Annotated in this window: 46 protein-coding genes (1 of these 46 running past the window's edge); 20 read left to right on the forward strand and 26 right to left on the reverse strand. The window is 55.3% G+C overall.

Features of this window, described 5'->3' with window-relative positions; all coding sequences use genetic code 11:
* Positions 1-275: 275 nt before the first annotated feature.
* The 4 genes from ABD890_RS17195 to ABD890_RS17210 all read right to left on the reverse strand — a co-directional run bounded on the left by ABD890_RS17195 (position 276) and on the right by ABD890_RS17210 (position 4381).
* On the reverse strand, positions 276-617 hold the full coding sequence (locus ABD890_RS17195; RefSeq protein WP_345092444.1) for a TubC N-terminal docking domain-related protein: 342 nt from the start codon (positions 615-617) through the stop codon (positions 276-278).
* Positions 614-3268, reverse strand: coding sequence for a primase/helicase family protein (locus ABD890_RS17200; RefSeq protein WP_345092447.1), 2655 nt, complete (start codon positions 3266-3268; stop codon positions 614-616). The genes ABD890_RS17195 and ABD890_RS17200 overlap by 4 nt, the downstream gene beginning before the upstream one ends.
* Entirely contained in the window at positions 3265-3477 is a 213-nt protein-coding gene (locus ABD890_RS17205; RefSeq protein ID WP_345092450.1) for a helix-turn-helix domain-containing protein, read from the reverse strand. Before ABD890_RS17205 ends, ABD890_RS17200 begins: the two co-directional genes overlap by 4 nt.
* Before the next feature lie 181 nt (positions 3478-3658).
* The gene (locus ABD890_RS17210; RefSeq protein ID WP_345092453.1) at positions 3659-4381 is read right to left on the reverse strand and encodes a hypothetical protein; all 723 of its coding nucleotides are present in this window, start codon (positions 4379-4381) and stop codon (positions 3659-3661) included.
* A 508-nt stretch (positions 4382-4889) separates the two neighbouring features.
* Here ABD890_RS17210 and ABD890_RS17215 point away from each other — a divergent pair.
* On the forward strand, positions 4890-5753 hold the full coding sequence (locus ABD890_RS17215) for a hypothetical protein (protein WP_345092456.1): 864 nt from the start codon (positions 4890-4892) through the stop codon (positions 5751-5753).
* Here the strand turns inward: ABD890_RS17215 and ABD890_RS17220 are convergent.
* A complete protein-coding gene (locus tag ABD890_RS17220) occupies positions 5743-6363 on the reverse strand; it encodes a hypothetical protein (RefSeq protein WP_345092458.1) in 621 nt (206 codons plus the stop codon). The two genes, ABD890_RS17215 and ABD890_RS17220, sit on opposite strands and share 11 nt — an antisense overlap.
* A gap of 9 nt (positions 6364-6372) precedes the next feature.
* Positions 6373-11289, reverse strand: a complete 4917-nt coding sequence (locus ABD890_RS17225) for a DEAD/DEAH box helicase (RefSeq protein ID WP_345092460.1) — start codon at positions 11287-11289, stop codon at positions 6373-6375.
* A gap of 410 nt (positions 11290-11699) precedes the next feature.
* Here ABD890_RS17225 and ABD890_RS17230 point away from each other — a divergent pair, with 410 nt between their 5' ends.
* From ABD890_RS17230 to ABD890_RS17250, 5 genes are all read left to right on the forward strand, one after another.
* A complete protein-coding gene (locus ABD890_RS17230; protein ID WP_345092463.1) occupies positions 11700-12266 on the forward strand; it encodes an RNA ligase 1 family protein in 567 nt (188 codons plus the stop codon).
* Between the two features lie 112 nt (positions 12267-12378).
* Positions 12379-13059, forward strand: a complete 681-nt coding sequence (locus ABD890_RS17235) for a matrixin family metalloprotease (RefSeq protein WP_345092466.1) — start codon at positions 12379-12381, stop codon at positions 13057-13059.
* 134 nt (positions 13060-13193) lie between these two features.
* Positions 13194-14687 (forward strand): sulfatase family protein, encoded by a 1494-nt coding sequence (locus tag ABD890_RS17240; RefSeq protein WP_345092469.1) that lies wholly within the window; start codon positions 13194-13196, stop codon positions 14685-14687.
* 55 nt (positions 14688-14742) lie between these two features.
* Positions 14743-15393: a hypothetical protein gene (locus tag ABD890_RS17245; protein ID WP_345092472.1), complete on the forward strand. Its 651-nt coding sequence runs from the start codon at positions 14743-14745 to the stop codon at positions 15391-15393.
* Between the two features lie 115 nt (positions 15394-15508).
* Positions 15509-16648 carry a pyruvate kinase gene (locus tag ABD890_RS17250; RefSeq protein ID WP_345092475.1) on the forward strand — a complete coding sequence of 380 codons (1140 nt, stop codon included), beginning with the start codon at positions 15509-15511 and terminating at the stop codon, positions 16646-16648.
* Here ABD890_RS17250 and pstB read toward each other — a convergent pair.
* From pstB to pstS, 4 genes are all read right to left on the reverse strand, one after another.
* Positions 16645-17439 carry a phosphate ABC transporter ATP-binding protein PstB gene (gene pstB, locus ABD890_RS17255; RefSeq protein WP_345092478.1) on the reverse strand — a complete coding sequence of 265 codons (795 nt, stop codon included), beginning with the start codon at positions 17437-17439 and terminating at the stop codon, positions 16645-16647. The genes ABD890_RS17250 and pstB overlap by 4 nt on opposite strands.
* A gap of 29 nt (positions 17440-17468) precedes the next feature.
* Positions 17469-18401: a phosphate ABC transporter permease PstA gene (gene pstA / locus ABD890_RS17260; RefSeq protein WP_345092481.1), complete on the reverse strand. Its 933-nt coding sequence runs from the start codon at positions 18399-18401 to the stop codon at positions 17469-17471.
* Positions 18401-19432, reverse strand: a complete 1032-nt coding sequence (pstC, locus tag ABD890_RS17265) for a phosphate ABC transporter permease subunit PstC (RefSeq protein ID WP_345092483.1) — start codon at positions 19430-19432, stop codon at positions 18401-18403. Before pstC ends, pstA begins: the two co-directional genes overlap by 1 nt.
* A gap of 74 nt (positions 19433-19506) precedes the next feature.
* Positions 19507-20562 (reverse strand): phosphate ABC transporter substrate-binding protein PstS, encoded by a 1056-nt coding sequence (pstS, locus tag ABD890_RS17270; RefSeq protein ID WP_345092486.1) that lies wholly within the window; start codon positions 20560-20562, stop codon positions 19507-19509.
* Positions 20563-21076: 514 nt separating this feature from the next.
* Here pstS and ABD890_RS17275 point away from each other — a divergent pair.
* From ABD890_RS17275 to ABD890_RS25530, 3 genes are read left to right on the forward strand one after another with little or no spacing between them, the layout of a single operon-like run.
* Complete coding sequence (locus tag ABD890_RS17275) at positions 21077-22171, forward strand: NAD-dependent epimerase/dehydratase family protein (RefSeq protein ID WP_345092489.1); 1095 nt, start codon at positions 21077-21079, stop codon at positions 22169-22171.
* A gap of 4 nt (positions 22172-22175) precedes the next feature.
* On the forward strand, positions 22176-22829 hold the full coding sequence (locus ABD890_RS17280) for a vitamin K epoxide reductase family protein (RefSeq protein ID WP_345092492.1): 654 nt from the start codon (positions 22176-22178) through the stop codon (positions 22827-22829).
* Positions 22830-22832: 3 nt separating this feature from the next.
* On the forward strand, positions 22833-23207 hold the full coding sequence (locus ABD890_RS25530; protein WP_425548486.1) for an SPW repeat domain-containing protein: 375 nt from the start codon (positions 22833-22835) through the stop codon (positions 23205-23207).
* A gap of 106 nt (positions 23208-23313) precedes the next feature.
* On the opposite strand, the gene ABD890_RS17285 is transcribed toward ABD890_RS25530, so the two are convergent.
* Positions 23314-23520, reverse strand: coding sequence for a hypothetical protein (locus ABD890_RS17285; RefSeq protein ID WP_345092495.1), 207 nt, complete (start codon positions 23518-23520; stop codon positions 23314-23316).
* Between the two features lie 181 nt (positions 23521-23701).
* Here ABD890_RS17285 and ABD890_RS17290 point away from each other — a divergent pair, with 181 nt between their 5' ends.
* Entirely contained in the window at positions 23702-24214 is a 513-nt protein-coding gene (locus ABD890_RS17290) for a general stress protein (protein WP_345092498.1), read from the forward strand.
* 86 nt (positions 24215-24300) lie between these two features.
* Here ABD890_RS17290 and odhB read toward each other — a convergent pair whose 3' ends face one another.
* Together odhB and ABD890_RS17300 are read right to left on the reverse strand one after the other, a co-directional pair.
* Complete coding sequence (gene odhB / locus ABD890_RS17295; RefSeq protein ID WP_345092501.1) at positions 24301-25527, reverse strand: 2-oxoglutarate dehydrogenase complex dihydrolipoyllysine-residue succinyltransferase; 1227 nt, start codon at positions 25525-25527, stop codon at positions 24301-24303.
* 18 nt (positions 25528-25545) lie between these two features.
* Positions 25546-28404: a 2-oxoglutarate dehydrogenase E1 component gene (locus ABD890_RS17300; protein ID WP_345092504.1), complete on the reverse strand. Its 2859-nt coding sequence runs from the start codon at positions 28402-28404 to the stop codon at positions 25546-25548.
* A 905-nt stretch (positions 28405-29309) separates the two neighbouring features.
* Here ABD890_RS17300 and ABD890_RS17305 point away from each other — a divergent pair.
* The gene (locus tag ABD890_RS17305; RefSeq protein ID WP_345092507.1) at positions 29310-30320 is read left to right on the forward strand and encodes a LacI family DNA-binding transcriptional regulator; all 1011 of its coding nucleotides are present in this window, start codon (positions 29310-29312) and stop codon (positions 30318-30320) included.
* A 55-nt stretch (positions 30321-30375) separates the two neighbouring features.
* Here the strand turns inward: ABD890_RS17305 and ABD890_RS17310 are convergent, their stop codons facing one another.
* The 8 genes from ABD890_RS17310 to ABD890_RS17345 all read right to left on the reverse strand — a co-directional run bounded on the left by ABD890_RS17310 (position 30376) and on the right by ABD890_RS17345 (position 38395).
* On the reverse strand, positions 30376-30804 hold the full coding sequence (locus tag ABD890_RS17310; protein ID WP_345092510.1) for a GNAT family N-acetyltransferase: 429 nt from the start codon (positions 30802-30804) through the stop codon (positions 30376-30378).
* 138 nt (positions 30805-30942) lie between these two features.
* On the reverse strand, positions 30943-32577 hold the full coding sequence (locus ABD890_RS17315) for an FAD-dependent oxidoreductase (RefSeq protein WP_345092513.1): 1635 nt from the start codon (positions 32575-32577) through the stop codon (positions 30943-30945).
* 84 nt (positions 32578-32661) lie between these two features.
* A complete protein-coding gene (locus ABD890_RS17320; protein ID WP_345092516.1) occupies positions 32662-33666 on the reverse strand; it encodes a DsrE family protein in 1005 nt (334 codons plus the stop codon).
* A 43-nt stretch (positions 33667-33709) separates the two neighbouring features.
* Entirely contained in the window at positions 33710-34894 is a 1185-nt protein-coding gene (locus ABD890_RS17325; protein WP_345092519.1) for an NAD(P)/FAD-dependent oxidoreductase, read from the reverse strand.
* Positions 34895-34903: 9 nt separating this feature from the next.
* Positions 34904-35662: a DUF1641 domain-containing protein gene (locus ABD890_RS17330; RefSeq protein ID WP_345092522.1), complete on the reverse strand. Its 759-nt coding sequence runs from the start codon at positions 35660-35662 to the stop codon at positions 34904-34906.
* A 45-nt stretch (positions 35663-35707) separates the two neighbouring features.
* On the reverse strand, positions 35708-37126 hold the full coding sequence (locus ABD890_RS17335) for an MBL fold metallo-hydrolase (RefSeq protein WP_345092525.1): 1419 nt from the start codon (positions 37124-37126) through the stop codon (positions 35708-35710).
* Between the two features lie 17 nt (positions 37127-37143).
* Complete coding sequence (locus ABD890_RS17340; RefSeq protein WP_345092528.1) at positions 37144-37959, reverse strand: sulfite exporter TauE/SafE family protein; 816 nt, start codon at positions 37957-37959, stop codon at positions 37144-37146.
* A gap of 103 nt (positions 37960-38062) precedes the next feature.
* On the reverse strand, positions 38063-38395 hold the full coding sequence (locus tag ABD890_RS17345) for an ArsR/SmtB family transcription factor (RefSeq protein ID WP_345092531.1): 333 nt from the start codon (positions 38393-38395) through the stop codon (positions 38063-38065).
* A 359-nt stretch (positions 38396-38754) separates the two neighbouring features.
* On the opposite strand from ABD890_RS17345, the gene ABD890_RS17350 reads away from it, so the two are divergent.
* From ABD890_RS17350 to ABD890_RS17360, 3 genes are all read left to right on the forward strand, one after another.
* Positions 38755-39657, forward strand: a complete 903-nt coding sequence (locus ABD890_RS17350) for a metallophosphoesterase family protein (RefSeq protein ID WP_345092534.1) — start codon at positions 38755-38757, stop codon at positions 39655-39657.
* 303 nt (positions 39658-39960) lie between these two features.
* Positions 39961-40431 carry a response regulator gene (locus ABD890_RS17355; RefSeq protein WP_345092537.1) on the forward strand — a complete coding sequence of 157 codons (471 nt, stop codon included), beginning with the start codon at positions 39961-39963 and terminating at the stop codon, positions 40429-40431.
* 170 nt (positions 40432-40601) lie between these two features.
* Positions 40602-42065 carry a D-alanyl-D-alanine carboxypeptidase family protein gene (locus ABD890_RS17360; protein ID WP_345092540.1) on the forward strand — a complete coding sequence of 488 codons (1464 nt, stop codon included), beginning with the start codon at positions 40602-40604 and terminating at the stop codon, positions 42063-42065.
* A 15-nt stretch (positions 42066-42080) separates the two neighbouring features.
* On the opposite strand, the gene ABD890_RS17365 is transcribed toward ABD890_RS17360, so the two are convergent.
* Positions 42081-43691, reverse strand: a complete 1611-nt coding sequence (locus ABD890_RS17365) for a DHA2 family efflux MFS transporter permease subunit (RefSeq protein ID WP_345092543.1) — start codon at positions 43689-43691, stop codon at positions 42081-42083.
* A 41-nt stretch (positions 43692-43732) separates the two neighbouring features.
* Entirely contained in the window at positions 43733-45196 is a 1464-nt protein-coding gene (locus tag ABD890_RS17370) for an HlyD family secretion protein (RefSeq protein WP_345092545.1), read from the reverse strand.
* Positions 45197-45719: 523 nt separating this feature from the next.
* Here ABD890_RS17370 and ABD890_RS17375 point away from each other — a divergent pair.
* The gene (locus tag ABD890_RS17375; protein WP_345092548.1) at positions 45720-45854 is read left to right on the forward strand and encodes a hypothetical protein; all 135 of its coding nucleotides are present in this window, start codon (positions 45720-45722) and stop codon (positions 45852-45854) included.
* A gap of 165 nt (positions 45855-46019) precedes the next feature.
* Here the strand turns inward: ABD890_RS17375 and ABD890_RS17380 are convergent, their stop codons facing one another.
* Positions 46020-49532, reverse strand: a complete 3513-nt coding sequence (locus ABD890_RS17380; RefSeq protein ID WP_345092551.1) for a response regulator — start codon at positions 49530-49532, stop codon at positions 46020-46022.
* Positions 49533-49758: 226 nt separating this feature from the next.
* Here ABD890_RS17380 and ABD890_RS17385 point away from each other — a divergent pair, with 226 nt between their 5' ends.
* The 3 genes from ABD890_RS17385 (at position 49759) to ABD890_RS17395 (ending at position 53086) form a co-directional block, all read left to right on the forward strand.
* Positions 49759-51198 (forward strand): sigma-54-dependent transcriptional regulator, encoded by a 1440-nt coding sequence (locus ABD890_RS17385; RefSeq protein WP_345092554.1) that lies wholly within the window; start codon positions 49759-49761, stop codon positions 51196-51198.
* A 419-nt stretch (positions 51199-51617) separates the two neighbouring features.
* The gene (locus tag ABD890_RS17390) at positions 51618-52571 is read left to right on the forward strand and encodes a DUF1559 family PulG-like putative transporter (protein ID WP_345092557.1); all 954 of its coding nucleotides are present in this window, start codon (positions 51618-51620) and stop codon (positions 52569-52571) included.
* A gap of 47 nt (positions 52572-52618) precedes the next feature.
* Positions 52619-53086 carry a carboxypeptidase-like regulatory domain-containing protein gene (locus tag ABD890_RS17395; RefSeq protein WP_345092560.1) on the forward strand — a complete coding sequence of 156 codons (468 nt, stop codon included), beginning with the start codon at positions 52619-52621 and terminating at the stop codon, positions 53084-53086.
* A 1-nt stretch (position 53087) separates the two neighbouring features.
* Here the strand turns inward: ABD890_RS17395 and ABD890_RS17400 are convergent, their stop codons facing one another.
* The gene (locus tag ABD890_RS17400) at positions 53088-53876 is read right to left on the reverse strand and encodes a cyanophycinase (RefSeq protein ID WP_345092563.1); all 789 of its coding nucleotides are present in this window, start codon (positions 53874-53876) and stop codon (positions 53088-53090) included.
* Between the two features lie 27 nt (positions 53877-53903).
* On the reverse strand, positions 53904-54896 hold the full coding sequence (locus tag ABD890_RS17405) for an aldo/keto reductase (protein ID WP_345092566.1): 993 nt from the start codon (positions 54894-54896) through the stop codon (positions 53904-53906).
* Positions 54897-55224: 328 nt separating this feature from the next.
* Between ABD890_RS17405 and ABD890_RS17410 the strand changes: the two genes are divergently transcribed.
* Together ABD890_RS17410 and ABD890_RS17415 are read left to right on the forward strand one after the other, a co-directional pair.
* Positions 55225-56679 (forward strand): sensor histidine kinase, encoded by a 1455-nt coding sequence (locus ABD890_RS17410; protein WP_345092569.1) that lies wholly within the window; start codon positions 55225-55227, stop codon positions 56677-56679.
* Positions 56679-57671, forward strand: the 5' portion of a protein-coding gene (locus ABD890_RS17415) for a sigma-54-dependent transcriptional regulator (protein WP_345092572.1). The gene runs 387 nt beyond the window's last position; only the first 993 of its 1380 coding nucleotides appear in the window; it begins with the start codon at positions 56679-56681; its stop codon lies beyond the right edge, outside the window. The genes ABD890_RS17410 and ABD890_RS17415 overlap by 1 nt, the downstream gene beginning before the upstream one ends.

The raw sequence follows: 57671 nt of genomic DNA on the forward strand, positions 1-57671 counted from the left end.
GGCGAATGGTCTTCCGCTTGCCATCGGGGGCGATGAATAGAATGCGTCGTCGTCCGTTGGGCTCTTTTGAAATCGATGCCATAGTCTTGGTACTCCGTTGTTTGCTGGTAGATGCGATTGTATGCCGCATCGTGCGGGCTAGCTAGTGAAATGTGTTGTCTAAATGTCGCCATAGAAACACGAAGGTTTGTAGGACGGACTGTGTCTTTGAGGTGTGTCCTAGCGGTGGAAAACGGCGCGAGGCACTCTTAAGAAGGACCCAATTCCCTGGGGGCCTACGAAGTCGGTAACCCATGCTTCGCCGCGAACTTTCGCCAGCGTGTCGGCGGATCGCAGCGCAGGCATCGCCAGTTGCCGGCCAGGTTTTCCCATAGTTCGAGGGTTCCGCACTTAGGGCATGGTTCCAGGGCGTGGCCATCGATGGTGTCGGGCCAGGAAGCTTCGTCCGTTGGTTCCGGCCTGCTCAACAAGCAGATGATTTGTTGCTTGTGGGTTTTCAGCAGTTCGACTTGATCATCGTTGATACTTTCCTTGGGGTGGTATCGCAGACGATTCCCTTCGACCACCAGGCGGATGCCTTGCGAGGTCAGCGTATCGATGACATGCCGGGCGTTCATACTTCCCCCCAATCGCCATCACTCGGTGCTGGGTTTGCATGGTTTGCGGGGTGGGGATGGAATCGCTGGGAATCAAGACTAGCGTCGTCGGCGGATGGGGAAGGATTTGACGACCTGGGGGGAAAACGGGATTCGCTGCCAGATGACCCTTCAAACCCAGCAAACCCAGCGTTGGCTTGGCGAACTCGCCAACGTTGAACCCCCGTGCGATCTAGGGTGCTGTCGATAAACTGCCCTTTCCAGACACGTTTCGAGAGGTTTCGGACACGACGACCGAACTTTCGGTTGTTGAAACCATCCCCACAGATTTCGGTTACCGCTTCGAGCAAGACTTCGCTTCGTGGGGTGTGCGCATCGTTGCCGAACGTGGCTTGTTCGATTTCTTTGGTAGTTAGCCCGATGCCGGTCGGATCGGTTTCGGCGATGCCCAGAATCAATTTGCTTAACAGGATGACGGTATCATCGCTGGCCAGAGCTGTTTCCCGCGTTGGCAATGGATCGGCAGCTCCTGCCCAAACAAGAGCCCCTCTAGCAATTTCAGACCACGATTCAAACGAACCCCACTGCCCACCGTTTTGCTGAGGCGTGCCGGCTAGGAAATAGGCTCGTAAGATGGTCAGGGCGGCAACTGCCAGACGGGGGCGGTTTCGCTCGATCCATTCCAGCAGATTCGGATGCTGAAAGCCGTTTCGTGTCTCCGGTGTTTCCAGCAGCGAGTTCAACCGAATTGGCAAGACTCGGCGGCCGATGTCGGACCCGAATGCCAAGTTGTTCCCGGTTGCTGACCAGACGACTTGCATCGGCAGATCTCCGGTCATTCGCGATTGTCCTAGAACCCTGTCCGACCAGACGGTCGAAGTGATCGCCGCATCGAGTGAAGCCCCACCCATCTGGATATCGACGTTATCGAAAAGCACACTCGGAATGGCAGCCAAGGCCACTGCGGTGATGACTTTCCGCATCTCGTCGTCGTCGCGTGTAAATGTCTTACGGGCCGCGCGGTGGCCATAAGCAATCAATGTTGCCGCATCGACCAGCAACGATTTGCCAGCCCCGCGAATATTCGCCGTTACCGCAAACAATGGAACATTTCCGGCAATGCAAGGTCGGCCCACCATCGTCAAAACCAAAGCTAACCAGGCCGATCGGTCTGCTTCGTCTTGCATAGGGAAGTCGACCAGCACTTCCAGCAGTGTGGTCACGGCATCGTGGGCTTCTTGCTGCGTGGGCGATTCGATAACAGTCGGATATTTGGCGGATGGTCGATAGACCAGCCCCGTTTCTGCGTCGTAACCTGGTGCCTGGATGATGGAACCATCGACACGAAGTGTGGGCGCTTCGATGATGCCGGCCAGGGGCTTTATCTGCCGATCGTAGCTTCCTCGGCGGAATATCCCGTCGATTAGCCAACCGGGAGGTCGGACCGGTTTCACTTCGACCCCTTCTTCGGTTTCCGTTTCTGTTACCAGCCGGCATGCCTGGGTAATTCGTTCCCGAACCATACAGGAAGGGATATCCCGGATGACGAGCGATTGACAGTCACCCACCTTGTCTTGCTCGATTACCTGGACTAAAACTCCACCCCGAACGAAAAGACGAATCTTTTCATCGATCGCGTTGGCCCCAGTCCAGCCAAGCTTGGCTAGGTGCTCAATGACTTCCTGGGAAACTTCCGCTTCTTCCATCGTGACGACAACGTCGGGCCGTTGGTCTGAGGGCTCGTCGTCTTCGCCTGGTTGCCAAGGTTTGGCTTGGTCCATGGCTTCGCGGACTAGCTTTTCACCATCGGGAATTTTCAACGCGTCGCGAACGTCGGCACCTCCGCTGGGGCGCAGTTCCCCTGGCAGTCGAGCAATACGGACCGACGACGCGATGCCGGCCAGTCTGCTTGCTGATAGCTGGGCACCCCGTAGGCCGGCGTTGTCCAGGTCGGGCACGAAGATGACATGGACACCAGGAAACAGCCGAGCATATTTCGCGTTCATGTTGTTGGTCGGCAAGCCAGCTGCCTGGTAGCCCATGCCAACGAGGGCAGCGGCATCCTTCACCCCTTCGACCAGCAGCCAGATTTCCCCGGCGGTCGGCAATCGACCAGGGAAGAACATGCCGGAACTTCCCTTGCCAGGTTTGCTATAACCTTTGCTGCCAGGCCAGAGGTCGAAATAGGAATGAACTTCTCCCATCTCGTTATAGACATCGATTCGCGCTACTCGGATGTTCTTGCGGCCTCGTTTCGCTTCTACGACACCAAACTGGCGAAAGGCTTCGACCGGCATCCGTTTGTTGTCGGCGGTGGCCTGGATGATATCGATCGGCGGGGGCGGGGTGTTGGTCACTCCCAGGTAATCGGCTACCCATTTCGTCGCCTGGCCATAGGTCGAGCCTTGCCACCAGGCAACTGTCGCAAAGCCATCCCCAGGGCGGATGGCAGACGATTTGTTAAAGCATCCCCGGCAGAACACCTTGCCATTGCTGGCGACATCGCGGTCGGCATTCAACCGATCAGTGCCGCCACACTTGGGGCAAGGCTTGCCGCCATGGTCCAGCAGGTGGGCGGGTATCCCAGCGGCTGCAAAAATATCCAACCAACGCCCCTGCGAAAGCCGCAGAAGCTGAGGTTTGTCCAGCGAACCAGAAAGGTTCTCGCTCATCGCTGGCCCCCTTTCAGCATCGCTTCGATATGGGCCTGCAGGCCGGCGACCGGGTAACGAACCAGCCGGCCCATCTTCACGTGGGGCAGCGCGGGGTCGTCTTCAAAGGTCATCGCCCACAGCTTGCGGGGCGAAACGGAAAGAAGCTTGGCGGCCTCTTTCGGGCCGACCAGGATGGGGGCGGGATCGTCTTGCTGTCGTTCGTGCATTTCGGGCACCTCAACTTGAGTTAGCATCCAAGCCACGGCGTGCGGCCTGTGATGGAAATCAAGTTAAGGGCAGTTCGGACAGAATGAATTTGTCCGAACTATTTGTCCGAGCGATTCGCAGTCAGCGGTCCCTTGTTGCCTGGGAATGCAAGAGCAAGAAAATTTGCTCGGACGAAAGAAATCATTGTCCGAAAGACTCTTCCGAACGCGATTTTCGCTTGGAAACTCGCTCAATCAGACGGTTGAGTTCTGCTTCCGGCATACCCTGATCGCTCGCAAACTGAGCCTTGGAAGCGCCACTATCGCGCGCACGCTTCCAGGCATCAAAAATTCGGTTCTCTTTTTCCTGGGTTGCATAGTCCGCCTTCTTGCGGCCTCGGCGTTTCGGGGAATGGTGTGTCTTGGAACCCGCTGCCTCATCGTACGCCCTTTCGCCAACTTCCTGAGCGTCTTCAAAATCACGCCACCACTGCCACAGGGCTTCCGTTGCAAACACTTCAAGCGAGTCAACCGAGAATTCCGCATGGGGCGAAAAGGTGACGACCATTTGTTGGGCAGCCTGGTGGGCCAGGGTTCGGGCTCTCAACTGCTGAGCGGTGGGGCGTCGTAAGATGGGAAATCCACCTGGGTCAAACCACGTCGAAAATTTGGGAATGGCGGTCAGATACTCCGACTTCAGCAGCCGCAAGATAGCCCAGTCGGAGGCGGCGGATGTGTGCCCCAATTTTCTCAGTTGCCTAATTAAGCCGATACTCTCTAACGAAACCGTTCCATCGCTATTCAGTTTGACGTCGGCCAGAATAGCCGGAACCGACTTGGCTGCCGCTTCGATGAATCGGTCCGGGGGCTGCGGACTTTCGGTGGTGATTTGCCCCAGCGCAAGCCACTGCTGTTCTTCTGCCATGAAGATTGCCTTTCCTAAAGCCCAGGCTGGCCCCGACCGGTCCAGGGGAAAGGCTTTCCCAGAGCCGGCCAGGGCCATTTGGCCAAACTGGTTTGCAACCCAGCCGGCCTACCTGATGGTCTGTCTCATTTTTCAAGCAGGTTTCTTTTCTAGCAAAGCGCCCCCATTCCCCCAAGCATTTTTCGGGGGACCGTGGCCATGGTTCCATGATACCGATTTCCGCCCCTGATACCCCCTCTATCAAAACTCGCGGGCAGACGTGCCGGCCTGGGTGTGCGGTCTGGGCGGAATCGCCCCTAGAAATGAAAGCCGCCCCCTATCTTCAAACTTTCATTTTTCGCCAAGAAATGCCCGTGGCTGGGAAGGCGGTCTGGTGGCGAGGGCCGGCCAGTTTTGAAGGCCCCTCTGGCCACTGAAATTTGATATTCGCGCACCCCACTGTCTGCGGGTATCGTTTCGGCAAATGGTAATGCGAGTTTAGAGAGAATGATCGCTGTAGGGAGATATCATGCGAGAGCTCGTTTGGGAGGCCACCAAGCAGATCCAGTCGTTAGTTATTGCTGGACTTGCATTGTGGATTGGTCGGATCGCTTGGAATTACTGGTCTCCAATTCCAAGCAGTATGCTCTCCCGTCGTCTCCAGCAACTGCTGGAGTGGCATGACTTGACTGGTCCCCAGTTGCTTTACCTCATCAAGCCCGAATGGAAATGGACGGCCTCCGACGTTAGTGATCCGGATCGTCTTGCTTCTCTCTGTCAATCGGAACATCTCGAATGGTTTGCAGATACGTTTGGCGTCAATCGTGCCTGGCTTGATGGAACCAGTGATACCATTTCGCAGACGCTTTCGGCCTATAAGTGGCTAGATGAATTCGTTCGACAAATGCGAGAAGGTGGCTGGCTTCATCCTTCGTTAAGGATGACGATTCTTACGTGCGACTATCGCGGCGCGAAGGAACCTTTGGGGGACTACGCCATTGTGTTTTCACGTTTGATCGAGCCGGACCATCCAGAAGCGCCGGTTGTCTATCGGTATGTGCTTGTTGAGGGGTTCGCTTGGCGCTGGAGCCACTATCCCGCGCGACGCGACACGAAAACAATCGCGAGATGGTTTTCTCGAGTCTTTCATTCCTGCGATGAAATCCCGGTCGTTTCGATTGGTAGCAAGGATTTGAAAGAGGTTGTTGACCTCAAGGTGTCCCCTGGTAAGTTCCTTGGAGACGATGCGTGCCGAGACGAATTCTTCGAGGACCGCGTTCTCTTAGAACGGGAAAGCGTGGTCGCCATCCCCTCCCCCGAGACCGAAGGAATCATCGACTACCTGCGTAGCTCGCCGTTGATGTCGGCCAGGCTGCCTGCCCCTAGCGTTTAGCGGCTTGAATCGCCTTCAGCCTTTCCTTATAGATACACAGGCAATCTTCCATTTGCGCCGGTGTCAACTTGTGGAAAGGCTTGGGAAGATCGGTTGGGGCTGCCCAGGCGGTTGGTTTGGGAATTCCTAGCGTGGCGGCGCCGATGCGGGCTCCGGCATGCAGATAGACCAGTTCAGGGTGAAGCTTCAAGAATGCCCCGATGCGGTGGGCTGTGTCGTAAATGGTCAGTTCGCCAATTCGGTCGATTCCTCGAATCTTGTCGTTGACCTGTTCCCATAGCTGGTGAAACGATTCCCCGGCTGCCAGGTTACATCGTCTCAACCGGCGCGCCGATGCCTGCAGGCTTTCCTGGGGAATGCGGCGTTGGTGGCTGTTGCGTTTGCCGTCGGGGCGTTTGCCCAAGGCGGCCTGCTTGACCGCTTCTTCCAGGCTGGGCAACTCGGCATAGAACCGCAGGTTCGCCTCAAAGCGATCGCGGTAACGCTTCACGTAATCCCGGACGATCGCCCCGTAGCTATCCAAAGCGCCTTCCACCTTGGGTGGGCAATCCCCGGTCGGCTTGCCGCCATAGCATCCGGGGGAAATCGACTTGGGGGAATGGCTCGACATCGCTGGTCTCTAATCAATCTCCAACTTCGGCAACCCATGAACGATCTTCATCGTCTCCAAACTCACCGTAATCACCCGCAGCAGCAGTTCCAGTGGGTAGGCGGCGTTGTTCATCGTTTCGGTGGCCCACAGGTTGGCGTCGTTGACGATGCCGCTCGCTTTGTCGGTGGTGACTGCCTGGCGTTCCATCACCCATTCGATGGCCGGCTTGCCGTTGACCACGTAGTCGTACGCTTCCAGCGGAATGTCGGTCACGGTGACGTATTCGTTGTAGATCACCGTCGACTTGTCGTTGACGCTCTTGCCGGTTTCCAGGTCTTTCTTCTTGGGAAACTTCATCTTGCGGACATAGAAGTGCTGCTCGGTCAGCTTGTGCGACCTGCGAAGCCCGGCCAGACCGGCAGGGTCCGCCGTCACCACGTCGGTCGTCCCCTTCTTCCCCCCGACCGTCAGCTTCAGCGTGGCCGGGTGACAGTCGACCGTCTCGTAATCGAGATGCCAATGCGCCAAGTCGCGGCCTGCCTGGGAGAAGGCTTGGAAGTCTTTGTATTGCTTGACGGCGGGGATGCGGGGGAGTTCTTTGCCTAAGTTGTCTTTGAAGCGCTCGCGGTATTCTTCTGAGTGTAGAAGGCCGTAGATGTAGTAGAATAGGTCTTCCTTTGTGGTAGCTTCGCCAAGTGCTCCATAGGCGCGTTGGAAGGTCGCTAGGCTGTGCGAGGTCACACCTGAATGAACTGCGTTTGCTTCGCCGTCTTTCCAGAGAATTGGCCCAGAAGCATCGGAGGATTCGTAGACATACAGCGAAAAGCAATGGTCGTTGAAGAGAGTTTGGACATCCACGAGTTGATTTACTACTAGAGCGCTGAAAGGCCTGTTGCTCTTGCCACTTACGACAATAAGGACGTTTTCGCTGGAAGGTGTTGGAAAGAATTTGGGCATTTTTCCACGGCGATCGTTCAAGAACTGAGAATAGTAAATCCATTGACGCGTGTACGGGCGATATAACGATTTCCTTAGACACGCGGAACTGAACGCAGGGACATTGCCCTTCTTTGTCTTTGGCAGTAAGGAACTCGACCAGCTAATTTCCGTAGGATCGTTCGCCGGTTCATAGTCCTCGTGGGCGTGCCATCGTTTTGACTCTAAGGAAAGATGGCCAAGGGTGCGTCTAATATTATTTTCTAGCTCAGCTTGTGCGAAGTTGTAACACCACGCGTCTCGGTTTGTTTTTAGTCCATTGGATGACGCAGTGAATAGGGTCCCCAAACTAACGAAATCATCGAACCGTTCGTCGCGTTGATTTACCCAGTCAAAATGTTGATCCGGATGGATTTCAGCCCACATTCCTTCAGCAGAAATGCCGCACAGGCTTCGAAAAGCTGTTAGCGATTCCAATTTTTGCTCGCGACTCAGATAGTCTCCAATATCAAACCAGCGAATTCTGCACTGACGGTGGGAACGGTTCTTCACAAGAATCGTTATTGCGATTGGCGCTCTGGAGCCACTGCCGAATATTTTTCCACCTTCTCTTTTCGATAATTCACCCGAAGTACGTTGATTTCCCCGAAGATGAATCACGTAGATTCCGGTAAAATCCTCAGCTAGACATTTTCGAATACCCGTTGCTGTGCTACCTTCCAGAAAACCTGCATTGGTAACTAAACCGACTACTCCGTTGGAGCCAACTCGGTCACTTGCCCAACGGATTGCGCGAATGTAGGAGTCATAAAGTGCGTTCTTTAAAGTTGCCTTTGAGTGTGCCGCATAGGTAGTTCGAATCTTGTCATCAAGTTGCGAATAGACAACGTTCTTGTTCTTATCGTTCTCCGATTCTTGCCCAACTGAGTAAGGCGGATTCCCCACAATCACCCGAATATCCAGCTCCTTCTGCCGCTTTCTTCGCTTGCTGTTATCAGGAAAAAACTGCTCGATCTTGTCGTCCCCTTCGTACATCTGGAAGGTGTCGGTCAGCAGTATGCCCTCGAACGGTTCGTATTTGCCGCCGACGATGCCGTGGTAGACCGCTTCGATGTTGATGGCGGCGATGTAGTAGGCCAGCAACACGATTTCGTTGCAGTGGATTTCGTGCTTGTATTTGTGGGGCAGCTCTTCCGGATTGATCAGGCCGCTTTGCATCAGCCGGGTGATGAAGGTGCCGGTGCCGACGAACGGGTCGAGGATATGCACCCCCTTGCTGCCGAGCGTTTGCCCGAACTCTTCCTGCAGGATGTCGTTGACGCTATGGATGATGAAGTCGACCACTTCGACCGGGGTGTACACAATGCCGAGGCGTTCGGTCATTTTGGGGAAGGCGTTGCGGAAGAACTTGTCGTACAGTTCGACGACGATCTTCTGTTTCCCTTCCGCCTTGTCGATGCCATCGGCCCGGCGGCGGACCGACGCATAGAAGCTTTCCAGCGTGTCGGCTTCCTTATCGAGACGATGCTCGTCCAAGAGGTTGAGGATGTTCTGCATCCCCTGGCTCACCGGGTTCTGACTGCCGAAGTTGTAGTCTTTGAACAAGGCATCGAAGACCGGCTTGGTAATCAGGTGCTGGGCCAGCATCTCGATCACTTCGCCGTCGGTGATGCTGTCGTTGAGGTCGTCGCGCAGCTCGTCGGCAAACTGCTGAAAGGCTTCGACTTCCTTCTTGTTTTTGGGGTCGTTAACAATGGCGGTGATGCGGCTGATATGGGTTTGGGCAATCTTGGCGATATCGTTGGCCCACTCTTCCCAGTAAAGCCGGTTGCCGCACTTGTGAACCAGCTTGGCATAGAGCGCCTTTTCGATTTCCCCGACATCGAAGGAGAACTCGTATTGATGCGCTTTGGGGGAACCGGAAGCGACGTTGGTTTTGTCGGCCAGGTTGAACTCCCCTTTCCCCTTTGACTTCTCTTTGCCGGCCGGATTCGCCTTGGGGGCCAGGCTGTCGGTGATGGCGATCACCTCCATCTTGTCGGGGGCTTTCTCCAGCAGATCGAGCTTATTGATGAAGGCATCGAAGCGGTCGTCGTGGGAACGCAAGGCCTGCAGCACTTCCCAGACCACCTTATAGACCTTGTTGTCGTTGAGGGCTTCGTGCGGCTCCATACCGTGGGGGATGACGACCGGCAGAATGACATACCCCAGCTTCTTGCCCGGGGCCTTCCGCATGACACGCCCGACCGATTGCACGACTTCGACCTGGGAACTGCGCGGGGAAAGGAACAACACCGCATCCAAGGCAGGCACATCGACCCCTTCGGAAAGGCAGCGGACATTGCTGAGGATGCGGCAGGTATTCTCCGGCGGCGTTTCCTTCAGCCAACTGATCTTGGCTTCCTTCTCGGCGGCGTTCATGCTGCCGTCGACATGCTGCGTCTGACAGGTCAGGCCTTCGAGTTCTTCGTCTTCAGCACTTTCCTGATAGGCATCGACGACGGCCTGGAACATCTCGCTGATCTGCTTCGAGGAAACCTTGTGCGCCTTGCCGGTGGTGGGCTCGATCACCTGGCAAAAGGCAACGGCCCGCTGCATCGGCTGGACATCGTCTCCCAGCTCGCTCCGCATGTTGTGCTTGTTGAGGGCCTTCCAGCAGCCCACGATCCGGGCGGCATCATCCACCTTCAGTTGGTTGTTGTCGTCCTTCAGCAGGTCCTGTAGGCGGCTGGAAACGACATCTTCGTTAATGGTCAGCACGATCACCTTGTAGTCGGTCAGCAGGTCGAGTTCGACCGCTTCCGAAAAGTTGATAACATGCAGCACTTTGCCGTAGAGGGCTTCGTCGTCCATGGAGCAAAGGGCGATATTATCCTGCAGCGCCTTGGCCTTGGCGACGTCGGCATAGATGCGCGGCGTAGCGGTCATATAAAGCCGCTTCGAGCCGGCCAGGAACTTGTTATCGTGAACGCGAACGAAGGCCGATTCTTCTTCGGTCTCGAAGGTGGCCCCGGTGGTTCGGTGGGCTTCGTCGCAAATGATCAGGTCGAAGTCTTCCAGCTTGTGCTTCTTCTGGGCGTCGTGAATGACCTGAATGGAATGGTAGGTCGAGAAAACGACGCTCATGTGAAGGTCGTCGTGCCGCTTGGCCATTTCCTGGGCCAGCCGGCGGGCGTTGGTCGTGGCGGGGTAACGCAGCTCGTGAACGAACGTCTGGACGATGTCGTCGTCCTTCTTCCGCTTCTTCCCCACTTCGGCATCGCTGCAGACGGCAAAGCTGTGCAGGGGCGTTTTGCTTTGCTGGGTCCACTCGGTCAGCGTTTGCGACAACAAAGCCAGGCTGGGAACCAGGAAGAGAACCCGTTTCCCCTTGCCGGCCATCTTTTCGGCCATCTTCAGCGAGGTAAATGTCTTGCCGGTACCACAGGCCATGATCAGCTTGCCCCGGTCAGCAGTCTTTAGCCCGTCAACCGTTTTGGTGATGGCGGTTTTCTGGTGGGGGCGAGGGTCAAACTTTGGTTTGAGATCGGGCTTGGCGTTCGGCTTGAATTTCGACCAGTCGATTTGGCTGGTTTCCAGGTCGGATAGTTCGATCCGAGTGACCGGCGGCTGCTGATCGATCAGGGAGTTTTCGGCATTGGCCGACCAAAGATTCGAGGTCACCACGATAACGCGATGGGTGAACGGCTTCTGGCCTGAGGCGGTGAAGAAACTATCGATATCCTTTTTCTGGATGGTGTGCCCTTCGTCGTAGAACTTGCACTGGATGGCATGCAGTTCCCCGGTCCCCCGGGTTTTGGCAACCAGGTCGATGCCGGTATCGGCCTTGCTGATTTTGTACTCGTCGGGAACATCCTTCAGCAGCCAGACATCGCTGTAGAGGTCGGCGTAGACCGGTTCGTGCCGCAGGTAGGTCCGAATGAGTTCCTCGAAGTAGTTTCCCTTCTCGCGCTCGGTTTGAGACATAGCGCGATATTCGGCCAGGATATCCTGCAAAGGAGAGTGCATCGTGCGGCTTCCTAGTGGCGTTGGGGTATCTCTAAATCGCTAGGCCCGTAAGATCGAAAAGCAGGGCCAAGAGCCAAAAGAAGAGTTTATCAGAGTCCCCCTAGGCGTGGTATCCTGGGGGGAATGGGGGACACCACCCCCAAAACCTACCCTGCCGAGCCTAGTCGATGCCCTGGACGACTTCCGCAGCGATTACCGCCAAGATATCAGCCTTCGCCGAATCACTTAGCCCACCCCAAGCATCAACCACCAACTGCAAGTCCGCCGGCCACGGCGCACCAACTGCGCCGGATTCTGCGCCGCCTTGGTTGGAAAGTGTTGTGTTTACCGAGGATTCTTCGTTCTGTTCGAGTCCTGCCTGGGCCACTATTTTGAAACGCAACTATCCTTTAACCATCATCGACATTCCCATGCAAAAGATTCCGAGCCTGTTCCAGCGCGACTACAAAGGAAACCGTCAAGTCATCGACCAGGTGGTCGACGGCTGCCAGTGGGTTTTGCTGGGCGAAGGTATGGCTACGGAAAAGATCGATGGTACCTGCTGTATGATTCGCGATGGGGAACTGTTTCGTCGGCACGACCGAAAGCAAGGGAAGCCTGCGCCCAATGGTTGGATCGCAGCGGAACCTGCGCCTGATCCCGTAACCGGTCACTGGCCTGGCTGGACGAAGATCACCGACACGCCAGCCGATCGCTGGCACCGCGAGGCATTCGACGCCAATCGATCGCTGCCGAACGGAACCTACGAGCTGGTAGGTCCCAAGATCCAAGGCAATGCATACGAGCTTACTCAGCACGAATTGCGTTCGCATGAGAGTGCCGCGCAGTATCCGCTATTCCCGCGGTCGTTTGATGCCATTCGCGAAGCCCTGCAGGAAATGTTGATCGAAGGAATCGTCTGGCATCATCCCGATGGCCGTATGTGCAAGATCAAGCGAAGGGACTTTGGACTCCCTTGGCCGGTTTCCGATTGTTGAATTGAGAAGAGCGAGATTAGATCCGGCGAACGTCATTTACGCGTTCGTCGGATTTTTGATGGAAGGTAGCCCAATACGGTTTGGTGGGCCGATTTGCAAAACCGTGCGACGCATGACGTCATGTGGGGTCGAATCCCTCCCGCTCGATTCGATCGACATCTTGTTCGAGGACATCGACGGCTCTGGTGGGACGCTTGCCCAGGCCGATTTCGTAGACGATGTGAATCCTGTCAAAATCGCTGGCGATATCATGTTCGATATCTCTGAGAACTGGGAAGTGGGTAACAGCCTTGGTGCTGCCGCCTGCGACCTGGTTTACGTGATGGTGCACGAACTTGGTCATTCGCTCGGCCTGGAACATTCCGATTCGCCCGGCTCGGTTCTTTACCCTAGCGTCTCTGCGAATCAGGAATTAACAGCCCTAGCCGAAGAGGACGTCGACGCCGCACTCGCACTGAATGCTCCTGCCGAAGAAGACACGACGACCAGTGCCGATCCGACCGACGAAGTTCTAGATGACACTTCGACCGACACGAAAGAAGACGCCCCGGCTAACGTGCCTGACGAAGACGAAGCTACCGAGGAGCCTCCAGTCGCCGACCTGCCTCCCTCGCATCATTCGCGTGATCATGGCCAACCTCGCGGAATTTCGCGGGATGGATCAGGCGAAGGTACTTCCCAACGAGTCGAAGTCGGCGTGCGGTCGTCGTTGTTCCGCACGCCTTCGATTCTTCAGCAGGGAACCTGCAGGACCATTGGGTTTGGCTTCATTCGTGCGGATTCTTCCGCCTAAAATCGACCTGAATTGCCTCTCCCGACTGGAAACACCGATCGATTTCACGCAAATTAGTGGGTAGCGACCTCTCCCAGAAGAAGGCCGCGACACCGCCCCCCTGCACTGCTTCCCCTTTCCGAGGACCCTTCGCAATGACGTATTGGCGAACGCTTCTTGTGGCTGCGCTTTTGGTAGTCGCTTCGAATTCTCTGGCCGTGGCCGCCGACGCTCCGAAACAGCCCAATATCTTGTTCGTGCTTTGCGATGACTTGCGACCTGACGCGGTCGGTTGCCTCGGCAGCGAGCATGTCAAAACGCCGAATATCGACCGCCTGGCGAAGGAAGGGGTGAAGTTCCAGAATTCGTTCTGCACCACTTCGCTTTGCTCGCCGAGTCGCGCCTCGATTCTGACCGGGCTGTACGCTCATGCCCATGGTGTGACCAACAACTTCACCGAGTTCCCGACCGAGATGGCGACGTTCCCCAAGCGTTTACAAGACGCCGGGTACGAGACAGCCTATATCGGCAAATATCACATGGGTGAAGACAACGACGAACCGCGTGCCGGTTTCGATTGGTTTGTCACCCACAAGGGACAAGGCAAGTACTTCGATACTTCGTTCAATATCAACGGTCAGGGATCCCGCGTCGTCCCTGGTTATTACACGCATGTCGTGACCGACATGGCGCTCGATTGGTTGCAGAAAGATCATGGTGGCAAGCCTTGGTGCATGATGATCGGCCAGAAGGCTCCGCACAGCTTCTACTTTCCTGAACCAAAATACGAACACGCCTTCGATGACGTGAAGGTCGAATATCCGAAAACCGCATTTCAGCTCGACGACAAGCCGAAATGGATCAAAGAACGACTCTATACCTGGCATGGTATCTATGGGCCGCTGTTCGATTGGCGGAAAGATTTTCCGGATGACAGCCCAGAAGGTGTCAAAGCGTTCGAGGACATGGTTCACGCCTACTGGGGTACGATCCTCAGTGTCGACGACAGCATGGGCAAGCTCTATTCTTGGCTCGAAAAGACCGGGCAGCTCGACAACACGATCATTGTCTTCATGGGAGACAACGGCCTGCTGGAAGGCGAAGACGGAATGGTCGACAAACGCACGGCCCATGAGATGAGCCTGCGTGTGCCGTTGATCGTGCGTTACCCGAAGTTGGGGCAAGGCAAAACGGTTGAGCAGCAAGTTCTGACGGTCGACATGGCTCCGACTTTGATCGAACTGGCAGGTGCCAAGCCGATTGAAAAGATCCACGGCGACTCGTGGGCCGAGCTGGCCAACGGCGAAAGCGACGACTGGCGAACCTCGTGGATTTACTATTACAACTACGAGAAGCAGTTCCCTTATACGCCAAATGTCCGCGCTTTGCGTACCGATCAGTACAAATATATTCGCTACCCGCACGGCGACGGCTCGCCCGATCGCCACATGGCGGAACTGTACGATCTGAAAGCCGACCCGGGCGAAACGATCAACCTGGTACAGAAGCCAGAGCATGCCAAGCTGGTCACCAAGTTGCGTGACGAATTAGCGACTGAAATGGCGAATGTTGGTCTCACACCCAACACCGATAAGATGCCAATCGATCAGGGGATCGGCAAAGAACTGCCGGACGAAAAGATTCGCTAGGCTTCGTCGGCTTGGCAATCGAAGACTGGGCTGACTTCCTCTTAAGAGAAATTGAATGAAACGACTGATCCTGGCACTTACCTTAACGATGCTCTCGGCCACGTACGGTAAGGCCGAGCAATGGAAATCCTCGGACGGGGTCATCGTTTGCGAGATACCAGATTCAGAACGTTTCGTCGAGATTCAGCCCGATCCGCCGGCGAAAGTCTTCTGGCTTTCGCCCGATGAAACCTTGAAGCTGGGGATCATCGAGTCCCCTGCTCCGATCGAACGCAAGATCATCCAGTCTGCTTTGGAACAAGGTCTGGCCGAAGACCTGGACGGGGAAATCCTGGACTCCACGGTCGTCGAAAAGAACGGCCATCAGGTTTTCCTGATTAGCGCCGCTGGGGGTGCCCTTGGCGACGACGCGATACTTTCACAAGCGATCGTAAAGGTCGGTGGCAAGTTCTATAAGCTGATGGTCTTTGGCATTGGCAAGGATCCTCGCCAAAATTCCGACGCGCAGGCCTTTCTCAATTCCCTCGAAATCATTCCCCCCTACGTCGAGCCGACCGGCTCGACGGAAACCGTAACGCCTTCGCTGAATGACCTTTCCGGGAAGATCGGGGCCTATAGCTTGATCGCGTTGGTAGTTGGCATAATCATTCTTTACAGCCGGAAGAAATCGAAGCCGAACACGGAAGAGCAGAATCCGGTAGAATAACCGTACCGCCCAGTGGTAGGTTCAATCTGGCTGTGAACGCCCCACTGGTTTGCGCAAGGAGGTTTATCCAAACGTGGTCGATCCTATTCCCCTGACACCAACGACGAATACTGCGATGTTAAAGCGCACCAAACTCGTTGCGACCATCGGTCCGAGCTGCTCTGGCGCCGGCCCTCTCTCGCAGTTGGTTCGTGTTGGAGCCGACTCGTTTGTGATCGATCTGGGAAAAGAAAATCCCACGGTCTGGAGCGAGTGGCACGAGTCGGTTCGCGAAGTGGAAGGAATGCTGCAGCTGCCAATCACGCTGTTGGCGTCGATTCCCGTTTCTGGCGAAGAACCACCGGCGGAGCAGCCCATCAACCAAGATCAGTTGAACTGGATTGTGGCGAACGAGGTCGACTATGTCATGATCTCGGTACCGCTCGGAACGTTGAACATTAACCAGGCTCGCAAGGCACTTCACGAAGCCGGAAGTCACGCGGCAGTTCTCGCCCGCCTCGACGACGCGTCGAACTATCGCGATATTGATAGCATTATCCAGGCTGCTGACGGTGTCATTGTGACCTCTGCCGGCTTATCCGATATGGAAACCTGGTCGAATCCGGTAATGCAAAAAATGGTTGCCCGGCAGTGCCAGATTGGGGCCAAGCCTTGCCTGGTTGGACGTGGGGTCCTGGAAACCATGCGACACGCATCGGAACCGACCGACAGCGAAGTTTTCGACATCGCGAACATTGTCTTCGACCACGCCGATGCGATTCTATTGGGTGACGAGACGGCGTCTGGCAACTTTCCCGCTGAGGCAGTCGAAGTGGCCTCGAAAACGGTGATCGCGACCGAAAGCCTGATGGAGATCACCGATCGCCCCATCAAGGTTGGTTTCGGTCAGCCCCCCAACACGGCAGCGTTGGCGTACTCGATTCGTCACATCTTGAAAATGCAAGAGATCGCGGCCGTAGTGGTCTATTCGCATTCCAGCATCACGGCGCGTTTGATTGCCAAGAACTGGATCGATTGCCCCATCTTGGCCCTTTCAGACGATCCCACCACCGTTCGTCAGATGAACGTCTATCATGGGGTCGTCGCACGACAGATGAAATCTCCGGGTTCAACCGCGGAGATGCTGTCGACCACAACATCGATCGCCAAACAGATTGACCTCGTCGGGCCGGGCGATCGGGTGATTGTTGTTTCCGAGTTGCCGATCCAATCGACCGACAACGCGAACGCTTTCGTGATTGAAACGATCCGTTAGCTGAATTCGCCGCGGATGTACTGCCGCGTGTATTCCTGCTGAGGATCTTCAAACAGACGCTTCGTTTCGTTCTGCTCGACCAGGTAACCGGTTCGGCCACCCTGAGTCGTATCGACGTAAAGAAACGCCGTCTGATCGGCAACACGCTGAGCTTGTTGCATGTTGTGCGTGACGATGGCGATGGTGTACTTCTTCTTGAGCTCGGTCATCAGCTCTTCGATCTTACGCGTCGCGATCGGATCGAGAGCCGAGCATGGCTCGTCCATCAACAGCACTTCAGGTTCGACAGCAATCGCGCGGGCAATGCACAAACGCTGCTGCTGGCCACCCGACAGCGAGAGACCGCTCTGCTTGAGCTTGTCTTTCACTTCATCCCACAGGGCGGCACCACGCAGGGCTCGTTCGACCACTTCGTCGTAGTCGCCACGGTACCCGTTGATCCGCAGACCGTAGGTAATATTTTTGTAAATGCTCATCGCGAATGGGTTGGGCTGCTGAAAGACCATCCCGATGTGGCGACGAACGGCGACCGGATCGATCTGAGGGGCGTAGATGTTCTGCCCACGGAAGTGGACATGCCCTTCGAAGCGGAAGCCACGGATCAGGTCGTTCATCCGGTTCAAGCAACGTAGCACGGTGCTTTTACCACAACCCGATGGACCAATGAACGCGGTTACCTGACCTTGCTTGATCGGGATTCGCGTATCGCGCACGGCTTTGAAGTTGCCGTAATAGAGCTCTTTGACATCGCAGTCGATTACGGTGTCAGCCGAATCTTCGTTCGCGATCATGTGCAGCTAAATTTCCTATGTAGGTTTGCTTAGCGCTGAGGCCCGTTCTTGGAGGAAAGTGACTTTCCGACCAGGTTCGTGACCAGAACGACCAACACTAACACCAACGAGGCCGACCAGGCCATTTCACGTTGGTTGTCAACGAAGGAAGAAGAGAAGTTGTAAATCAGAACCGCCATCGAAGCGGTGGGTTGATTCAACTGCCCTGGTTCTACGTCGTTCCACCTCGAGATCAGCCAAAAGTTGCTGAACAAGGCGGTAAACAGCAAGGGAGCCGTTTCACCGGCAGCGCGAGCTACTGCCAGCATAACCCCGGTTAGTATTCCGGGCAATGCGGTGGGCAATGTGACATACCACAATGTCTGCGTCTGGGTGGCGCCCATACCGATTGAAGCTTCTTTCATGCGGCTGGGGACCATTCGGATTGCTTCTTCTGCCGTCAGCATCACCACCGGTAGCATCAGGATCGACAATGCTACCCCCCCGGCATAAGCCGAAAACTTTCCCGTAAGCAGCACAACCGCACCATAAGCGAACACACCCGCCAGAATGGAGGGGAAACCGCTCAAAACCTTCGCGCAAAATCGCACAACGGAAGAGGTCCGGCTGTTTTTGCCCAGTTCCGACAGGAACACGGCCGCCATGATGCCAAACGGGACGCTGATCAGCGCCGCGATTCCCACCATCAGAATCGTTCCTAGAAGGGCGTTGCCGAAGCCACCCCCGTCTTCAAACGCGGTCGGCGGAAGCGTGTAGAAGTTCTCGAGCGTAAGCTTCGAGCCCCCCTTCACAAACAGCATGATGACCACTGAGAACAGCGGCACGAGTGCCATGAAGGTCATGATCGTGGCAACCGCACTGAGCATGATACTCAGCAGCGTTCGTGGCTTACGAAGCGAGCGTTCCAAGCGGCTAATATCCGATTCGGTCAGTACAGGGCGTTCTGATTGAGGCGAAGCCATTAGCGCATCCCTTTCAGCCCGGCGGTGGCTCGTTGCAGGATTAATGCGCCGATGATGTTCACCATCAAGGTGATCGCCATCAGTACCATACCGGCGTACATCAGCACGCCGACTTTCATCTCGTCGCTTCCCGCTTCCTGGAAGTTATTGGCCAGCAAGGCAGCCAACGTATTCGCCGGAGAGAAGAGCGAGACGCTAATTGTATTCATATTGCCGACCAGCATCGCCAAGGCCATCGTCTCGCCCAAGGCGCGACCGAAGGCCAGCACGATCCCGCCGAAGATACCACCCGATGCGGTAGGCAGAATCACCGAGAGAATCGTCTCCCAGCGAGTCGCACCCAGCCCGTACGAGGCCTCACGTAGTTTCGGTGGCACCGCAACCAGTGCGTCGCGACTGATGGCCGAGATGGTCGGCAGAATCATAATCGCCAACACGAACGCGGCTGGCAGCATGCCAGGGCCTTGGAAGCGCGTTCCAAACAGTGGGAACCAGCCCATGTTGTCGTGCAGCCAAACACATGAATCCCGCATCAGCGGAATCACGACGAAGATCCCCCACAGTCCATAGACCACGCTAGGAATCGCAGCGAGAAGCTCCACCAGGTTCTTCAGGGCCGACTCTGCCATGGATGGCATCTTGCCCCAGAAGCGATGGAACTGAACTCCGAAGAGCTTCAATACCCGAAACACGAAGTTCCCGAGGTAGCCTTCGCTGAGAAAGACCGCGACAGCGATCCCAAAGACGGATCCGATTAACAAGGCCAGCAGCGAGCTGTAGAGCGTGCCCCAAATCTCGGGGAGGATGCCATATTCGCCCGTGTTCGGGTCCCATGTTTTTCCGGATAGGAAGCCAGGCCCGTACTCCAGCACGGCCGGTTTCGCTTTCCAACTGATCTCGATGACGATATACGCCATCACAGCGATCGTCAGCCAGGCAAAGCTAAAGCAAAGCCCGCGGAACAACCGGTCGATGCCAATCTCCAATTTGGTCGGAGGGCGGGAGATCGGCGACTTGGTTTGGTGATCCATAAACTTGCAGCAACTGGGTATTAAAAATGGACCGGGCCTGGTAGCCATTTGCCACCAAGCCCGGAGCAAGTTGCTTATTTGGCCGAGATGTTATCCAGGGCCGCGGTCACCTTCGAGGTAACTTCTTCCGGCAATGGAATGTATCCCAGCGATTCACTCTGCTTCTGACCGTCGGTCAGGCAGTACTTGATCATGCTCTTGAAGACTTCCATCTTCTTGGCATCAGGATAGGTCTTGTAAGCGATGATCCAGGTGTAGGTCACGATCGGCCACGAGTTGTCCCCTTCTGGGTCTGGCAGAAACGCGATCAGGCTTTCTGGCATTTCAACACCAGCCAGAGCGGCCTGAGCCGTTTCAATCGTTGGCTTCACGAACTTGCCAGCCTTGTTCTCGAGGCTTGCCATCGTCAGGTTGGCCTTCTTGGCGTAGCCATATTCGATGTAACCGAGCGAACCTGGCGTCTGCTTCAGCGAGGTGGTGACCCCTTCGTTGCCCTTGCTCTTGGTGCCAACTGGCCAGTTCGGAGCCTTATTGATACCAACGTCGCTCTTGAAAGCTTCGCTGATGGCACTCATGTGCTGGGTGAAGTTGAAGGTCGTACCGCTCGAGTCAGCACGAACCACCAGGTTGATTTCCTGGTCTGGCAGCGAAACCCCTTCGTTTGAGGCGGCGATCTTGGGATCGTTCCACTTGGTGATCTTGCCGAGGAAGATGTCTGCGTAAGCTTCGCGGCTCAGCTTCAGTTCGTCGACCCCTTCCAGGTTGTAAGCCAGAACGATGGCACCAGCGGTCATTGGCAGCAACTGCACGCCACGTTCGACCTTGGCCATTTCTTCTTCCTTCATCGCGGCATCGCTGGCACCGAAGTCAACAGTACCGTCGATCACAGCACTCACGCCCGAACCGCTTCCAACCGATTGGTAATCGATCTGGCAGTTGTTGGCGTTGGAGTATTCCTTGAACCACGACATGTACAAAGGAGCTGGGAAGCTGGCCCCGGCGCCTTGCAGCTTAACCAGTTCGCCACCGCCTGCAGCCGGCTTCGAGTCGCCGCTACCGCAGCCGACCGTTGCTACCAGCATGGCAGCCAGAGCGACGTAGGAGCCCAGGATGGATGGAGTGTTTTGCATGCTTGATCGAGTCCCCACAAATGGTTGAACACAGGATGTTTTTCAAGTTCGTATCGGACAGGTACCAATCCTTGCAATTCACCCCTAACAGAGGGGAATCTTAAGGTTCAGCTCCCCAGCATACGGCACTAATTGCGAACGATTCTGGTCCTCAGAAAATCGCTCGCGAAACCGTAAAAATGCTGTTCTGCCACAAAATCTAAGGGGTACCCGGACCCATCACAACCCGCTGGGACGATTGCACGCAGAATCTTAACATTCGTCTTAACATTTGGACCAGGATGGGGCCCTGATCTGCTGGGAATTGCCTAGTTATGGCTGGTTTCTGCGGCAATCCCCCGTAAATCTGCATGGGCTGTGTGTGAATAAAATTTTCACCTTCTTCACGGACGAACCTGTTGTGAGAACCAGATCTTAACTCAAGTTAGGAACCAGCCCCATTAGGCCTTGGCATTGAACTTGCACTTTTTAGTCAGCCGAAGCGATGTCCTCTGGAACGAAAGGAGCCTTCGGTATGGAACCGGAAATCAATCAGCCCCCAGTCGTATTGGTCACGGGGAGCGGCGGCCTCATTGGGTCACGTGTCTGTCCTCGCCTGAAAGAACGTTACACCGTCGTCGGAATCGATCTGCATCCCCCTCAGGAACCTACCGACCATCTCGACGATTGGTATCGGGTCGATTTAACCGAAGAAGACAGCGTTTCGCAGGCCATCGCTCAAGTCAAAGCCGACTATGGTGATCGACTGGCAAGTGTGATTCACTTGGCGGCCTACTACGACTTCTCCGGCGATCCAAGTCCACTTTACGACGAACTCACTGTCGACGGGACAAGGCGTTTGATCAAAGAACTGCAGAAGATGCATGTCGAGCAGTTTCAATTTTCCAGCAGCCTATTGGTGATGAAGTCGGTGGAAGTTGGTGAACGACTCACTGAGCGTTCGCCGACCAGCGCGGAGTGGGCGTACCCAGAGTCGAAGCTGAAGACCGAACGCGTATTGCAGGAAGAACGCGGTGATATTCCGGTCCTCGTCCTGCGCATTGCTGGGGTTTACGACGAACAGGGACACTCGCTGCCCGTTTCTCATCAGATTCAGCGGATCTACGAGAAGCAAATGGAAAGCTACTTCTTCCCCGGTAACGAAAAGTGCGGGCAATCCTTTGTGCACCTCGATGACTTGGCGGAGTGCATGGTCTCTGCGGTTGATCGACGAAATCAATTGCCGCCTTGGAAGACATTGCTGATTGGCGAAGAAGATGTGATGAGCTATGCGGAATTACAGGAAGCGATCGGCCGAAATTTGCATGGGCATGAATGGCCAACCATCCGTATTCCCGCCTTCGTGGCGAAAGCAGGCGCCTGGGTCAAGCTGCGGATGGCTTCCTCGAAGGAAGACGAGCCTTTCATCAAACCATGGATGGTCGATCTAGCCGACCAGAACTATCCGATCGACACGACGGAGGCGCAACAATGCCTCGGATGGGCGCCGCAGCATACTCTTCGCGAGACACTGCCTACGATTCTGCAGTGGTTAAAGTCGGATCCAGCTGCGTTTTATGCAACCAATAAGCTTGGCGAACTCGAACCAGCCGAAGGCGCCAAGGGTTGATACGATGAATCGACCTGCGAAAGTCGAACGGCCTGATCGAATGACCGAACATGCCCCGGTGGCGCCTTGGAATTACAATCCATCGGCCTGGTCGCAGCGAGTGCCCGTTTGCCTGTTAGCGTTCGCTGCCACATTGATCGCTTCGCATCTCGCAGCGTTCCAATGGGGACTGATCTCGTTCGTTTGGGATCCGTTATTCGGCGATCAGAGCGAGATGGTGATCGGCTCGGATATTGCCAAAAAAATGGATCGTTGGGTCGGCGTTCCCGATGCGGCCTTAGGCGCGATTGCTTACCTGGGAGACGCAATCTTCGGCCTGGCCGGGTCAACACGTCGTTGGTACGAGCGTCCCTGGATCGTGGTACTGTTCGGGATTGATGTGATTCCGCTTGGGATCGTCAGTGTCATGCTCGTGCTGCTGCAGACGTTTGTCTTGGGGCACTGGTGCTTCTTGTGCCTGGTCACGGCCGCGATCTCGCTGGCCCTGGTCTATCTCGCTTACGACGAGGTTTATACCTCCCTGCTCTACCTTTGGAAGGTTTGGAAAGCCTCCGGCAGCATCTCCGTAACCTGGAAAGCACTGTGCGGCTATCCATCTGAAGTGGCAGAAAAGGTCGCACTGCAGATGCTTAGCCTTCCAGAGAGAAAAGAAAGCTAAATCATGTGGGCACGTGTTGCAGAATTCATGCTAGGTTGCTGGCTCCTCTGCTCTCCCTTCATCTTCCCGGAGGAGCACCGGGGTGCGGTGTCGGCTCTGGTCGACTTTGGGTTGGGTGGCCTGGTAATGACGTTTGCACTGTTGTCTTATTGGAGACCAACCAGGTACGCCCACGTTGGCACATTGTTGCTCTCGCTGGCCATAATCTTGCTAGCCAGGATTATGCTGGCTCCCGACATTCCCCCCGCGGGGCAGAATTTTATGATGATCGGGTTGTTGCTTTTGATGTTTTCCATCGTTCCCAATAAGTCATTCGATGCCCCAGAAGCATGGCATCGCTGGCTATCCGAGATGAATGGCGAACGACCCACGATCTGATCGCCCAGCGACCATACTTTTCGTCTCGCCTTACTAGAGGCGCATAAAAAAAGCCATCACGAGGGATGGCTTTGCCCGAGGGCATAAGTCGCTAGCTGACAGCGATTTAGCGGCTGACAATTGCCTGCAACACCGTAGTAAAGTCGACTGTGTTCAACAGCAAACCAAGCTGCTTCACTTCGGCAAGCTTCTGGCGGCGAGCTCGTTCTTCTGGGGTCCAATTTTGGCGAATCGCACGGCAAGCTTCCTGAAGCGAAGCCTGGGTATTGTTTTCATTCTTCGCAGGGATCGCTTCACAGATGGCAGCACTCATGGGACTCAACTCCATTCAAGGTTGTTTGTTTAGGATGCCTGACTCAATGCAAGTGCCGTACCAAACGCTTCAAAACGAATAAACCATTCTCGGGGGGCACGTCCTTTGCGGTCCTATTCCGACAAAAACAAATGGGCGAATCGCAAGTTCGCTCTAGAATTGAAACAGGAGGATTTTCATCATGTCGAATCAATGCGTTGTCGCGATCTACGACGATTTCACGGTCGCTCAAGAGGCGATCCATACGCTCGACCAGAGCAAGTTTCCATCCGAGCAGGTTTCGCTGGTGGCAAATAGCGTCCATCAAGATCTCCCGACGACCGAAAACCTGCAGTATGGCGACGAATCTGAACGCGACGCGGTGATGGGAGCTGGCGTCGGAGGGTTGGTTGGCTTTTTTATGGCTGCTCCACTTCTGACCATCCCAGGCTTCGGCCTGATGTTAATCGGTGGCCCGCTCGCGGTGGGGATTACTGGTGCGATCGTCGGAGGCCTTCTGGGGTCGATGATGGGGTGGGGTGTGCACGAGGACCACGTCGCCGAGTACGAAAACGCCGTCCGAGAAGGATCATTCCTTGTGGTTGCCAACGGCGATCCGTTTGAAGTCGATTACGCGAAGCAGATTCTTGATGAAACGCCGGCCAAGTCGGTGACCATGCACGCGCAAGACAGCGCCGATAGCGTACAACCGTAAACGAAACATCCACGTTCGAGCGCACGAAAAGAGCCAGGTCGGATCCGACCTGGCTCTTTGTGTTTTCTGATTGGATCGCGTGCCAATTAGGCTTCGATCAGCATTCGCGAAGGTTCTTCGATCGCTTCCTTGATACGTTTCAGGAAGGTCACCGCTTCACGACCGTCGACAATCCGGTGATCGTAGGTCAACGCCAGGTACATCATCGGACGAATCACGACCTGACCGTTGACGGCCACTGGGCGTTCTTCAATCGCGTGCATACCAAGCACACCACTTTGCGGTGGGTTGACGATCGGCGTCGACAACATCGAACCGTAGACGCCGCCGTTGCTGACGGTGAAGGTACCACCGGCAAGGTCTTCAGGCTTCAACTGGCTGTTCTTGGCACGACCGGCGAATTCCTGGATGGCCTGTTCGATTTCGGCGAAGCTCATGCGTTCGGCAAACTTCAGCACCGGGACGACGAGGCCCTTACCGGAACCGACGGCGATACCAATGTGGAAGTAGTTGCGATAAACGATGTTCGTTTCGTCACGAATTTCGGCGTTCAATTCCGGATGCGCCTTCAGGGCGTCGATCAACGCCTTGGTGAAGAACGACATGAAGCCGAGCTTCACGCCATAACGCTTCTGGAACGATTCACCGTGACGTTTACGAAGGTCCATCACGTACGACATGTCGACCTGATTGAAGGTCGTCAGCAAGGCTGCCTTCTGCTGGGCTTCGACCAGCTTGGAAGCAATGCGTCGACGAATCAGGCTCATCGGAACGACTTCTTCCATTTCCGATTCGCTACGCGTTTCGCTGCCACCGGTAGGACGGCTGGCGATCGACTGGACGTATTTTTCGACGTCTTCGCGACGAACCGTCTTGCCGCTTGGTGCGACATCGGAAGCCGACAAACCGTGCTTCAGCAGTTCACGACGACCCGATGGCGTAGCCTGGATGTCGCCGGAACCAGCAGCAGGAGCCGGGGCAGCAGGTGCAGCGGCAGCCTTTGGTTCTTCGGCCTTCTTCTTTTTGTCGTTCTTTTCTGCTTTGGCAGCCTTGGCAGCTGGCTTGGCTTTACCGCCTCCCTCTTCAAACAGGGCAATCACCTCGCCAACCGAGACGATTTCTCCCTCTTGCTTCAGGATCTTCTGCAGGGTGCAATTTGCAGGGGCGGCCAAGTCCATGGAAGCCTTGTCGGTTTCCAATTCAACGACGTCTTCGTCTTCTTGGACGTCGTCCCCCTCGCTCTTCAGCCACTTCAGGATTTGCACTTCCTGAATCGACTCGCCCGATTCGGGCACTTTCAATTCGATGGTCATCTTCCGCAGCTGTCCTTTCTAGGTGTCGTTAAAGGCTCGTTCGAGTAGTTGTTGCTGCTCGTACTCGTGAGCCGCTTTGGATCCGGTTGCCGGGCTGGAAGATGTCTCCCGGGCGATGACGGAAAGAGGGAATCGCTCGAACATACGATGCCCGTAACGTAGTTTCCAATAAGGCCAGACGCCCATATTGTCGGGTTCTTCCTGGACCCAATACAGCGGAACGCCGTCCTGGTATTGATCGAGAACGGCTTGAACCGTTTGATTCTTGAGCGGATATGGCTGCTCGACACGAATGATCGCCACATCGTGACGATGGTGCTCTTCGCGGTAATGAGCCAGGTCGTAGTAGACCTTGCCGCTGCACATGATTACACGAGAAGTCGTTTCCGGGTTCTCACGCGTATCTTTGATGATTCGCTCGAACTTGTTGGTCGCCAGTTCTTCCAGCGACGAAACCGCAGCCGGATGTCGCAAGAGGCTCTTAGGCGTGAACAGAATGAGTGGCTTCTTCCACGAACGCTTCATCTGGCGACGCAGCACATGGAAGTACTGAGCCGGCGTCGTTGGAATGGCGACCTGAATGTTGTCTTCCGCAGCCAACCACAGGAATCGTTCAAGGCGGGCACTGGAGTGTTCCGGGCCCTGACCTTCGTAGCCGTGCGGAAGCAGCAGAACCAGACCGCTCAATCGACGCCACTTGTCTTCCGCACTTGCCATGAACTGGTCGATGATGACCTGGGCGGCGTTGCTGAAGTCGCCGAACTGAGCTTCCCAAGCGACCAAGGCATTGGGGTAGTCCAAGCTGTACCCATAATCGAAGCCCAACACACCAGCTTCGCTGAGCGGGCTGTTGACGATTTCGACTGGGGCCTGCTTGGTCGACAGGTTCGAGAAGATGCTGTGCTCTTGCCCGTTATTAATGTCGTGCAGCACCGAATGACGCTGGTTGAACGTACCACGCTGGCAGTCCTGACCAGAAAGTCGGACGCGATGCCCTTCCATCGACAGCGTCGCGAAAGCCAAGGCTTCGGCAGCGGCCCAGTCGAGCAAACGCTCGCCGTTGGCCATTTCCTTACGCTGATCGGCGATACGCGTCAGCTTGCGATTGCGGTGGAAATCTTCCGGCACCGTCGCCAGCATTCGCAGGATTTCCCCGGAACGATCAACAGAAATCCGTGTTTCTGGGCATTCGTCTGCGGGATCGTGATCCGGGTCAGCATCGTCCGACGATGGCTCCAGACCGCCGTCGAATTCTTCCCAGACCCCTTCAGGACGACGAAGCGAACGCTCTTTCATCTCTTGAGCGATGTCGTATTCGCCTTTCAGGAACTCCTGATAGTCGTCCGTCATCTTGTTAGCTTCTTCGACTGTGATCCGCTTCTGATTGATCAGGCGTTCCAGGTAGCTGTCGCGAATGGGCGGCTGCTTGTCGATCGCCTTGTACATCAGAGGCTGGGTGAAGCTTGGTTCGTCCGCTTCGTTGTGGCCTAATCGGCGGTAGCAAACCAGGTCGATAATCACGTCACGCTGGAAGGTTTCGCGGAAGTCCATCGCCATCGAAACGACGTCCGCCACGGCTTCGGGATCGTCGCCGTTGACATGGAAAATCGGAATCTGCAGCATCCGAGCGATGTCGGTGCAGTAACGAGTACTTCGCGAATCGTCGACTGAAGTCGTAAAGCCAATCTGGTTGTTCACGATCACGTGAACCGTGCCGCCAACCTTGTAGCCTTCCAATTGGCTCAGGTTCAACGTTTCCTGCACGATCCCTTCGCCGATGAATGCGGCGTCGCCATGGATCAGAACAGCCATCCCCTTGCGGCGGTTCATATCGCCGGTGCGGTCCTGCTTGGCTCGCAAACGGCCTAACACGACGGTGTTGATGAACTCGAGGTGGCTCGGGTTGAACGACAACGACAAGTGGACTTCGTTTCCGGACGAGGTCATTTTGTCGACGCTATTGCCCAAGTGGTACTTCACGTCGCCACCACCAATGAACTGGTGGAAATCAACATCGTTGAACTGGGCGAAGAGTTCGCGTGGTGGCTGACCGATGATGTTGGTCAGCACATTCAAGCGGCCACGGTGAGGCATCCCGAGCACGACTTCGCGAACGTGATTCGACGCGGCTCGATCAATTAATATATCAAGCATCGGAATCAGCATTTCCGAGCCAAACAACGAGAATGTCTTGGCACCGACATACTTTTTACGAACGAACTCTTCGAAGACGGTCGCTTCGGTCAGTCGTTGCAGGATCTGCTTCTGAACACCGTTCGACAGCTCTTTGATGTGCGACTGGCGTTCAATGCGATCAATAATCCACTGCTGGACTTCCAGTTCATCGATATGGGTGAACTGGTAGCCGATATGGCTGCAGTAGAGATCTTCGAGCCGTTTGACCAGGTCACGAAGCGGAATCTGCTCGATCTGGTCGCCGTTGGTGTAATAGACCCGTTCGTCGAGATCGGACCGGGACAGCCCGAACGATTCGAGCGACAGCGGAGTGCGGACCTGCTTGTTGAGCTTCAGCGGGTCGAGCTTGGCATTGTAGTGCCCACGAGAGCGATAGGCTTGGACGAGTTGATCGGATCGATACTGCGTCTTCTGGAGCTTGACGTTGCCGGTCGTTCCGCCCACCGGGCCGCCACTGTCGCCACCGCCCGACTCGCGGAAGATGCTGCGAGGCTGGAACGAGGGACCCTTCGATCCGAGCTCGCTGGCAGCGATTCCGTTGTCGGCGGCTTGCCGATCGAAATAGTCGCGCCAGTTTTCGGGAACGTCGTTGCGATCGTCCAGGTATTTCTGCAGGAGCTGTTCGACATAGCTGGCGTTATAACAGGCTAAATCGAGCTCTTCCGCCGGTTCGGCACTCATCTGCCTCGGAGAACTTTCTGAGATCATTTTCGTCGCGATGCCTCTTTACCTACTAGTTTTACGCGATTTCGCCGCGGAGCAAAGGGATGCCTGGGGTTGCAAACCGTGACCTTACAAAGATTTCCCACATTTCGAAAAATCGAATGCCATGGAAACGAACCAAACCTGCTCCTGCCTGGGTCGGGACATGCGAACGCACACTCGGATCGAGTTGAGAGGTCCTGCCAGAAAGTGCCATGGAGGGATTCATCTTGGGGTTACCCCGCATCCTTGTTCGGGGAGCCTTACCACTAATTGATGAAGGTTGGACCTAATTAAGTTTCGAGAATGAGAAATCCATCAATTAGGATTTCTGCCGCAATAAAAACGCATTAGCGTACAACGCGCCAACCTAATCGTCTATTTCAATTCTGCCGGGTGAATCGATTTTGCTCAAAATGGTTAATCAACCGGTCATAATTGGAACACCGGCTGGCAGGCCATGGCAGCGCCCCACCATAATTGGCTGGGTCTCGACCCAGGCGTCGGGCGGAGCGATCGAAGGAGGGCTGGGTTGAAACAACCTTGGCTTAGGGAAGGTTTGCTGAACTGGTGAGAATTCTAACGCTACATTCCCAGAGTCAACTTGCGATCCCTTGCGTAGCCTTCCCTGACAACACACCAGCGTGTTGCGACCACAGATATACTGGTCTTATCTGTCACGCAGCCAGCTGCTCGAACATCAACATCGAAAAGCAATCAACATGTCAGGCCTTTTTGTTGCTTTTCCTTGCTGACATTGAAGATTTTGGATAAGAATGGGCCAAAACTTCAGACAACCCCACGATACCCTTCGAAGAACCACCGACCGGTAAGCAACAACAGAAAGAACAATGGCGAAAAAGGCTGGCCGAACTGCAGTCCGCATGAAAGACGTCGCTGAAATGGCTGGCGTATCGCGAATGGCTGCCTCCGCGGTATTGATGGGAACCGGGAACGGACGTATTCGCGTTTCGGAAGAAACGGCCGAAGCGATCCGCAAAGCGGCTAAAGAGCTCGGCTATCGTCCGAACATTGCCGCTCAGCAATTGGCGGGCAAGAAGAGCAATGTCCTTGCCGTAGTTGTCCGTGAGACCCGCAACTTCTTGACCCAGAAAGTCATTGCCGAACTGCAAAGTCAGGCCGAAGGTCATGGCCTGCGTTTGCTGACCGCGGGCTCGTACCCTGCCCTGGATGGCTTGGAACGACTGGTCCAAGACCTGGATGCCGGTTGGGTCGATGGCGTGATGTACCTGGCCCATGAAAATGACGACCAGTGGGATGACGTTCAGAAGCTGCTTGGCGGCCGCCAGAATGTGCTCACGGTGCTGGAAGACGTGGGCGGCAGCGATGTTTGCCGTGTGATCAGCGACGTACGAACCGGGGCCTTCGAGACGATCGAACACCTCGTATCTTCAGGCCGAAAGAAAGTTACCCTACTAACCGAACAGCGCGAAACCCTCTCGATTCTTGACCGAATTCAAGCCTATCGCGATGCATTGGCCGAGCACAACATGGAGCTCACCGAGGAGCAAATCGTGGTCGATACCAAGGGCTGGCTGGTCAACGATCCGACCACGTACCCGCGCTTCGACGAGATTGTCGAACGCCTGGTAAAGAAGGTGGGCGGCGACGTGATTCTGTGCGATACAGACTTCAATGCCGTGGCTGTCTGCCGGTCGCTCCGCCGGCTGAATATCTCAGTTCCGGACGAAGTCGCGGTGGTCGGATGGCACGATTTGCAGTTCTCTTCCCTGCTCGATCCACCCCTCACCACGGTGGCTCACGACTTGCCGGGACTTTTGAAGGCGGCTATCAGCGTGATCCAGTCCGAAAAGGCCGACATGCCAGCGGAACTGCTGATCCCGACGAAGCTTAGAATTCGTCACACTTCTTAACAACAATTCGCCATTCATTTGGACACTTGGTCGACGCGCCGATCCACGTCTTCCGTCATTCGCGAAGCAGAAGAAAATAGGGCCCCGATTCTCCGGTCCCAGTTTCGATTTTTGTCCATCCGAGCGTGCGATAGAACGCTAGTGCTCGACGATTGCTGACTTCGCATTTCAGCTTCCAGGGCAAGGGAAGCCAGGCTTCGAGCGACTCCAGCAAGCAGGTTCCTATTCCCTGGCGTTGCCGATCGCCCGCGACCAGTAGGTAATGGATGAAGGAATCAGGCTCCCAGATCGTCACGATTCCTACAATCGCTCCATCCGCAGCTTGAGCCACGAAGATCTTTTCTCCCTCGGTGGCCTGACCGAAATCTGTTACGTGCCCTGTTTCGGGCGGTGGAAAGGTCGCGCCGAACATGACATCTTCAAACAGCCGTTGAAGCTGAGTATTGTCGTTCGGATCGGCCGGGCGTATTTGAACCATATCCATCTAAGAGCATCTCAAGACATTCAGGTTCACCCAACGCCTCTGAATTCTGATTCCGCGGACCAAGGAAAGATTCCTGCTCCAGAATCAGATGCAGGTCGTATCCACCGCATCTGATTGGTTGAATATGGCGAAACGGCCCTAAGCGAATTCGATCGCCCAGCGGCGGTAGCCTCCGCTCACATTGACGGCGTCGATGCCGTTTTGAAGTAGAATGCGCGTCGCCAGGTAACCTCGCTGTCCAACCGCACAATAGGCGGCAACCTTTTGTCCGTCAGGAATCTCGGCCAGGCGCTCGCGAAGTTGCTCGACTGGAATGTTCTTGGCACCCGGAATGGCTCCCTGCGAGAACTCACCGGTCGTCCGAACGTCGATCAGCATCAGATCGGAACGGCCAGCCAGCTGGTCTGCGTGGATAATCGGCTGATCGCCTCGAACGACGCCTGAGGCAATGAACCCCGCCATGTTGACCGGATCCTTGGCGTGGCCATACTGCGGGGCGTAGCACAGTTCCGCTTCTTCCAGATCGAATACGGAGAGGTGTGCCTGCATGGCCATGGCGATCACATCGATCCGCTTGTCGACGCCACTGGTTCCGACGGCTTGGGCACCCAGGATCTTTCCACTATCCGGGGCGAAGAGGAGTTTGAAGAACATCCCCTGGGCGCCAGGAAAGTATCCGGCGTGATCGGTCGGGTGCAGGTAGATCTTTTCGTACTCGATGTTTTTGCTTTGCAGAACCTTCTCGCTAAGGCCGGTCATGGCCGCCGTTTTGCCAAATACACCGACGACAGCGGTTCCCTGGGTTCCGCGGTAGGTCGACTCGCGGCCGAAGATGTGATCGCTGGCGATGCGTCCCTGCCGATTCGCAGGCCCAGCCAACGGTATCTGTGTCGGGGCTCCTGTCGTCGAGCAGACCGTTTGAACGACGTCACCGACTGCATAAATGTCTGGGTCGTTCGTCTGCATATTGCTGCTGACGAGAATGCCCCCGCGCGGACCACATTCAATGCCTGCGTCGGCGGCCAGTTTGCTGTCGGGGCGAACACCGATGCACACAACGCCAAAGTCTGCTTCGATCTTCGTTCCATCGTTCAGCGTCACCACAAGAGATTTGCCAGACGAATCGAACTCTGTGGCGGAACTTCCCAGCTTCAGTTCGACTCCTTCCTGCTTCAGGTGCTTCTCCAGCGGAAGGACCATTTCGCGGTCCCAGGGCGGCAAGATTTGGTCGGCCAGTTCGACCAGTGTGACCTGCAGGCCACGACGAGCCAGGTTTTCGGCAACTTCAATACCGATGAAGCCGGCACCGACAATCACCGCTCGCTTCGCCCCCGAGATTGCCAACTCGCGCATTCGGTCGGCATCGTTTAGATCACGTAGTGCGACGATCTTATCGCTTTGAATCCCCGGAATCGGCGGCCGGAATGGGGAAGCGCCCGTGGCGATGACCAGCTTGTCGTACGATTCGTCGTACTCCGTCCCTGCGTTCAAATCACGGACGATAACCTTCTTCGCCGTTCGATCGATCTTGATCGCTTCCGAGCGGACACGAACGTCAAGGCGATGCCGCTGCCGCAGCATATCGATCGGCGCGACGAGTAACTTCTCGCGTTTCTCGATCTCGCCGCCAACGTAGTAAGGCAATCCGCAATTGGCGAAGGAAGGATAGTCCCCTTTTTCCAGGACGACAATCTCTGCACTCTCTCCTAAACGCCGAGCTCGAGCAGCCGCCGAGGCACCGCCGGCTACTCCACCGATGATGACGATTTTCATGATGTCTCCCCTTTCCATCCTGCGTGGTAACCTGATGGCTTTCTGCCTATGATATCGACGTAGCTGCCGCCGATAAACGACTCCTTATCGAGAAAGTGGAACGTACGCGTAGCCGTCCGATTGCAAGTTAACGCTGGCCGTGAATGCCGACACAGCCGTATCAACAAACACGACGACATGCTCCGTTGAGTTGCCTTTGCCGGCAAGTGATTGTCCACAGACGAACATCTCGACGCCCTCTTTGTGCAAGGCACGTAGTAGCGGAAGATTCGGATTCTGATTTGTCTGAAACTGCCTGGCGTAAGCGTCATCGCTAAGGACCACCAACGTGGCATCGCCATGAAACACCAGCGCAATACTAGCAGTTGCAGGTTCTTTGCCCGCCCCAGCCATGATGTTCACGTAACGTGCGACCTTCTCGATCGCAGGGTGAACCTTCGCCGGATCGCCTCCTGAAGTAATATCGACCAGCACCTTGCTACCGGAACGCGGCTGATGCGCTGCCGTAGGAAGTGGCACGACGCCGCCGTGCCCTTCAATTTTGGGGAAGAGCAGTTCGCCAGGCTTCGGTTGAGGTGAGTTCGCTGGTTGCGTCTTGGGAACTGGGTGAGATTGCTGCGCTTCGTCAAAGCCTTTCGCGACGAACGCAGATACCACTTCCGCATGAGCTTGGATCAGCCTGACCACCATAGGATCCTTCGATGTCTCGGTGACCTTAACGCCTTTATCGATCGGTTCGACCTTCATTTCGATTTTGTCCGCATGTCGAAACAGTTCTGCAAAGAGTGGATCACGATTGCGAATCGGATCGATTTTCTCCACCCGTTGCTTCATCCAGTGAACATGCTCCTTGATTTTGGCCACGACTTGTGGATCATCCGATTCCGTCACCGTTGAAACGCCGTTGGGAAGCTTGGTAACCGTGCGACGAATCTTGGCGTGATTCTCTAGCAGATAATGGAACACGTCCCGATCTTCGCGGAAGCGTGCGTCTCCCCCGCCCCCTCTTCCCCTTCCCATCTGGGCGGAGACAACCGTGGGCGTGACGAAACTCATCAATACCAACATCGACAGAATAGTGCGACTCATGGCGATCTCCTTGCCAGATGGGAATGGCTTAGTGTAAAGGCACCTACGCGCGACCTTTCAGCATGCCGTGCCAATAGAGCGCTGGCAGGCCGAACTTCTTGAGCATCAACATGCTGAACCGTTCTTTTCCTTGATCGAAGGAGAACGTTTCGGCTGGTTTCCCGCTGTAATCGAACTCCGCCAATATCAGCGAGTCGTATCCCGTCACCACCGGGCACGAGGTATACCCGTCGTAGCTACCGGTGAGCGGCTGCCTGGCCATCTCGGCCAACAGATTCTTCACCAACACCGGGGCTTGCTTGCGAATGGCTGCCCCGGTCTTCGATGTGGGCAGGCTCGATGCATCACCGAGCGAAAAGACATTCGTGAAGCGGGTATGCTGCAGCGAGTGCTTATCAACATCGACCCAGCCTGCTTCGCTAGCCAGCGGGCTATTCGCAACGAAGTCAGGGGCACTCATCGGCGGCGTCACGTGGATCATGTCATACTGGATGACGATCTCCTCGTTGGTATCCATGTGCTGGTAGATGGCTTCTTTCGACTTTGCCCGAACTTCAACCAGGTTGTGACGGAAGCGTGTATCCACTCCCTTTCTAGCGGCGACTTTCTCGAGCTCTTCGCGATATTCATCCACGGCGAAAAGGCGTGGCCCGGCCGCGGTGAAGATGACGTTGATCCGATCTCGCACGCCTGCTTGACGAAAATAGTCTTCCGCCAGATAGCAGATCTTTTGCGGCGCTCCGCCACACTTCACTGCCCCGGCAGGCTGCGTGAAGAGAGCGGTACCTTCTTTCAACGCCTGAATGAACTTCCAGGTACTTCCAACCGTCTGGATCGAATAGTTACTACAGACACCGTCGTGACCGACAGCCTCTTTCAAGCCTTTGATCTTGTCCCAGTTGATTTGAATTCCGGGACAAACAACGAGGTATTCATACGCAATGGTTTCGCCGTTACGCGTCGTCAGTTGGTTCTCGGCCGGGGAGAAGCTCGCCACGGAATCTTGGATCCACTTCACACCGCGCGGCATCACATCGACTTCGTTTCGGGCCGAATCTTCAGGCTTGAAGATTCCACCACCGACCAGCGTCCAGAGAGGCTGGTAGTAGTGCTTCTCCGAAGGTTCGATCACCGCGATGTCGAGAGAAGGATTTGCCTTCCGTAAGCGAGCGGCGACCGTGATCCCAGCCGTTCCCCCGCCCACGATAAGAATTTGATGATGACTCATGGTATTTGCCTACGCTTTGTTGGAGGGATTCGAGGGAGAATTGGGATGCCGTTCTTCCAGCAGCGAGCCGAAACACTTGCCGAACTGGACCGCGAAGGCAAGTGCTCGTTGCGTGCTCGGATCTTGCGAAGCTCCGAGCAGCCCGAACAAGCCGAGTCGCTTGGGAACCGGATGCTCGCAGCTTCCTTGCCGACAACTTGAAAGCGCACTGCCTGCCAGGCTGACCGTTTCGACTGAGAACTCGCTGAGCACGTCTGATTTCAATAAATAACCAAGACGATCGAGCTCTTCGCGGCGGATCTGCCCACCGAGGTAGAGGGCCGCCTGAATTCCGTTGCGGAGGCTTTGTTCCAGATTGATGTCTTGCTTTTTGAGGTCAGCGGCCCACTCGTCGAAAACGTCGGTCGCAATAGCCACCAGGTTCGGCAGCTCTTCACTCATCTCCGCTGCCTTTTCCAGCTGCGGCAGATGATCGACCAGGGTACTCAGCGCCTTGATGTTCTGAGGCTCGGTTGCCTTCTTGAACAACGCCAGCAATTGTCCGGCACGGGCCTGAAGATCGATTCCGTCTTCCTTCGCCTTTTGGGCCATCTCGTCAAACACATCGGTCGCGATCGCGATGAGATTTGGGATCTCACCGGCGACCTCCAGCATTTGGTCAAGCTGCTCCGCCTTGTCGAGCAAGCGATGAAGCATCGCCTTCGTCTGCGGATCGTTCAGTCGATCGGTGATCGACATCGAACGCTCGCTGGTTTCAACTTCGCTCATGGGACTACTCATTTACACTTTGGGAAGCGCGACGGCCTCGGGGCATTAGTTCGACGAAACAGCATCGGCAGTCACAGTGGGGAACTTCGCTCCGTTCCAAGCCAGGATGCCACCTTCCAGATTGATTGCGTTTTTAATTCCAGCCGCTTGAAGCACACTGACGGCAATCGCCGAGCGAGCACCGCTTCGGCAGTTCACCACCACGGGGCGATCGCTGTTGATCGAAGCGGTAGTTTCCGGCAGTCGACCCAGAAAGTGATGGCTGGCGGCGGCAATATGACCTGCGTTCCATTCTTCAACCGAACGAACGTCGATCAGCTCGACCGCTTCTTCTGACAGAAGTTGCGAGAGCTTGGCAGCATCAACTGTCTGGTACGCTTCGGTCATCGCTGTTGAGAGATCTTCACGCTGGAAATAGCCGCGAATGTCTTCGACGCCGATTTGCAGCAGAAGCTTGTTTGCCTGATCGACCTCGTCAGGCGTTCCGATCAGATAGACCGGACCGCTGTAGTCGACCAACCAGCCTCCCCAGGCTCCGAGCATCTTGAGTGGTATGTTTGTCGAGCCTGGCACGTGGGCTTCGCCAAAGGCAGCTGACGCGGAAAGATCGAGCAGCGTGCCTTGCTCTAAAGCGGCCGACAAATAGGTTGCTGGAAGCGTATCGAGAGGCTCAACACCCTCCAGGACGCGCGGCCCTTCTTTGTTAACCCGCTTCATCTCTTTGAAGTAGGGCGGAACTTCGGGTTGGTCGGCCAGCACGTAGTCGACAAACGAGGATTCGTCGTTGAACTGGAGGCCCGGGTTGAACAGCTTTTCATAGCCAACGGTGGACGAAGGAATCGCGCCGAGTCCTTTGCCGCAGGCACTTCCGGCACCATGGGCAGGCCAAACCTGAAGATAGTCAGGCAACTGCTTGAAGCTTTCGAGCGATGCAAACAAATCGGCGGCACCAGCCTTCGCGGTTTCAGCGAGCCCAGCTGCTTTCTCCAGCAGGTCAGGTCGGCCGACGGCGTTCACGAATACAAAGTCGCCGGTGAAGATCCCCATCGGACGGTTGGCTCCGCCTCCCTGATCGGTGAGCAGAAGCGAGATGCTTTCCGGCGTGTGGCCTGGCGTGTGCATCACGTCGAAGCGAATGTTGCCGATCAGGAAGTGATCGCCGTTATGCAACAGTTGGTGATCGTAGGAGGCAGCGTACTCGTACTTCCACTCCGCCGGGCCTTCATCCGACAGATAGAGCTTCGCACCAACCCGTTCGGCCAGTTCACGAGCTCCGGAAACATAGTCGGCATGAATGTGGGTCTCGGTGACGGCCGTGATCTCGAGCCCTTCCTTCTTGGCGGTTTCGATATATTGCTGCACGTCACGTCCAGGATCGACCACGATCGCCACTTTCGCCCGTTGACACCCTACCAGGTAAGACGCGTGGGCGAGCGTCTTGTCGTAAAAGTATTTGAGTAACATGACTATGGTCCTTGCGTTTATAGAAGGGTTGATTTCACGATCACGAATAGCGCGACGAGGATCACCGCCGTGGCGAACACCTTTTGCAGCGTCGCCCCATTGAGGCGTTTACTGAGCAAACCTCCCAGCCACATGCCGAGAAACCCGCCCACGAGAAATTCCAACGTCAGCATCACCGGGAAGTCCTTGCCACTGATGAAGTGCGAAAAAGCTCCACTGGCGCTGATCAACACAATCACGAAAAGTGACGTCGCGATCGCACGATGAATGTGCATCCCGCTGAAGAGCACCAGCGCCGGGACAATCACGAACCCACCGCCGACGCCAAACAGTCCCGACAGCACACCGGTCGCCAAACCGATCAGCAATAGCAAGCGGGCACAGCGCGAGGTGAGTATCAACTCGCCGCTTTCGGTGCGTTGGCAGGCCGAACGATCAGCATCCGGTTCGCAAGCGGGTTTCGGTCCGGTGGATGGCTTCGCTTTCTGCCACATGCGGTAGGCCACGACAAACATCAGAAAGGCGAACAGCGTCAGCAGTACGTCGCCCGGAAGTTTTTTGGAGAGATATGATCCGATGGGTGCACCCAGCATCCCAGCGATGGCGAAGAACAGCCCAGTCCGAAGTTCGACTTCATTTCGTAGCAATCGAGGCAATGCCCCAGAGATCGCCGTGCCACCAACCGCGGCCAGCGAGATGCCGACGGCTTCGCTGGGAGGAACTCCCAAGCCGTAAACCAGCAGTGGGACCGCAAAGATGCCACCTCCTCCGCCGGTCAAGCCGAGTGCGAACCCCACGATGCATCCGAACAAAATTGCCAGGGCCATGGTCATGGCGTCGCCTTCATCCAATACGTTTCTGACAATTCACGCCGATTTCCCTTATCACCTCGACATATCTCCAGATGGCGATACGTTAGGCTAAAAAAAAGGGAGCTTATTCCAGTCGATACTTTGCCCCGCACGGAAGAAATCGCCCTTCGATGCAGGCCATTAGTTGCTGAAGGTGTGGTTCGGCAACCTGGTAGTAGACGAATCGACCTTCGCGTTCACTCTTGAGGAACCCACACCGCTGCAGCAGACGCAAATGCTCCGAAGCCACATTGTCTGGGACATCGCAGTGCTGAGCCATTTCCCCCACCGTATACCTTCCCCGCAGCAGCAACTGCACGATCCGCAATCGCACAGGATGGGCCAGTGTACGAAGGCATTCCGCCGCTTCGGCGAAGTCCTCGACACTTCCAGGTGGTTTGGGTGGATTGTTGCTCATGGCTTGTCTTACCGCTTGGTATTGTGTTCCTACGATCTTTTTATATCGCGACCTCCCGATATGTCAACTTGTATTATTTCGCGCTGCGGGGAGTTTATCGCACGCCTCTGCCCTTACCAGCTGATTCCGAGCAAACAACGGCAAAGAGATAACCCAAGTGGTCGACTGGCATCGTTTTCGGATTTCGGTTAGCCGAACTTTCTGCCAGCAAAGTCGGGCCTTCATGAAGATTCGCCGTGTCTGGGGAACGGCCTCGATTGGGCGCCTTGCCGGACTTCTCGCGTGTTAGAATCGAACGAATACCATCCCGTTTGCGACCTGATATTCCCCTCCCTGATTAGCGTTTGAGGATCTGCGCGATGCCCACCGAACTGCCTGTCAACGAAACGAATCGTCGTACGTTCCTGCAAAGTGGCGCGGTCGTATTGGCCGCGATGGGGCTGTCCCTTCGCGAGTCGTTGGCTGCCGATTCCTTGAATTCGCCGATGTTGCGTTTCGGACTGCTCACCGATATTCACTATGCCGAAAAGGACGCGGCCGGAGATCGCTTCTACCAAGAGTCGCTTGGCAAAGTGAACGAAGCGGTGGACTACTTCAATCAGCAGAATCTTCCGCTCGCGATCGAGTTGGGCGATTTGATTGACTCGGCCGACTCCCTGGAGAAGGAAGTCGGGCACCTACGAAAAATTGAAGATGCCTACGCTCGGTTCGAAGGAGAACGGCACTACGTGCTCGGCAACCACTGCGTACACACGCTGAAGAAGGAAGAATTCCTACAGCATACCGGCATGAAAGCTCCTCATCAGTCGTTTGATGTGGGTCAGTTTCACTTTGTGATTCTCGATGCCTGTTATACGAGCGAGGGGAAATCGTACGGTCGCGGCAATTTCGTCTGGACCGATACCAATATCCCGGAATCGCAGCAGAAGTGGCTGGCTGAAGATCTCGCGAAGACCCACAAGCCAACTCTTGTGTTCGTTCATCAACGACTCGATCTCGATCGGCCCCACCATTATGCCATCGGGCAATCGGCCGCCGTCCGTCAGATTTTGGAAAACAGTAAGAAGGTTCAAGCGGTTTTCAGCGGTCATAGTCACGCCAACTTCCATACTTCACTGCAAGGAATTCATTACACCGTGATCCGCGCAGTCGTGACCGGCAGCGGCCAGTCCAACAATGGCTATGCCGTGGTGAACCTATTTGAAGATGGTTCGCTGAAGATCGAAGGGAAACGCGAACAAGCGGCATATTCTCTCACCTAACGATTCGCTTCGTCCGTCGATTGAGGTCACTCAAAGTGCATGAAGTTTGACCATCTTTCGGCTGATTGCCTACTTTTGCCATGGGATATGCTAAGGTTTCAATAGGTCTGTGGGTTGCCGCATTGTCTCGTCCACAGGATTCTTTAATTTGCCACCTCTCGAGCTGACCCCCATATTTTTCTCGTTCGAGTTGAAAGCGGTGTCTTTCGTTTCGTGCTTGAACCCATGCCAGAAGAGACGTCTTCTTCCAGTCCATCAAACGGCGTCACTCTTTTATCCAATTGAATCCATCAAGGGTAAACCATGTTCGCCGCCAATCGCACGATCCTGCATGTGGACGACTCGGCTTTGATTCGCGAGATGGTCGCCGATCACTTTACGCAGTTGGGCTACAACGTGATTTCGATTGCTGATCCGACGGAAGTGATGACGGCCCTGTTGGTCAACAATTGCCAGGTGGTGATCTCTGATATTCAAATGGAACCTGTCGATGGCTTGACATTGCTGCAGCAGATCAAGAAAGATGATGGCGGCGTTTCGGTCATCATGCTCTCGGGGCTGATTGGTACAAACACCATTTTGCGTTCGATGCGGTGGGGTGCCGAGGCGTGCATCTTTAAGCCATTGAACGATTTTACCCGTTTAGAACGTGCCGTCGCGGCGGTCTTCAAGAAGCACGAAGAGTGGTGGATGTCGTTGCAGGAAGCTCACGTGAAGAATCGTTCCACCGCCCCAGGAAACGATGTGGCGGCCTCCGCCAGCAATCAAGCGTAAATGCCCAACGACGCGGTCGACGCCTGACCTCGCATCCTTCTTGCGGAAATTGACAAGTCTTTTGCAAATTGCGGCATCGCCCCGACTCTTTCCGGGGCACTAAACTAGAGGCAAGCTCCACCGGTGAGCTACCATCTGGCTCCTTCTTGGTCTGCTGACCAAAGGTTGAAATGGACTCGTCATTTTTTCGTTTGCTGTTAGTCGGTACCGTTTGCCTCGGCTTGCCAGACTTTACAATCGCCAACGATTCGATCATCCGGATCGACTTTGGTTCATCGCAGCGTCTTAGCGAGGCTCCCTGGAATAACATCGACCAGCCCGGGGCCAGTGGAATGGTACTGACGAACGCGCTCGATCAAACGGGAAAGGCGACGTCGCTATCGGTTCGCCAACTCGACCCGTGGGCGGGCTTCAATCTTTCAGGCACCTCCAACTACGCGTCCCTGCCTGCTTCGGCCAGTACGGATTCGTTCTACCTCGAGCAGGGCGTCGATCCAGCAGCAACACTACGTCTGGAAGGTTTGTCACCAGGCCACCGCTATCGTATCACCATCGATGCTTCGCGCATGGGTGGCACCGAAACGCGAAGCGGAGAGTACACGGCCAACGATCAAACTGACATGCTCGATGCGAAGAACAACCAAGACCGTCGTCTCGCGTTCTTGGACGTCGTAGCCGATGGCGAAGGCTTTATCACGATTGATATCCAATGTGCCGCCAATTCGCAGTACGCTTATCTTGGCGCGATGCAAGTCGAGGGCCATTTCGCCGCGGCGGAAGCAAACCGTTTGGCAGCGGACTCGCTGGATGGACCACCGCTGGTGAATGCAATGGCTTGGGGCATCGCTGACGGAGGGACTGGCGAGATCCTCTGGAGCAAGAATCCAGACCAGGTTCGAGCGATGGCCAGCACAACCAAGATGATGACCGCGCTAATTATTTTCGAGCTCTGCCAGGAAAAGCCAGAACGCCTGAAAGAAGTGGTTTCGATCTCAAAGCGTGCCGCTGACATGACCGGCTCGACGGCTGCCGTGAAAGTGGGTGAGAAGGTAGTTGCGCACGATCTTCTGTTCGGACTATTACTGCCGTCCGGAAACGACGCAGCGATCGCCTTGGCGGAACACTTCGGCCGCTATCTTCCTGACGACAATGGAAGCACAAGGAATGCCTCGGCCGCTGCATGCTACGACCGCTTCGTAGACCATATGAATGCCAAGGCTGCCGAGTTGGGAATGAAAGACACGATCTATCTCGACCCGCATGGTAATAGTGGCAATCGTAGTACCGTCCGCGACTTGACATCGCTGGCAATGATTGTCCTTCAACAACCTGCGTTGCACGAATACTTCACCACCCAGCATCACTCCGCTGAAATCGTCCAGCCAAGTGGCTCGCAACGAGTTGCCCACTGGAAGAACACAAACGAATTGCTCGACATCGAAGGCTTCGATGGCCTGAAGACCGGTACGACAACGATGGCGGGGGCATGCCTGGTCGCTACCGGCGTACGCAACGAAGACCGCCTGGTAGTGGTCATCCTGGGATCGAAACGCGACTCACGCTTTCTCGACACTCGCAATCTCTTTCGCTGGGGCTGGAACCAGCGCGCGGCGAACACCCGCAGCGCTCCATAGGCAAGATCGTCATCGCTACTCTGCTGTAGGGAGTGAATCCTTGCGAGCAACCGACGGCTTCATCAACAGGACCAGCGGGATCATCGCCATGGCAAATATCGCTGCGATCCAGTAAAGATCGAAGTAAGCCAATGACAGGGCCTGTTGTTGACGAAGATCGGCCAAGGTCTGAAGTGCCTGGAGGTGGGCACCGACCAGATCTCCACTGGCCCGGTGATAAATACTCTGACTGAGGGACATGAACGAGTTGACCTGGCTATTGAACAGGTCTAAAGAATCGTTCAATCGTGAAAGGTGGAACTGCTCGCGTCGCTCGACAATCGTCTGCGACATGGATGTTCCGACGCTGCCCCCTTCGTTGCGGAGCAAACTGATTAGTGCAATTGCTGATCCACGCAATTCCTTTTTCGTGTAAAGCAACGCAGCGACATTGATGGGGGAAAAGATCATTCCCAGCCCAGCCGTCAGCACTAGCCTGGGCAAGATAAATTGCCATGGCGAAACGTCGAGATTCAGCATCGCCATCCAGTAATTGGAAGCCGCAATCAGTAGTAGTCCGACTGCGATTGGCCACCTCGCATCGACACCTCGGCCGATTAAATATCCCATGACAATCAGCATCGAGATGGAAGAGAAACCACCAGGTGAGAGGATCAGACCGGCCTGCAGGGCGTCGTATCCATACAGCCGCTGTACCATCGCAGGCAACGCCACGCTGGCCCCATAAAGGACCGCGAATGCGCTGAATAGAATCACGCACGACGCCGCCAGGTTGCGTTCCTTGATGACTCGGAGATCAATCAATGGATCGTCCGTTTTCAGTTCACGAACAATGAACAGTACAAAGCCCGCCACACAGGCCACCACCAATAGCTGGACACGCCAAAAAGGATCGCCCCACCAATCCCACTCTTGCCCCTTGCTGAGAATGACTTCCCAGCAACTGACGGCGATGGCCAGTAAGCCGAGCCCGATATAGTCCAAGCGGAATGTCTTTCGGTTTGCTTCTTTTCGCTGTTGCACCAGGTACTCTGGATCTTTCACCAGGAAGTAAGCGGCGACAAATGCGATCACGCCAATCGGGATGTTGATATAGAAGATCCATCGCCAGTCGTAGTTGATCACCAGCCATCCACCCAGCGTCGGACCAATCACTGGCCCAAACAAGGCCGCGATTCCAAACAGCGACATCGCCGCACCTTGTTTCTCTGTCGGAAAGCTATCGAGCAGAATTCCCTGGCTGGATGGTTGAAGCCCACCACCGGCGAGTCCCTGGATGGCGCGAAAGATGATGATCTCGGTCAAGCTAGTCGCCATTCCGCAAAGTGCGGAGGCGACGGTGAACACGGCGATCGATATCAAAAAATAGTTGCGTCGGCCCAAGTGAGCCGAAAGCCAACCACTGACCGTCAGCACCAGGGCATTCGCTGCCAGATAACTGGTGATTACCCACTCGCTATCGGTTTCCGCGGCTGATAATCCCCCAGCAATATAGCGTAACGCGACATTCGCGATCGTCGTATCGAGCAGTTCCATAAACGTCGGAACCACCACTGCGATAGCAATGATCCAAGGGCTGATCGCTCTCGTTGTTCGGACAGCAGACGTCCTTACAGATGCACTCATCCTTCACTCCTGCGTTCGAGGTTGTGATTTTCTATTCACAACTAGGGAGTTGGCTGTAAGGATGCTTGCGGAACGTGGGCAACCTGTTGTAAACGCTGCCCCGCTTGCGGTCCGGTCGCCTCATGCTTGTAGTAAACATACGGTTCAACTGACAGTCCCGCGAAAAGGGGAGCGTTTATGGGATCGTAGTCGAGGACCTCAATTCGTACTGGCAGCCGCTGGACAATCTTCACGAAGTTTCCAGTCGCATTTTGTGGTGGCAACAACGAAAGTGTCTGCCCAGTTCCCATGCTAAAGCCAGAGATCCGTCCGCGAAACTCTTGCTGGTGGCCATACATATCGACATGCAGTTGAACGGGCTGGCCGATCCGCAGATCGGCAAGTTGCGTTTCCTTGAAATTCGCGTTGATCCAGATTTCTCGCAGCGATCGAACTGCCATTACGCTTTCCCCCGGTTGAACATAGTTCCCCGGGTTAACGTTTCGTCGCGTTACAATCCCGTCGATCTCGCTGACGATAGTGCAGTACTTTAAATCAAGCTGAGCCCGCTCTAGATTGCGTCTCGCCTCCAGAAGTTGCGCTTCGGCCTGTTGAATGGCCGGGGCCTCATCAATCAACTTCGTCAGAAACTGGTCTTCCGCAACCGGGTCTTCGTCGTGAAAGATCTGCTTGATGGCTTCCTGCGGCGTAACGTTCCACGATTGCGGTTGATAACCAAGGGTTGCCAAAGCCTCGAACAGATTTGCCAGCGACTGCCGCACCAACGAAAACGACTGGTCGAGGTTCTCGGGAACTTCCAGCGGATCTTCCGCCTCACGCGATAGCCCCAAGTTCGTTCGGGATTGTTGGATTCCTTCGTACGCTTCTTCAACGCGGCTTTGCGCTTCGTCCCGCTGGGCTGTGTTCAAGTCGAGATCGGCTTGCGACACGGCGCCGCTGGGAGCGAGCATCTTATTGCGTTCGTAGTTCCGCTTGGCCAGAACAAGGGACGCTTGCTCGACTTTCCATTCCGCAACATTGGAATGCAATTGAGCAATTTCGTCTCGGACTGATTCGCTGGCATGCCTCAGGGCGAACCGGGCACTTTGTACCTGGGCAACCTGCGCCTCCGCCTGTGCCCTCGCGGTGGTGAGCTGCGTTTCGGCCACACGAACAAGGGCCTGCTTGATTTCGACTTGAACCTGAAACGGTTCCGGGTCGATCTCGAACAGCACGTCCCCCTTCTGAACCTGCATGTTATCGTCGACGAAAACCTTCGTGACCTGGCCTTCCACCCGCGGTGCTACTAACGTGACATGCCCATCGACGTAAGCGTCGTCGGTTGAAATGGTATTCCACATTAACCAGGCGTATGGAGCCCCGATCCAGGCTGCGATGGCGATTAACACCATCGCACCGATGATGGTTAGCCAGAACTTCTTTCGAAGTCTTGGCGGCCGAGCATCCTCGGCTACGTTTGTCGATTGAATCCGCTCTTTAAGATGAACGTGATGATTAGCAGACATAGTCCTCCCCCTCCAAATTCCCTCTTTCCCAAGTTGCCTCTGAAATGCAATGGGCGTTCCGAAACGAGGTGGAGGCCGAATTATCGTTGGAAGGACCGCCGTTGAAACAACGTTTTCCCAGGCAGACAGTTTCGACGAGACATCCAGTATAAAAGCCTTCTGCCACGGTCAGGCAGGCGAGTTGCCAATGATTGGGTGGGTAATTTTCCAGGCCACCGGTCGATTCGTTAGACCGGCACCTGTCGCAAAGTTAGGGACGAACCCACGATGGCATGGATACCGCCGCCAGCATTTCGTACCGATTCAGAAGATTTTGGCGACGGTTCCCACCTGAAGTAGTTAAGTTCTTGCGGGTAGATGCAGCTCGTCCCGCAATTTTTCGCGTCAGGCAACAATCTGGCACGCAGCCTGCATTTAGCTAGATCAACAACGAGGAGCCCCAATCTGGTCACTTAAGTTTGACCCAACTCCTCACCATCATCACCGGAGAGTTTTGACTCTCCAACTTTCTGGGAGACGTACCATGAAGAAGTTCCTGACACTGCTGTTGCTCTTTGGCTTGTTTACTTCGAGTTCGGTTGCATACGGCTCGCACGTCAACTTCGGCCGAATGGCATTCCTGAAGCATCAGTCCCCTTCGTACCACCAGTCTCGCTAACGTCTTCCCAGGGAATTGGCTGCTGGCAGACCTCCAACTGGCAGTAGCCGATTCCCCTGAAGAACGACGCACAACGACTCAGGCTCGCATTCGGAAGTTCAGCACAACTTCCCACATGCGAGCCTGTTTTCGTGCGCGAACCCAAACGTTTTGAAAGCGGCGAAGTTAATCGGCCGACCGTTTGAGTTCCTCGAAGTTCGCACTTTCAATTTGGGCCAACAACAACTGGGCTGTCTCTACCAGCTCTTGCGTCCCTTGCTGAGTTTGTTCGAGCCGCCCCGCTTCGGCATCATCTTCGAGCTCGGAAGCCATTTCGCCGACCGTATGACTGAACGCCGACAGCATTCCTGCCAGCTTATGGGCCTCTTCTCGAATGGCTCCCGTGTCGTTGGCCTCCGCGGCAGTCGTCAGTCGTTCCAACCGTTCGGGAAGACGCTGCTTCAACGTCTCTCGCATCTGTTGGAAGAGATCTTCATCTTCGCCACACGCCCCCAACAAGATCGAAGCTGTGATCAGGCTGGGCATCGTATCAGGCAGGTCGGCGTTGTCTTTTTCCGGGACCAGGTCTTGGATCGTTTTCAGTAAATGCTTCGAGTCAATTGGCTTCGAGATGTATTCGTCCATCCCGGCCTCCATGCACTTCCGACGGTCCTCGGCCCGGGAACGCGCGGTCAGCGCGATCACCGGTAGATGTTCCCCACGAGGTGTTTCGTGTTCGCGGAGCATCTTCACCACCTGTAATCCATCAAGTTCCGGCATGTGCACATCCAGAAGCATGACATCGAAGCCACCACGGATCGCCATGTCGAGCGCCTCGCGCCCGGTCGATGCCATCCGTACGTTGTGCCCATGCGTCGTCAACAGCCGTTCGATCATCGCGGAATTGAACTCGTTGTCTTCCGCGACCAGAATGTTTCGTTTGGTGTGGATGGTGGTGCTCGTCTTCCCAGGCCGCGATCGCTGATCGGCGGAGGCGAGATCGCAGCTTCCCTTGCGACTGACCGCTTTGACGATCGTTTCGAGTAGTTCTTCCTGCTGTACTGGTTTGAGTAAACGAGCATCGATCCCAAGTTCTCGCGATCGGGCCAGGTCGCCAGGACGATCGCCGGAAGTCAGCATCACGATCCGAGTCGCCGCCATCGGCGTCCATTCTCGAATTCGTGAAGCAAGCGACAGACCATCGGTCTCCGGCATTCGCGCGTCGAGCAAAACTAGTTCATACGGATGCTCACTGTTAACCGCTTCCCATAGCGCATCGCTGGCACTGCCCGCGTCCTCGACGCAGTCCGCCTCCATTTTCCATCGATGCAGTGTCGATTCGAGAATCCTGCGGTTCGTTGCGTTATCGTCGACCACTAAAACCCTCAAACCAGCAAGGTCCGCGGCGGGACTACCAGAATCGGCTTCGACCTGATCTGTTTGCAAACCAAAGTCCGCGGTAAAAGAGAACTTGCTGCCCTGGCCTGGCTCACTTTCGACAGCAATTGTCCCCCCCATCAATTCAACCAGACTTGCCGCAATTGAAAGCCCGAGCCCGGTGCCGCCATACTTCCGCGTCGTCGAGGTGTCTTCCTGTTGGAATGCTTCAAAGATTCGCGATTGCATCGCCTTGGGAATACCAATCCCGGTGTCGTTCACCACGAATAGCAGCCTGCAGCGCTTATCGCCTCCTTCTTTCTTCACTGGGCAGATCGATACGATCACCTCTCCGGTGGGCGTGAATTTGATGGCGTTACCAATCAAATTCAAAAGCACTTGACGCAGTCGAACCGGATCGCCAACCAGTTTCTCCGGTGTCTCTGGCTCGATCTCGCAGATGAGCTCGATCCCCTGCTGATGGGCACGCGCTGCCAAGGCTCGAAGCGTATCGCCGACCATCGTACGGAGTGAAAACGGCGCTTGTTCCAGTTCCAGCTTGCCTGCTTCGATCTTCGAGAAATCGAGTAGGTCGTTGATGATCCCCAGCAGGTTGTCCCCGGCCGACTTGACCGTCTTCAAGCATTGCCGCTGCTCGCCGCGCAGTTCCGTGTCGAGAACCAGTTCGGTCATCCCCAGAATCGCGTTCATCGGTGTGCGAATCTCGTGGCTGACGTTCGCCAGGAACTCGTCTTTGGCGAGATTGGCATGCTCCGCGATCTCTTTCGCCTGACGGATCTCCTCTTCCAGACGCTTCCGTTCCGATATGTCTTCAATCACCAGGATCGCGTGCAATGGCTTGCCATGGGTATCACGTTGAACCGAGATAAAGACATGGACCCAGGCAGTCGAGCCATCTTTGCATACTAAACGCTTTTCTTCCGAATAGCTGTCGAGCATACCATCGATCAGCGCGCGGAACTTCTCGAGCGAGGCCCCCTTCTCGCGTTCATGCGTAATCTCAAAAAATGAGAGATGGAGTAATTCTTCGCGACTGTACCCAATCATGTCGCAGAACTTCTCATTCACTCGAAGAAATCGAGCCTCCGGACTACTATGCGCCATGCCAACGGCAGCATTCTCGAAGGTGCCGCGGAATCGTTCTTCGCTATCACGCAATTGATTCTCGGAAGACTTCCGGTTTGTGATATCTTCCGACAGTCCCGCGATGCGATTCACCACCCCCATATGATCGGTCAAAGGAAACGACCGGCGACGAATCCATCGGATGCCGCCATCGGGACGAATGATGCGAAACTCGGTCGCTGGAAAGTGACCTTCCTTCAGCTGGGCCTTGCTATGCAGCACGATGTCGCGGTCGTCTGGATGGACGAATTCAATTTGCTCCTGCGGATTTTCATAGAAGCTTTCACACGAGCGTCCCCACACTTGTTCGTAGCCAGGGCTCACGTAGACCAGCTTGGTTTTCTGAGGGTCCATAATCCAGAAGATTTCGCGGATGTTCTCTGCCATCTGGCGGAACTGCTGCTCCATCTCCCAGCGAAAGTCGGAAATTCGATCCGCCATCCGATTGAAACCTTCCGCCAGGCGGCCCAGTTCATCAGACGAGGAAACAGGCACTCGGTAATCGAGTTTATCTTGTCGGAGCGCTTCGACGGCATGATCCAGCTCTTTGATCGGCCGCGTCACGCGGTAAGTGAGCTGGATGAGAACCAACGCCGAGAGCGTTAGCGCCACCAGTGTCACGCCAGCGACGACGAGACCGCTGTGCCGGGCATCTCGCCGCGCAATGATCCCTTCCTGCTGCATAAAGTTCACATTGACTTCGCGAAAATAGCGACAATCTTCTTTCGTCAACGTTAACGCAGGATGGACAATGTTGACGTAGTTATCGAACGCTTCGTGGCTGAAAACTTCGACCAGCAACGAGTCGCTCACTTGGCGAAACTGCTCGACATGAACGCGAGCCAATTGGAAATTGTGGTGATCCTGTTCCGATTCGAGCAGTGGTTCTAAATTGATGCAGGCCTTTTCGAAGGCATCTCGTTCGGCCTTCAGCTTGGCAAGAGCCTCTTCGGTTTGGCCGTTTAAAGCCATCAAAATCGCTTCGTCTTCTTCTTCGAGAAGGGTAATCATTTCGACAGCGATATCGATCGTTTGCTGGTGCGTATTCAGGGTATCGCCCATGCGTGCCCCCATCTGTTCGATGGTGACAATGCTCCAGGCCCCAGCGCTGCCAATGGCGGCCAATAGAAGAAATCCGGCCACCAGAAAATGAGTGCGTAGATGGCGAAAATTCATGAAGTGTCCTTTGGTCGGTCGCAAGCTCGCTCCATCCTTTTCTGTCGGCAGGCAATTGGGGCGTTCGGTATCGATAATTTCGGAACCAATCACCTTATGCGAGTCGCATGCCGACAGAAATAATTCTCTGTACGGCTTGCCGTTAGATCCAGAACTCCGGTAGAAAGAGAGGCTAACAGGGACGCCGTGTCCTGCTTCTTTCGCATCGTAGCAAACTGGCTGGTAGATGGCATCTGTTCTGGTTATCGACGACGATCCGGATCTTGTTCTTAAGCAGGTACACTCCATCCTCAAGGGTATGGATATTCCGGTCGAGTCGGCCACCACCGGCGCAGCGGGCGTGCAGATGGTCTCGGAATTGAAGCCAGAGGTTGTCCTGCTGGACCTGCGTTTGCCAGACGCCTCGGGACTGGATGTTTATCAAGAGATTCGCCAGGTTGATGCCCGAATTCCCGTCATCTTTATCACAACCGCCAAAGGGGCGGATACCGCGATCGAAGCGATGAAACAGGGAGCCTACGACTACCTGTTTAAGCCGGTCGAACTGCGTCAACTGGAACGCGTCTTGCATGAAGCACTGGAGGTTTCGCAGCGTATGCGCGAGCCAACGGTTGTGGCCGAGACGCTGCCAGAAGAGGACATCCAGGGGGCGATCATCGGTTCCTGTCCGCCGATGCTAGAAGTCTACAAGGCGATCGGTAGGGTTTCAGGTCAGGACGTTCCAGTTCTGATTACCGGAGAAAGCGGCACCGGCAAAGAGATGGTCGCAAGGGCCATCTATCAACATAGCAACCGCGGAAACGCACCGTTTCTGGCTCTCAATTGTGCCGCAATTCCTGAAAACCTGCTGGAAAGTGAGCTCTTTGGGCACGAGAAGGGAGCCTTCACCGGGGCCGATCGTCGCCGCATTGGCAAGTTCGAGCAATGCAACGGCGGCACGCTCTTTCTCGATGAAATTGGCGATATGCCGTTGGCATTACAAGCCAAGCTGTTGCGAGTGATTCAAGAACAATCGTTCGAGCGCATCGGTGGCAACGAGTCAATTCAAACCGATGTCCGGTTGATTGCCGCCACGCATCGCGACCTGAAAACCTGGTCGGAAGAAGGCAAGTTCCGGGCCGATCTTTATTATCGACTCGGTGTTTTTGCCGTGCACCTCCCTTCCCTGCGGGAGCGGGGAGACGATTTGCGAATGTTGGTTCAGCATTGTCTCCGTCGTTTCAGCCGCGAGTTAGGGAGGAATGTCAAAGACGTTTCACCAGATACGCTCGAGCTTTTGCAGAGTTACGCCTGGCCAGGTAACATTCGCGAGCTGCAAAACGTTTTGAAGCAGGCACTTTTACGGGCCACCGGCGACGTTCTTTTACCCGCCTTTTTGCCCGAACTGAGCGAAGGAAATACAGAAACACCTGTCGAAACCGACGGTTCTCCGAACCCTGAACTGGAACGATTGGTCCAGGAACTGCTCGAATCTAACTCGACCGACATTTATTCAGTCGTTCACGGACATGTCGATCGAATGCTGCTGAAAAAGGTCCTTGAATTCACCGGTGGCAGCCAACACAAGGCCGCCAGAGTACTTGGGATCGCCCGGCAGACCCTTCGCGTCAAGCTAAAAGACCTGGGAATCAGCGTAACCTTAAACGTCGAAAACGAAGACGACTAATGCTGGGAGCACCGAAAGGGTGCTCACCATTGGGAAATGTATTTACCCATCTGGCAATTTTCTTAACCGGTTTGCCCCTGATTTTGATGTCTCACGGCGCATAAATGGCGTCATTTCTTGAGCGTACCCCACCGGCAGTTCCCCCGACGTTTTTCGGAGCTCGGGGCATATTCGCCCATTTCTGAAGTTTGCAGAGCGTCCGTTTCAGAAACAAAACGGTCCGCGCAGCACAAGCTTACTTGGATGGATCGTCCTATTCTAAATCGGTCGTATCACCCCCATGCGACTTAGCCCCAGACGATCTCTCTTCCGATATTACGCTTCCTGGTTTGATTGCTCAGACCATCGAAGCATTTCTTTCATTGTCGATCTTCGAGGGTAGCCTGATGCGAGAGAACAATAGTTCACAATCGATTCGGATGCGTTCCGCATTTACTTTGGTCGAGTTGCTGGTGGTCATCGCGATTATCGGCGTATTGATCGCGCTTCTGTTACCAGCGGTCCAACAAGCTCGTGAAGCAGCGCGGCGTTCGCAGTGTCGTAATAATCTGAAACAAATTGGGCTCGCGCTACACAACTATCACGACGTCTTCCACGGCATGCCCCCATCGACGGTCCGCGCTCCTTACACCGAATCTTCAGGCTGGTTCGGCAAGCCTGGGTGGGGTTGGGGCGCCTTGATCTTGCCTTACGTCGAGCAGCCTGCCTTGCACGAACAACTTGGGGTTACCTCGAACCGTTTAACGAACTACGCGACGATCACCAACATGATCGAATTAACCCAGACCTCATTGCCGGTCTACCTTTGTCCTTCTTCGCCAGCACCGGAACTGAATGCGCAGTTCAAAAAGAATGCTTTCGCGACGAAAGATGTCCCGGCAACCTCCAATTACAAAGGGGTCTTTGGCTCGTTTAACGAAGGGGCGACCAGTGGAGGACCTTCCGATTGTCCCAGCGGTTGGTATCGCGGGTACTGCTTCGGAGCGGAAACCGGCATCTTTGGTGGCGGAAGTCATACAAGATTCCGCGACATCACCGATGGGACGTCCAACACGCTAACCGTTGGCGAAGTGACCTATGGAGATCTTGGAGATGGAATCGACCGGATGGCGGCGGTCTGGGTCGGGATGTACGACGGATCGGGCTACAGCGGAAATGATCAAGTCGTTCGTGTCACTCAGGAATCACTCGCCAACACGACGGCTCGTCGCATCAACGGTACCTTTCGAAACGCCTACAGTTCCCACCATCCCGGCGGTGCCCAGTTCGTCTTCGGCGACGGTTCGGTTCATTTTCTGCCAGAGACCATCGATGGCGCCACCATGGAAAACCTCGCCGATCGCGCCGACGGTAACACCATTGGACAGTACTAGTCATTTCCCTTGCTTTGACTTTCACCATTCTTCAGTGGCCAACGATCATGCGCATTCCAGATTCCGCCCACTCCCGGCGACTTGCCAAGTGCTATTCGCTTTCGCTCTTGTTATTGCTGTTGGCTACGCTCGGCTGTCAACGTGTCCCTGCCGATATGGGCTCGGTCAGTGGCACCGTGACCCTCGACGGTGAACCCGTTCGCCAGGCAATGGTGACCTTCACGCCTCAAACCGGCGGACGCGAATCATTCGGTGTCACCAACGAGTCAGGCGTCTACAAGCTGCGGTATTCATCCCAAGAGATGGGAGCCAAGATCGGTGGCCACGAGGTTCGCATTTGCCCTGTCGGTGTCGAGCCTCGGCAGCCACTCACAAAGCAGCAGCCTGCCGAAGATGGTCTTCCGGGGCATTACTACGGAAACGACTTTCTCGTGCAACAAGTGGCCGCCGGGCATAACACCATCGACCTGAACCTCAGCTCGACTCCACCGGCCAAGCCGACCGGGAAACGATGAACTATTCCGCCGCCGGAATGGTAAACGTCTTCCCAGCTGGGAAGGTCTGGATGTCGAGCGGACGCTTGGTGCCGGTGCCAAGTACCAGCGTGACGAATGAATCGCCGAGGACCTGGCACTCGTTGCCGTGCACTTCGATCGCCGTCGCCTCGTCGATTCCGATACCAACGAGCCCAGGATGATGTTGCACGGCGTAAAGCAGTCGATTCATGCGATTACGGGCCAGAAAGTGCTGATCGATGATCGCCCCCGGCAGCAGGTCGAACCCGACACCCATCACTGGAACTGGCTTGCTATGCGCGATCATCGTCTGACACTGAATCGCCGCCCCCGCTGACGTTCCACCGACGACACCACCCCGTGCGAGCAAGGTCTTCAATTCACGTTCGACGGCGGTACCTGCGTACACGTTGGAAAGCCTTGTTTGCGAACCACCACCGATCCAGACGCCACTTGCCTCTTTCAGTTCTGCGACGAACGCTTCCGTATCCGCCACATTGCGATCGGTCGTGTGCAAGACTTTCACACTGACAGCACCTCGTCCCTTCCAACGGGCGACGAGCCGTTCTTCGGGATCTGGCTTTTCTGTGGCCGTCGGAATGACCACAATCTTCGCCGCATTTCCTCCCGCCAGTTCCATAAAACGATCGACGATTGTGGAAGGCATCCCTCCACCGCCAACGATGATCAGGGAACCTTTCGGCGGATTGGAGAGCGTCGCCTCGTCTCCGAAGCTAGAAGTAATCAACAGACCAGCGATCATCCATGCTGTGAGCATTCGCACGATCATTTAAGGTACCTCTTACGGAAAGAGCGTTTAGGCATTGACCAATTTCATGAGACTTTCGACATATCGCGTGCCAGAAAACGCAGACTGCGGAGCGACCTCCTCGATCTGCTTCAGTTGCTCGTCAGTCAGATCAATCTGCAGCGCCACCAGGTTTTGCTCTAGGTATTTGACCTTCTTCGTTCCGAATACCGGAATCACATGGCCCGCCTGCTTCATCACCCAGGCCAGTGCGAACTGGGCCGGAGTGAAGCCACTTTCGGAGGCGATTAACTCAATCTGCCGAACCACCTCCAGATTCTTCTCGAAGTTCTCGCCTTGGAATCGTGGCGAGTGACGACGATAGTCATCTTCTTCCAGGTCCTCAAATCGTTTCAGGCTACCGGTCAAGAATCCACGCCCTAAGGGGCTGTACGCGACGAACGTAATTCCGAGCTTGCCACACGCATCGATAACGCCGTCATCGACTGCGTCACGACTCCAAATCGAGAACTCGGTTTGTACCGCTGAAATCGGGTGAACGGTAACTGCCCGTTGAATGGTTGCGACTGATGCTTCGGACAACCCGAGATAGCGAACCTTACCCTCTTCGACTAGTTCCTTCATCGCGCCGACTGTGTCCTCGATCGGCACATTCTGATCGACGCGATGCTGATAGTAGAGATCGATCGTGTCGATCCCCAGTCGCTTCAGCGAAGCGTGACAGCATTGGCGGACATAATCGGGATGGCCATTGATTCCACGCTTCTGAGGGTCGTTGGGGTCGCGAACGATACCGAACTTGGTCGCAACGAATGCTGACTCGCGCCGATCTCGGATTGCCTCGCCGATCAACATTTCGTTCGTGTGGGGGCCGTACATATCGGCCGTATCAAGAAAGTTCAGTCCGGCATCGAGGGCTGCGTGAATGGTGGCGATCGACTGGGCGTCGTCGCGGACTCCATACAGGTCGCTCATGCCCATGCAACCGAGTGCGACTGCCGAGACGAGACAACCATCGGGACCTAATTTTTTGTATCGCATCTGCCGCTACCTTTTTCCTGATCGCATTTCGTTTCCAGGATTCACATTGACTTAGCTAAGGCTGGAAACCGAAGTCGAGAATTGTTGTCATGGTACATGATAGCGGTTCGGGCCCTGGCAACCTTATTTTTCCAGGCCGGTTTTATGCCTTTCCGAGTCATCCTGACGCACAATAGCCAACTCCAAGCTATCTTTGCAGATTCTTTACGTCTAACCCCACAGTGGTGGCATCCTCCCTTGGATCGTCGGACTTGGCAAGTTACAACGATGAGAATCGCTTTCCCGCTTAGCAGAATCTAGTTGCACCAACCGCCCACCTGTTGGACTCATGAAACTAACCGCGAAAATTGTCGGCATCTTTCTTCTGGGTATCGTGCTGCTGACGACCCTATACGGGTATCTCACGGTTCAAAGCGAATACCAACAGTTTAAAGAAACCAAACTGCAAAACGCCGCGTCGCTCGGAAACGAAGTTCGCGAAACGCTGGTCGTGGCCTGGAAGAACGGCGGGCATCAAGGTGCCATTCAATTGGTTTCGAGTTTTGCCAGCCGTCATCAACAGATGACCATTCGCTGGGTCGCCCCAGGTAGTTCGCAGCAGACCGAAACGAAACCGCCGCCATCGGAAGAGTTAAAACGAGCCACTCCCGAAGCAATGGTGTCGATGACAACTCGCGATGCGACCGGTAAAGAGCACTATCAGATTTACTACCCGATCGATGTCGAAAAAGATCGAGCGGGTTACGTCGAGTTTACCGTCCCGCTGGACGACGTCGCCGAATACACCCGGATGACCACGTACCGCACGATGTTGGTCATCGGCGCGATGCTGTTATGCGGCGCGGTCGTTTCGCTGCTGGGTATCCGCCTGGTGGGGCGGCGTCTTGAGAAACTGGTCGACAAGACACGCCGCATCAGCAGCGGGCGGTTCGACGAACCGGTCGAGATCAGCGGTAATGACGAGATCGCCCAATTGGGTTCCGCGTTGAATCAGATGAGCGATCAGCTCAACCAGCAGCAACAAGAGATCCGCGAAGAGTCGGCCGCACGTCTCGCCGCAACGGAACAGCTTCGGCATGCGGATCGTTTGAAGACGGTCGGTCGCCTCGCTTCCGGTATGGCCCATGAACTCGGTACGCCTCTCAATGTGGTATCTGGACGCGCTGGACTGATTTCCTCGGGACGACTCAGCGACGACGAAGTTCGTGACAGCGCGGTGATCATCAAGTCGGAAGCGGATCGCATGGCGGCGATCATTCGGCAACTTCTCGACTTCGCCCGCCGCCGCGAACCACAGCGGTTGCCAATCAACCTGGAAGACGTCGTTCAGAACGCGGTCAGCCTATTGCAACCGCTTGCCAAACAGCGTCAGGTCGAATTGGTCGTCACGAAAACCATTCCCAACAAGGCCGCTGTAGACTCTGGGCAGATCCAACAGGTTCTTACCAACCTGATCGTCAATGCGATCCACGCCAGTCCCGCGGAATCGCAGGTTCGCATAAGCCTGACAACTGTTTCGGCATTGCCACCTCATTCAGAGCCCCATTATCCGGTGCCGTTTGCTTGCATCACCGTCGAAGACGATGGCAACGGCATCTCAGACGAAAGCATGCCACATCTGTTCGATCCTTTCTTCACGACGAAAGAAGTTGGTGAAGGAACCGGGCTGGGGCTGTCGGTTTCGTACGGAATTGTCGAAGATCATAGTGGCTGGATCGATGTTACCAGCCAGGTCGGCCAAGGAAGCCGATTCTCCGTCTTTCTTCCCCAACAGGTGGCATAATGGATCCCAATTCGCAAGGTCGCATTCTGATCGTCGACGACGAGGCGAACATGTGCCAGTTGTTGGAGGTCGACTTGCGTTTGCGTGGCTATCAACCCACCTGGCGAACCTCGGCAGAGGAAGCATTGGAACTGGTCAAGTCAGAAGATTTCGACGTTGTGCTGACCGACCTGAGAATGCGCGGACTCAGTGGGACGGAACTTTGCGAACGCATCGCCGCCAACCGGCCTGATATTCCGGTGATTGTGATGACCGCGTTCGGCAGCCTCGAAACGGCTGTCGCCGCGATTCGCGCAGGCGCCTATGACTTTGTGACCAAGCCGATTGAGATGGAGATCCTCGCAATTACGCTGCAGCGTGCGGTGACCCATCGCCAGCTTCAAGAGAAGATCAAAGTCCTTAGCGAAGGAACCGAATCTACGGCCCACTTCGAATCGATGATCGGTAGCAGCCCTGCCATGACGCGGTTGTACGACCAGATCTCGCGAATTGCGACGACCGAAACCGCTGTCCTGGTTTGCGGTGAAAGCGGAACCGGTAAAGAGCTGGTTGCCAAATCAATCCATCAACGAAGCCGTCGCAGCCAGGGACCATTCGTCCCGGTGAACTGCGCTGCGCTACCTGAAGCTTTGCTCGAAAGCGAATTGTTCGGTCACGCCAAAGGTGCCTTCACCGACGCCAAGGCTCAGCGACGCGGGCTCTTTCTACAAGCCGAAAAAGGCACACTGTTCCTCGACGAAATTGGCGAGTTACCTTTAGCTATGCAGCCAAAACTGCTGCGAGCTTTGGAAGAAGGACGCGTCCGTCCGGTAGGCGGGGATCAAGAAGTCCCGTTCGATGTCCGAATCGTTACGGCGACCAACCGCGATTTGCTGACGGAAGTCGAAGAAGGGCGCTTTCGCGAAGATCTCTTTTACCGCATCAATGTGATTCAGCTCGATCTCCCTCCCTTGAGGGCACGTGGTACCGATACTTTGATGCTGGCTCAAAGG

It is taken from the genome of Bremerella cremea, assembly GCF_039541315.1.
GTDB classification, from domain to species: Bacteria; Planctomycetota; Planctomycetia; order Pirellulales; family Pirellulaceae; genus Bremerella; species Bremerella cremea.

What these genes read in the sequence shown, in the direction of transcription:
- ABD890_RS17195 (WP_345092444.1), bottom strand. Translation starts at nt 617, where the DNA reads ATGAACGCCCGGCATGTCATCGATACGCTGACCTCGCAAGGCATCCGC.
- ABD890_RS17200 (WP_345092447.1), bottom strand. Translation starts at nt 3,268, where the DNA reads ATGAGCGAGAACCTTTCTGGTTCGCTGGACAAACCTCAGCTTCTGCGG.
- ABD890_RS17205 (WP_345092450.1), bottom strand. Translation starts at nt 3,477, where the DNA reads ATGCACGAACGACAGCAAGACGATCCCGCCCCCATCCTGGTCGGCCCG.
- ABD890_RS17210 (WP_345092453.1), bottom strand. Translation starts at nt 4,381, where the DNA reads ATGGCAGAAGAACAGCAGTGGCTTGCGCTGGGGCAAATCACCACCGAA.
- ABD890_RS17215 (WP_345092456.1), top strand. Translation starts at nt 4,890, where the DNA reads ATGCGAGAGCTCGTTTGGGAGGCCACCAAGCAGATCCAGTCGTTAGTT.
- ABD890_RS17220 (WP_345092458.1), bottom strand. Translation starts at nt 6,363, where the DNA reads ATGTCGAGCCATTCCCCCAAGTCGATTTCCCCCGGATGCTATGGCGGC.
- ABD890_RS17225 (WP_345092460.1), bottom strand. Translation starts at nt 11,289, where the DNA reads ATGCACTCTCCTTTGCAGGATATCCTGGCCGAATATCGCGCTATGTCT.
- ABD890_RS17230 (WP_345092463.1), top strand. Translation starts at nt 11,700, where the DNA reads ATGCAAAAGATTCCGAGCCTGTTCCAGCGCGACTACAAAGGAAACCGT.
- ABD890_RS17235 (WP_345092466.1), top strand. Translation starts at nt 12,379, where the DNA reads ATGACGTCATGTGGGGTCGAATCCCTCCCGCTCGATTCGATCGACATC.
- ABD890_RS17240 (WP_345092469.1), top strand. Translation starts at nt 13,194, where the DNA reads ATGACGTATTGGCGAACGCTTCTTGTGGCTGCGCTTTTGGTAGTCGCT.
- ABD890_RS17245 (WP_345092472.1), top strand. Translation starts at nt 14,743, where the DNA reads ATGAAACGACTGATCCTGGCACTTACCTTAACGATGCTCTCGGCCACG.
- ABD890_RS17250 (WP_345092475.1), top strand. Translation starts at nt 15,509, where the DNA reads ATGTTAAAGCGCACCAAACTCGTTGCGACCATCGGTCCGAGCTGCTCT.
- pstB (WP_345092478.1), bottom strand. Translation starts at nt 17,439, where the DNA reads ATGATCGCGAACGAAGATTCGGCTGACACCGTAATCGACTGCGATGTC.
- pstA (WP_345092481.1), bottom strand. Translation starts at nt 18,401, where the DNA reads ATGGCTTCGCCTCAATCAGAACGCCCTGTACTGACCGAATCGGATATT.
- pstC (WP_345092483.1), bottom strand. Translation starts at nt 19,432, where the DNA reads ATGGATCACCAAACCAAGTCGCCGATCTCCCGCCCTCCGACCAAATTG.
- pstS (WP_345092486.1), bottom strand. Translation starts at nt 20,562, where the DNA reads ATGCAAAACACTCCATCCATCCTGGGCTCCTACGTCGCTCTGGCTGCC.
- ABD890_RS17275 (WP_345092489.1), top strand. Translation starts at nt 21,077, where the DNA reads ATGGAACCGGAAATCAATCAGCCCCCAGTCGTATTGGTCACGGGGAGC.
- ABD890_RS17280 (WP_345092492.1), top strand. Translation starts at nt 22,176, where the DNA reads ATGAATCGACCTGCGAAAGTCGAACGGCCTGATCGAATGACCGAACAT.
- ABD890_RS25530 (WP_425548486.1), top strand. Translation starts at nt 22,833, where the DNA reads ATGTGGGCACGTGTTGCAGAATTCATGCTAGGTTGCTGGCTCCTCTGC.
- ABD890_RS17285 (WP_345092495.1), bottom strand. Translation starts at nt 23,520, where the DNA reads ATGAGTGCTGCCATCTGTGAAGCGATCCCTGCGAAGAATGAAAACAAT.
- ABD890_RS17290 (WP_345092498.1), top strand. Translation starts at nt 23,702, where the DNA reads ATGTCGAATCAATGCGTTGTCGCGATCTACGACGATTTCACGGTCGCT.
- odhB (WP_345092501.1), bottom strand. Translation starts at nt 25,527, where the DNA reads ATGACCATCGAATTGAAAGTGCCCGAATCGGGCGAGTCGATTCAGGAA.
- ABD890_RS17300 (WP_345092504.1), bottom strand. Translation starts at nt 28,404, where the DNA reads ATGAGTGCCGAACCGGCGGAAGAGCTCGATTTAGCCTGTTATAACGCC.
- ABD890_RS17305 (WP_345092507.1), top strand. Translation starts at nt 29,310, where the DNA reads ATGAAAGACGTCGCTGAAATGGCTGGCGTATCGCGAATGGCTGCCTCC.
- ABD890_RS17310 (WP_345092510.1), bottom strand. Translation starts at nt 30,804, where the DNA reads ATGGATATGGTTCAAATACGCCCGGCCGATCCGAACGACAATACTCAG.
- ABD890_RS17315 (WP_345092513.1), bottom strand. Translation starts at nt 32,577, where the DNA reads ATGAAAATCGTCATCATCGGTGGAGTAGCCGGCGGTGCCTCGGCGGCT.
- ABD890_RS17320 (WP_345092516.1), bottom strand. Translation starts at nt 33,666, where the DNA reads ATGAGTCGCACTATTCTGTCGATGTTGGTATTGATGAGTTTCGTCACG.
- ABD890_RS17325 (WP_345092519.1), bottom strand. Translation starts at nt 34,894, where the DNA reads ATGAGTCATCATCAAATTCTTATCGTGGGCGGGGGAACGGCTGGGATC.
- ABD890_RS17330 (WP_345092522.1), bottom strand. Translation starts at nt 35,662, where the DNA reads ATGAGCGAAGTTGAAACCAGCGAGCGTTCGATGTCGATCACCGATCGA.
- ABD890_RS17335 (WP_345092525.1), bottom strand. Translation starts at nt 37,126, where the DNA reads ATGTTACTCAAATACTTTTACGACAAGACGCTCGCCCACGCGTCTTAC.
- ABD890_RS17340 (WP_345092528.1), bottom strand. Translation starts at nt 37,959, where the DNA reads ATGACCATGGCCCTGGCAATTTTGTTCGGATGCATCGTGGGGTTCGCA.
- ABD890_RS17345 (WP_345092531.1), bottom strand. Translation starts at nt 38,395, where the DNA reads ATGAGCAACAATCCACCCAAACCACCTGGAAGTGTCGAGGACTTCGCC.
- ABD890_RS17350 (WP_345092534.1), top strand. Translation starts at nt 38,755, where the DNA reads ATGCCCACCGAACTGCCTGTCAACGAAACGAATCGTCGTACGTTCCTG.
- ABD890_RS17355 (WP_345092537.1), top strand. Translation starts at nt 39,961, where the DNA reads ATGTTCGCCGCCAATCGCACGATCCTGCATGTGGACGACTCGGCTTTG.
- ABD890_RS17360 (WP_345092540.1), top strand. Translation starts at nt 40,602, where the DNA reads ATGGACTCGTCATTTTTTCGTTTGCTGTTAGTCGGTACCGTTTGCCTC.
- ABD890_RS17365 (WP_345092543.1), bottom strand. Translation starts at nt 43,691, where the DNA reads ATGAGTGCATCTGTAAGGACGTCTGCTGTCCGAACAACGAGAGCGATC.
- ABD890_RS17370 (WP_345092545.1), bottom strand. Translation starts at nt 45,196, where the DNA reads ATGTCTGCTAATCATCACGTTCATCTTAAAGAGCGGATTCAATCGACA.
- ABD890_RS17375 (WP_345092548.1), top strand. Translation starts at nt 45,720, where the DNA reads ATGAAGAAGTTCCTGACACTGCTGTTGCTCTTTGGCTTGTTTACTTCG.
- ABD890_RS17380 (WP_345092551.1), bottom strand. Translation starts at nt 49,532, where the DNA reads ATGAATTTTCGCCATCTACGCACTCATTTTCTGGTGGCCGGATTTCTT.
- ABD890_RS17385 (WP_345092554.1), top strand. Translation starts at nt 49,759, where the DNA reads ATGGCATCTGTTCTGGTTATCGACGACGATCCGGATCTTGTTCTTAAG.
- ABD890_RS17390 (WP_345092557.1), top strand. Translation starts at nt 51,618, where the DNA reads ATGCGTTCCGCATTTACTTTGGTCGAGTTGCTGGTGGTCATCGCGATT.
- ABD890_RS17395 (WP_345092560.1), top strand. Translation starts at nt 52,619, where the DNA reads ATGCGCATTCCAGATTCCGCCCACTCCCGGCGACTTGCCAAGTGCTAT.
- ABD890_RS17400 (WP_345092563.1), bottom strand. Translation starts at nt 53,876, where the DNA reads ATGATCGTGCGAATGCTCACAGCATGGATGATCGCTGGTCTGTTGATT.
- ABD890_RS17405 (WP_345092566.1), bottom strand. Translation starts at nt 54,896, where the DNA reads ATGCGATACAAAAAATTAGGTCCCGATGGTTGTCTCGTCTCGGCAGTC.
- ABD890_RS17410 (WP_345092569.1), top strand. Translation starts at nt 55,225, where the DNA reads ATGAAACTAACCGCGAAAATTGTCGGCATCTTTCTTCTGGGTATCGTG.